The sequence below is a fragment of the Massilia terrae genome (genome assembly GCF_024753145.1).
Lineage (GTDB): Bacteria > Pseudomonadota > Gammaproteobacteria > Burkholderiales > Burkholderiaceae_D > Telluria > Telluria terrae.
Genome location: NZ_JANUGU010000007.1, coordinates 1 through 57,671 on the forward strand (window position 1 = coordinate 1; position 57,671 = coordinate 57,671).

The window sequence follows — 57,671 nt, forward strand, 5'->3', positions numbered from 1 at the left end:
AGCGGGAACCCCATTTTGCACGCAGCACGACGGCTACTGGATCACCCTGAACTCGATCCGCCGATTGCGCGCCCTGCCCTCCGGCGTACGGTTATCGGCCACCGGCCGGTCCGGCCCCTCGCCCGACACCGAGATCAGATCGGCCTGAATCCCGCGCCGAACGACATAGTCCTTGACCGCATCCGCGCGCGCCTGGCTGAGCGACAGGTTGCCCGCGCGGGAGCCCGCGTTGTCCGTATGCCCGATCACCTCGACACGCACGCCCTTGAGCTTCTGCAGCGCCACCGCCATCTGGTCAAGGATCGACCTCCCGGACTCCGTCAACGTCGCCTTGCCCGACTCGAATTCGATGATGCGGTTGGCCAGCGCCGCATCGAGCACGCCCTGCTGCGTCGCCGCTACGCGCAGGCCGTTGTTGACGACGTAGGTCGGGTTCAGGTTGGCCGCGATGTCGCTCGCGATCTGCTGCCGCTGCGCCTCGCTGGCGACTTCGCCGCGCAGGCTGACATTGTTGCCGTCGACCTTGAGCTGGCCGCCGGACACCAGCTTGAGATTGGGCCCGATGAGACGCTGCACGTAATCGCCCCAGTTGGCCGGCGTCGCCACGCTGCCCACCGACAGCTGGTCGACCACCCTCTGCTGCCCATACACCTCGCGCAGCCGGGCCAGCAGGCCGGCTTTGGTGCTTTCGTCCGGCACGGTGCCGGTGACGAGGATCGGCGCGGTCGGGTCGGGTGCAGCGACGGCGGCGCAGGCAAAACCGAGCGCCGCGATGAACAGGAGAGGCTTCACGGTGCGGCTCCGATGAAGGTTTTGAGGAACAGGTCGCGCGCCATGGCAAGCGGGAGCTCCGGCTGGTCAAGATAGCTGGCCAGCGCGCGCACATCCACGTCGAGCCCAAGCTGTTCGTCCACCCAGCTGGTATCGGCGAAACCGACCTGCTGGTCGCGCGCGGCCAGCGGGTCGATGATGGCGCGCAGGGTCTCGGCGGCGGCGCTGCAGAAGCCGATCACCAGCACCGGCTGTCCTTCCTGGCGCGTCAGGAACAGGGCCAGGTCGAATGCCCCTCGCCTCAAAAAAGGTGTCACCAGCTCTAGCCAGAACGCCGCAACCGCGCAACGCCGCGCTGCCGCAGCCGGCAGCGGGAGCACGAGGCTCTTATGGACAGCGGATGGCTTGCTGTGCATGACCGGCTGCAGCAGCAGGCCAAGCGCCAGGATCAGGCGCTCGCTCGGGCAGCCGAGCAGTTCGGAGAGCGCCGCGACGGTGCCGTCGGCGAGGAAGCCGTCAAGCGCTGCGTCGGCCTCGCCGAGCGTGATGCTGGCGTCGGCCAACGATTGCAAGTGCGGCCCGGGATCGCTGGAGCTTACGATGCGCGGCGCCATCGTCTCGAAGTAGGTCCACAACGGCGAAAAGGCGAGCGGGCTGCGCGACACGAACTGCGCCGGGTCCGCGACGTCGAGCGTGCGCATCATGAGGAAGGGGAAGCGCCGGCCGGACTGGTCGTGGCTCGCGACCAAATGACCGGCGACGGCGTGGCGACGCGCCGGCCCGGCAAAGGCAAAGCTGACCGGCGCCATCGCGTCGTAGTCGAGCTTCCAGCGCGGGCTGGACGGCAGGCGGCTCATCACGTGGGCCAGCCATTCGTCGAGCATGGTCATGATCGGCACGTGGTGCGCGACCTTCACGAAGTCGCTGCGCGCGGGGATCTTGCCGAAGTAGCCGATCCGGTCGGTCACGGGGGCGCGCATCAGTTGGCTCCGGCGAGGCTGGCGACGGCGGACGCTTGCGTGGCACGGCCGACGATGGTGTCCGGAAGGCGCAGGCCCTTGAACCCACGGCCCTGTCCATTGCTGTCCCCATTGCCATCGACCGCGGCGCTGCTGGTGATGCGCAGGTCGATCGTGACCGCGACATTGTTGGCGGACCAGCTCAACTCGAACACGCCGCCCGGCTTGTTCTTGCGCGCGGCCGAATCGACCATGCGCTTGAGGCCAAACTCGCCGGGCTGGTTGAACAGTTCAACCGAGCGGCCATCGAAGGTCACTGCGCTGATCTTCGCGCCGGTCACGCCTTGCGGGCCGGGATGAACCATCGTGGTCCACGCCGACGGCGTATTCCGGTAGCGCAGCTGCTGGCCATCGATCTCGATCGTGTATTCCTGCGTGCCCGGCGCCGGCAGCGGCTGCACCTGGAACACCTGTTGCGGCACGCCGCTGGCCTGCGCGACGCCATTCGCCGACAGCGGCGCCACCCAGTTCGGGAAGCCACTGACGATCTGCGGCGACAAGGTCAACCCGAGTTCGGCCCAGGTGCGCGCCTCGATCAAATCGCCGCGCCGCGTGACCAGCGGCCCCATCGAGGTATTGACGAATTTGGCGACGACGCCGTCCGGCCCGAAGAACTGCGCGATCTCGCTGGTCGAGGCTTCCACGTGGGAGGCAGCCGTGAACGGATATTTGTCGGCGAGCGTCTTGCGGAACGGCTCCAGCACCTGTACCTGCCAGGTCTTGTTGATCTCGGCCTCGGATGGCATCACGATCATCGCGAAGGTCTGCATCAGCGGGCGCACCAGCAGCGGGCGCAGCGCCTGCTTCTGGCCGTCGCTCATCCCGGTCAGCATCTGCTCGTCGACGTACTTGAGCGCGTCGGCCAGTTCGGAGCCGCTGCCGTCGAGGGTCTGCTGCATCAGCTGTTTGGCGCCGGGACCGGGATCGCCCTGGTTGCGCAAGGTGTTCAGCCGCGTGCGCAGGCGCGACAGCGCATCGAGATAGCCGGTCATCAGCGACGCGTCCTTTTGCGTGAGGCCGACCAGCCGCGCGACGCCGGAGAATTCGCGCCCGACTGGCCCCATGACAGGCGCGCCTGCGGATGGATGCAGGGGATCGACCGTGGCGGCCAGGGTGCGGGCATCGCTCGGCGCGCGGCGCAGGATCACTTCCTTGAGCCAGGCAAGCAGCCCGCGCTCGGTCTTGCCCGGCTCACGCGTCGCGCCCGGGTTGTCCCATGACGTCTGCTCGTAAATCGTCTTGAGCAGCTTCGCGATCGGCGAGGCCTGCGGATCGCCGAGGCGGTTCATCGCCTGCACCGCCGAGTCGAAGCCGTTCAGGTCCGCGATCGTCACGCCCTGCACGAACTTGCCCCACTCCTTCGCGTACTCGCTCTTGTACATTTCGACCAGCGTCTTCTGGATCTGCTCGGGGCTGCCCTCCAGCGTCAGGTCGTCGTGCGTGGTGGTCCGCAACACCCAGTCGGCAGTCTGCAGGTCCTTGTTGGCGGCATCGCGGATCGCGCCCTGCACGAACTTCTCCCACGCCTCGCGGCTGAACGCGCCGCTAACCGCGTAGCTGCCCGCGACGAGGTTCTGGTCCTGCTCGCCGACGATGCGCGCCACCGTCACGAGCGAGAAGCGGGTCGAGGCGCGCGCCTTGATTTCGGCGTAGACGCGCTCGCGCGCCGGCGTTCCGCGGACCACGTGGCGCAGGTTTTCGCGCGCGCTGTCGAGCAGGGAGAGCTTGGGCTGGATCTGCGGCCAGGCCTGGTCCTGCGCCTGCGCCGCATAAAAGGTCATCAGCCGTTCGGCGCTGCGGATCATCTGGTCATGCGGCATGGCGCCCCGATTGGCTTCGAGCCAGCGGCGCCAGTAGCGCGTCAGCTGGTCGTTCAGGTGGGCCGGTTCGGCATGCGATTTGTCGCTCAACATCAGGTAAGTCTTGAGCGCGTTGTAGGCGTCGGTGACGTTAGTGGGCGAGACGTCCTGGTAGAGCTCACCGGCCCGGGCCGGCGCCTGCGCGGCGGCGCCGTTGGCGTCGAGCTGGGACGCACTGGCGTTGACGTCGGCGAGCATCTGTTCGATCGCGGCGGTCACCGGCTGCACCATCACCTCGCGCATACCGCCGAAGAATTCGTCGCGCAGCTTGCGGTCGATCGCATCGCCCTGGTACAGGCCGAAGGACAGCGCGAGCGGGCGCTCCTTCCGGTATTTTTCAAGCTGCGTGATGCGGTCTTGCAGGACATCGAGCGCTTCCAGCCGCGATTGCAGGTCGATGCGCTTGTCCTGCAGGCGCACGGCCTTGTCGAGGTCCGCCTGGGCGTCCGCGACCAGTTGCGCGTTGCCGAACCAGGACCAGGTCCAGCCGCCCAGCGAACCGCCCAGCAGCAGCGCCGCGCACAGGAACAGCGCGTACTTCAGGCGCGTCGTGGCCGGGCTGGCGTAGCGCTTGACGAGGTCGCGGTCGGCGAAGATCACGCGGCGGAACAGGTCGAGCAGGAAGTAGCCGGACTGCTCTTCGTCTTGCGGTTCGGGATGCGCCTGCGATGCGAGGTCGAGCCCGAAGCGGCCGGCCACCCGTTTCGACGCCAGGTCCTGGACCGCGCCTTCCTGCAGCGCGCTGGTGAAATAGAAGCCGCGGAAGACGGGCTTGAACTGGTAGGTATTCTCCTCGAACAGCGTGGCCAGAAAGGCGCGCAGCGGGCTCTTGATCGATGCGAACTCCACCGGGAAGGTGAACACGCCGGGCCGCATGTGGGCGCTGCGATTGCCGGCCATGGTCGCGACGCTCATCTCCTGCAGGCCCTGGTGCAGCTCATCGAAATGCTGGTCGAAGAAGGCCAGCACATCCTGCGGCGTGCTGCGGCGGTTGTAGCGCAGCGTCGCGCCCCAGATGCGATCGCGCTCGGCGCGCTCGCTGCCGAGGAAGAAGTCGGCGAAGCCGGCGACCAGGTCGGCCTTGGTGAAGACAAGGTACACAGGTGCATACACGCCGAGCCGCTCGGTCAGTTCCTGTACGCGCGTGCGCAGGCTGCGTGCAAGCTCCATCGATGCGAAGGCCGGCCCGGTCGCCAGTTCGGCCACGCTGACCGCGATGATGATGCCGTTGATCGGCGCGCGGCGGCGGTATTTGCGCAGCAGGTCGAGGAAACCGAACCACTCGGTGCGGTCTTCTTCCACCACCGAGTAGCGGCCGGCGGTGTCGAGCAGGATGCCGTCCGTGGTGAAGAACCAGTCGCAGTTGCGGGTGCCGCCGACGCCCTGCACCGCTTTGCTGCCGGGGATGGGAAAGGTGAGGCCGGAGTGGGCAATGGCGCTGCTTTTGCCGGCCGACGGGTTCCCGATGATCATGTACCAGGGCAGCTCGTACAGGGCTGCGGCGCCACGCGTCAGCCCAAGCTTGGAGGTCTTGATGGTGTTGATCGCGTCGACCAGGCCCTTGCGCAGTACCGCCACCTCGCTCTTGCCCGGTCCCGCTTCGCTGGATGCCGGGACCAGGCTGGCGCCCAGGCGCGCGGCAACCCGCTTGCGCCATTGGCGGCGGACGAGCCAGAACACGCCCCAGGCGGCCAGCGCCGCAAGCGCCGCGATCAAGGCCCAGATCAGCGCGATTTCGAAGGTGTCCGCGGTGAGGAACAGGAAGCCGACGAACGCGGCCAAGCCAATCACGACAAGCACGCGGCTGTCTGTCAGGAACTGCCAGAGTCGGGACATAGCGGGAGTGCGTCTGAGGTTGGAGGAAAGGTCTCGCAGGCAATCGTCGCACCAATCCCCTGCACCGAATTTGACTCGTAACAAGCTTTCCGAGGGGATATTCGCTCAGGCGGGTGGGCGGATGACGCCACGCTCGCGCAGCTCGGTGTGGCCGAAATCCATCATCGTCCAGCGCCCGCCCCAGGTCAGGCCGAGCGATTCGGCGAGCTCGCCATAGAGCTGGTAGCCGCGCATGGCCCAGGGGTCTTTTTCCGAGATCACGATTTTGCCGTCGCGCCAGAACGCGCAGTCGGCGGCGAGTCCATATTGATGCCAGCTTTGCCAGGCGCGGGCGTTGGTGACCTGATTGCCGGCGCGCGCGAGCATGTCTTGGCGCGCGGGGCTGCGGTAGCCTTCCAGCAGGGTCATTTCATAGCCATATTTTTCCTTCATGATCTTGAATGCGAGCAGGAGGCGCTGGCTGAATTCGGGCCGCAGCATGCCCCAGTTGCGGCTGGCGTCGGCGAGCATCGGGCGAACCAGCTGCAGTTCCGGCGTGCTGAACGCGAGCGGCGGCAAGGCCACCGGGGGCACCAGGCGTTCACCATTGAGCAAGGCCGTGACCTGGGCGTCGGGCAATGGCTCCACGCCATCGTATGCCGGCAGCATTGTCGGGCTGCGCAGGGCCAGCGCGAGCAAGGACGGGATCGCCACGACGGGGATACCGATCGCAAAGACTACCCAGTGGCGCCGGACCGTCTTGCGCGCCGCCCTGTACGACGCATGCAGGGTGAGCCGCCAGTGCCATGCGGGCGTGAAGGAAAAACGGTCCCAGCCGGCCATGCGGCGGCCGACTCGCTGCCCCATGGAAAACATTCCTTGGCGCACTCCTGCACGCGCGGATGGGAACACGAACAAGCCGATGACGCCGCACACCACACAAAAATAAAGAAGTGCGATAAAGATCAGCATGGCATTCCCTGGATTGTTTCTAATCAGCTAGAAGCAATCATCTTAGGAGTACCACCGTGCGCCCTACAGACGAAAATCAACATTCCACGCGGCCAAACCTGATCTCTTCGCCACGCCGTGGCGGCAACGAGGACAACATCCTCGAAATGCTGGAGCGCGACACCGTGCGAACGCGCGGGATGCAGGCCCAGTCGCGCTTCGGTTGGTACGTGTCCGGCAGCGTGCTTGCCGTGTTCCTGGTCAGCCTGCTAGTGTGGCTGGCGCGGGAAAGCCCCAAGGTGCAGCAGGTGGAGGCGGTGCTGGCTGCCGCCGATACCGATCGTCCGCCTGCGGCCAGCACCGCCGGCGACAGCGGTCTCGCCGACGAAGCGCCGGCCATGTCGCACGCGCCCACTGCGCCGGCTGCGCAAGCCGCGCCGGCATCGCCGGCCGGACCCGACTCAGCCAACTTGGCTACGCTACCCTCGGCCGCTCCCCCTGCACACCGGACCAATGTCGCCACCCAACATGCCGCAATCGTCGACGAGCAGCATCCATCCTCCCGCAAGCAGGATGCTCAACAGCATTTGCCGCCGATCGTGCTGGCGACACCTGGCCTGCTCGGCGCCGTGCCGCCGGCGCAGCCCACCAGCGGCGCCGTCGTGCAGGACGAGACGACCGCCACGCCGCCCAAGCCGGACGCCGCGATCGCGCAAGCCATGCCACTGGACGAGCACAAGCTGCCCGCAACGCCACCGCCGGCGCCGGCGCCGGCGCTAAAGGACGACGCCACATCGCAAGCCCCGGCGGCAAGCGGACAGGCCGCGCCGGATCCCGCTTCCGCCGCACCCAGCGTCAACCAGCAACAGCCGGCCACACAAGCGGGCGCCGACACGCCGCGCAGCCCTGCCTCCGCCAAGGCGCGCAGCGCCGCCAGAACCCGGGCCAGCGCCCGCAACAAGCCACGCAAGCCGGCCCGCAACGCCGGCAAGGCGAAGCGAACCGCCGCGCAGCCGCATGATGCGCAAACGCACGACCGGCAAACCGACAGCGACGTCGCGCTGATTTCCGCCGTGATCCAGCACGCGTCGACCCACCCGGCCTGCGCGGAGGCCGGGTGTGCCGCCAAAGCAACGCCCAAGCAGTAAAGCGCCCGCCCGACCGCGTCCTGCGGTCCGTCCAGACTGAAACTGCTGGGTAAGCCGCGCCCGAAACGCTATACTGTACAAAAGCACAGTGCGGCGTTTCGATAATGATCAAGGTTCTGGAAAACGAGTTTTACTATCTGGACAATTTCCAGCGCGTGCTGGACTGGATAGCGCAGCGCTACGAGGACCTGCTGATCGATGAGGAGCGCGCCTTCATCGCCGCCTTCCCCGCCCTGCCGCGGCCCGCGCGCGCGCTGTTCGTCCGGATGGTGATGCGCAAGGGCGAGCTGTTCCGCGCAAGCAAGCTGAGCTACGCTGAGATCGGCTGCCCGCTCGAAGCGGCGCGCGCGCTGGCGCCGACCGGCTGGGTCGAGCTGGATCCGGTGATGAATATCGACGAGCTGTTCGATCTCGTCGTCAAGCCCGAGATCGCCCTGATCTTCCAGTTAAAGATGCACCAAAATGGTGCAAAGAAGGCCGAGCAGCTGGCATCGCTGCGCCCCGAATTCGACGACAGCCGCCGCTTCTCCAACTGGTACCGCGACTGCCCGGACACCGCGCTGCGCATCCTGGTCAAGCCGCTGTGCGACCGCCTGCGCCTGATCTTCTTCGGCAACCTGCACCAGGACTGGACCGAGTTCGTGCTGTCCGACCTGGGCATCTACCGTTTCGAGCAGGTCGAATTCTCGCGCGCCTCGCGCGGTTTCCGCAGCCGGCGCGACATCGAGCTTTATCTGCAGATCCACGCCTGCAAGGAGCGCTTCGACGGCGGCGAGTCGCCCGACGCCGTGCTGCCCGACCTGCCGCCGCGGGCGCCCGACAACGAATGGCTGGCCAGCCGCCGCGAGAAGCTGCTGTACCAGATCGGCCAGCACTACGAAAAACAAAAAGACTACGCCCGCGCCCACGACGCCTATCGCGACTGCGCCTTCACTGGCGCCCGCGCGCGCGCCATCCGCGTGCTGGAAAAGGCCGCGCGCTACGCCGAGGCACACGCCTTGCTGCTGCAGGCCGAGGCCGCGCCGGAAAGCGACGCCGAACGCCAGCACCTGCTGCGCATCGCCCCGCGCCTTGCGCGCAAGCTCGGCCTGCCGGGATCAAAAGCACGCCGCCCGCAACCGGCCGAGCGCATCGACCTATGCCTGCCCATGCCCGCGGGCGACTGGTGGGTCGAGGGCGTGGTGCGCGACCATCTCGCGCACGATGAAGCGCCCGTTTTCTACGTCGAGAACGCGCTTGCCAACGCCATGTTCGGCCTGTTGTGCTGGCCCGCGATCTTCTGCGCGATCCCCGGCGCCTTCTTCCATCCTTTCCACCGCGCGCCGTCCGACCTGCACAGCCCCGACTTCTACCAGCGCCGCGCGGATCAATTCGATGCCTGCCTCGCGCAGCTGGACGATGGCCGCTACCGCGCCACCATCCTGCGCCACTTCGGCGAGAAGTCCGGCATCCAGTCGCCGTTCCTGCTGTGGGACTACCTCGATCAAGCGCTCCTCGAACTCGCGCTCGACTGCATCCCGGCCGAGCACCTGAAGCGCTGGTGCGAACGCATCCTGCACGATGTGAAGGCCAACCGCAGCGGCTTCCCTGACCTGATCCAGTTCTGGCCCGCCGAACGGCGCTACCGCATGATCGAGGTGAAGGGCCCCGGCGACCGCCTGCAGGACAACCAGCTGCGCTGGATCGATTACTGCGCCACGCACCGGATGCCGGTGGCGGTGTGCTACCTGCAGTGGGAACAATCGGCTTGAGCTACGTCGTCGCAGTGCGCGCGCTGTGCGAGTTCACGGCCAAGCAGGGCGACCTCGACCTGCGCTTCACGCCCTCGCCCACCGCGCAGGAAGGCATCGCCGGACACCAGGTGGTGACTTCAAGGCGCAGCCCCGGATACCAGACCGAGCTTGCACTGTCCGGCGAACACGGGCCGCTGCTGGTGCGCGGCCGCGCCGACGGCTACGACCCGGCGCAGCGGCTGATCGAAGAGATCAAGACCTACCGCGGCCAGTTCGCGCGCATCCCCGACAACCACCGCCACCTGCACTGGGCCCAGCTGCGCGTGTACGGCCACCTGCTGTGCGCGCGGGACGGCCTCGATCAGGTCGACCTGGCGCTGGTCTACTACGAGATCGGCAGCGGCGAAGAGACCGTGCTGCGCGAGACCCGCAGCGCCGCCGAACTGGCCACGCTGTTCGAGGACCTGTGCGGCCGCTTCATCGACTGGGCGCAGCAGGAACTGGCGCACCGCGAGGCGCGCGACGCCGCACTCGCGCAGCTGCGCTTCCCGCACGCGGAGTTCCGCCCCGGCCAGCGCCAACTGGCCGAAGCGGTGTTTCGCGCCAACGCCGGCGCGCGTTGCCTGCTGGCGCAGGCGCCGACCGGCATCGGCAAGACCGTCGGCAGCCTGTTCCCGGTGCTGAAGGCGGCGCCGCAGCAGCGCATCGACAAGGTGCTGTTCCTGGCCGCGAAAACGCCGGGCCGCCAGCTCGGGCTGGATGCGGCGTCCACGCTGGGCCGCGGCACGCCGCTGCGGGTGCTGGAACTGGCCGCGCGCGACAAAGCCTGCGAGCATCCGGACAAAGCCTGCCACGGCGAGTCCTGCCCGCTCGCGCAAGGCTTCTACGACCGGCTCCCGGCAGCACGCCAGGCCGCCCTCGCCCACCCGATGCTGGACCGCGCGGCGCTGCGCGAAGTGGCGCTGGCGCACGATGTCTGCCCCTACTACCTCGGCAGCGAAATGGCGCGCTGGAGCGACGTGATCGTGGGCGACTACAACTACTGGTTCGACACCGGCGCGATGCTGTACGGCCTGGCGCTGGCCAACCAGTGGCGGGTATCGGTGCTGGTCGACGAGGCGCACAATATGGTCAGCCGCGCCCGCGCGATGCACACCTGCGCGCTGGACCGCGGCGCCTTGCGCGCGGCCCGCGCCGCCGCGCCGCCGCTGGCGAAGAAGGCGCTGGGCCGCGTCACGCGCGCCTGGCCGGAAGCCACCCAGCCTTACGAGGTGTTGCCCGCGCTGCCGGACAAGCTGCTCGCCGCGCTGCAAACGGCCACCAGCGCGATCACCGACCTGCTGGCCGAGCAGCCCGCCCCGCCCGATCCGGCACTGCAGCGCTTCTACTTCGACGCGCTGCACTTCACGCGGCTGGCCGAGACCTTCGGCGAACATTCGCTGTGCGACCTCACGCGCGAAGGCAAGGACAGCGCGCTCAGCATCCGCAACGTGGTGCCGGCGCCCTTCCTCAAGAGCCGCTTCGCGCTCGCGCATTCGACCACGCTGTTCTCGGCCACGCTCAGTCCATGGCACTACTACAGCGACGCGCTGGGCCTGCCCGACAGCACCGCGTGGATCGACGTCGACTCGCCCTTCTCCGCCGACCAGTTGGCGGTGCGCGTGGCCGGACACATCTCGACGCGCTACCAGCACCGCAGCGCCTCGCTGGCGCCGATCGCGCAGCTGATGGCGCAGGAATACACACAACGTCCCGGCAACTACCTCGCCTTCTTCAGCAGCTTCGACTACCTTGAGCAAGCCGCCACGCTGTTCGCCGAGCGCCACCCGGACGTCCCGACCTGGCTGCAAAGCCGCCGCATGAACGAGGACGAGCGCGCGGCCTTCCTCGAGCGCTTCACCGAGGACGGCCGCGGCATCGGCTTCGCGGTGCTCGGCGGCGCGTTCGGCGAAGGCATCGACCTGCCCGGCGCGCGCCTGATCGGCGCCTTCATCGCCACGCTCGGCCTGCCGCAGGTGAACCCGGTGAACGAGCAGCTGCGCGAACGGATGCAGGCCACCTTCGGCGCCGGCTACGACTACACCTACCTGTACCCGGGCATCCAGAAAGTGGTGCAGGCTGCGGGCCGCGTGGTGCGCACGCTGGACGACCGCGGCGTGGTGGTGCTGATCGACGACCGCTTCGGCAAGGCCCCCGTGCGCGACCTGCTGCCGCGCTGGTGGAAGATCGAAGCGGCTAGCGGATCAGGTCGCGTACCTTCTGGTAGCCGCTGCGGCTGATCGGGATGCGCACGTCGCCGTCGAGGACCGCGCAGTGGCTGTCCTTGCTGGCCTGCTCGATGCGGCGGATCGCGCCGGCGTTCACGATGTAGGAGCGGTGCACGCGCACGAAGACGGCCGGATCGAGTTGCGCTTCGAGCTCGGACAGCGGCTGGTTCTTCAGGTAGGCCTTGCCTGCCGCGTGGATCTGCACGTAGTCATCCTGCGCCTCGGCGTAATCGATGGTGGCGGCCGGCACCACGTGCACGCGCGCGCCGTCGCGGATCAGCACGCGCTCCAGCGGACCGCCGCGCTGCGCGGCCTCGGACAGCAGTGGCGCGATCCCAGCCGGCTTGCCGGCCAGGCCCCGCGCGTGCGCCAGCGCCTGCGCCAGGCGCTCGCGCGAAAACGGCTTGAGCAGGTAGTCGACCGCATGCACCTCGAAGGCGCGCACCGCGAACTGGTCGTAGGCGGTGACGAACAGGTAGCGGGTTCTGGCGCCGGCGAGTTCGGCGACTTCGAAGCCGTCCAGCTTGGGCATCTGGATATCGAGGAAGACCAGGTCCGGCGCCTGCTCGGTGATCGCCTTCACCGCCTCGAAGCCGTTGGCGCATTCGCCGACGATCTCGATGTCGGGAACATCGTTCAGGTATTCGCGCAGCACGGCGCGCGCCAGGTGTTCATCGTCGACGATCAGGACTCGCATCAGTTCTCCCTGGTTTCAAGGGGCAGCAACAGCTCCACCCGGAACATGCCTTCTTCTTCGCTGGATTGGACGCTGGCTTCGTGCGCATAGGCGTGCAGCAGGCGCTCGCGCACATTGGCCAGGCCATGCCCGCCGCTGGCCCCGGCCGGCTGGTCGTCGCCGCGTTCGTTTTCGACGCGAATGCGCAGCAGCGTACCGGCGCAAGCGGCGGACAGGCGCACGCTGCCGCCCTCGAGCCGGCGCGCCACGCCGTGCTTGATCGCGTTCTCCACCAAGGGCTGCAGGATCAGCGGCGGCAACAGGCAGGCGCGCGCGGCATCTTCGACGTCTTCCTGCCACGCCAAGCGCTCGCCGAAGCGCACCTGCTCGATCGCCAGGTAGTGGCCGATCATCTCCAGCTCGTCGCCCAGCGTGATGCGGCCGCGCGCCTCCAGGCCCAGGGTGCGGCGGAAGAATTCGGCCAGCTGCAAGGTCATCTCGCGCGCGGCGCGCGGATCGATGGTGGTCAGCGCGCTGACCGAATTGAGGCTGTTGAACAGGAAGTGCGGATCGACCTGGGTGCGCAGCAGGCGCAGCTCGGCGTCGCGCGCGGCGACCATGGCCTGCAGCTCGCGCGTTTCGAGGTCGCGCGCGCGGCCGATGGCGAGCACCAGGTAGTTCGCCACCGAGCACATTCCGTACAGGATCAGGCCGAGGCCGAATATGGTGGCGCCCAGCGAACGGTTCCAAACGACGCCGGCGCCGCCCAGCAGCTCATTCCAGCCGCTGGCGGCGGCGGTCCACAAGGCCGACATGCAAAAGGCCGCGAACACGAAGGAGGCGAACAGGCGCCACGCGGCGGTGCGGCCCAGCGGATGCACGCGGCACAGGAAGTAGGAGGAAAAGCCGGCCGCCACGCCATACAACAGCGCGAGCGGCAGCACGAACAGCAGCGCCGCCGCGAGCGGGACGCCGGTCGCGGCGGCGAGCAGCCAGGCCAGCGCCGCGCCGAACATCAGCCAGGCCAGCAGGTACAGCAGGCTGCCCTGGCGCGAGCCGAAGGGGCCGAGCATCAGTTGCGCACTTCGATGCCGCCCATGATGGCGTAGCCGGTCACGATCAGGCGCTTGTTGCCGGCCGGGCGCACGGTCTTCTCTTCGAAGCCGCCCAGAATGGGCGTGCCGTGCATGACCACGGTCCAGTCGGCGGGCACCTTGATCGTGATGCCGCCCATGAAGGCGAAGACGTCGATCACGGCCTCGCCCTCGATCGAGGCGCCGCGCATGTCGAGCGCGGCGCCGCCGAGGATGGCGGTGACGTCGCCGCCACGGAACCTCTGGCTGGTGATGCTGCGCTCGAATCCGCCGAGGATGGCGGTGATGTCGACCACGTCGTCGCTGCCCGCCTGGGCCTTGGCGGCCGCGGCATCGGCCGGATTCCACGCCGCGCCGGCCGGCATCGCGTCCTTGTCGAAGCTGACGCTGTCGCGGCGGCGTCCCCGTTCAAAGGCGCGGAACAGCACCATGCCGCCCACCACGATCAGCACCAGCGGCCAGAAGGTATGCCAGCTGACATAGAAGAAGCCGAGCCGGTTGGCGATCATGACCGCGCCGATAGCGATGAACACGCCGCCCATCAGGTAGTTGGGCGAGCTGGTGTCGAACAGCTTGATCAGGCCGACCACGATGAACACCATGGGCCAGAACGCGATCGCGCGGTGGAAATCGATGATGTCGAGGTTATCGAGCAGGAACAGCACCCCCATCGCGATCACCAGCACGCCGACCACGAGCTGGCTGTGCATGCTGCGGCTTGCGTTACGGTTTCTCATTCTCGCTCTCCCTGTTTTTAAGACGGCGCGCGACGACCGGTTCGAGCACCATGGCCACGCCGCTGATGATGATGAAGACCGGCCAGCTGTTATAGAAGGTCAGGCCGAAGCTGCCATCGAAGACCGCGAACAGCCAGGCGCCGACGCAGGCCGTCCACAGCCCGCTGGTGAAATCGCGCGCGCTGGGGAAGCCGATCATGCGGTTGATGCCGATGACGACCAGCAGCAGCGGCCAATAATGCCACAGCCTTTCGATCTCGAACATGCCGATCTGGTCGAGGAAAAGGCCGACGCCCAGTGCGACCAGCAGCAGCCCCCACACGATCTGCCGGCGCCACCCATAAGTTTGCCTGTTGCGCATTGAAATAACCCCTGTCGTTTGGATACCTGCCCACGATAGCGGGCCGCGAACGGCGGCGAAAGCGGTTTTCGGTGAACGGCGGTTGGCGGGCGGCGAATGGCGAAGGATTCGGCCAATGGCGGATGCGGGAAGGCCCGCCAAGACATCTGGCGGGCCTTCGGCGTCCAGGCTGCGGACGCGTGAAACGCGGATTCAGGCCAGCACGGGGGCGGGCGGCCTGCCGCTGCTACGAACGGTTGGCGGGAAGCTTCAGGTCGGCGGGCGTCAGCATGTCCCATCCGAGCTGGCGGCGGACTTCCTCCAGGCTTGGCGGCGGTTTCTGCTCGCGCGTGCGGCGCTCCAGGTATTCGCGCACCAGGTGCTTGGGTGGATGGGTGGTCGCAGACATAAAACCTCCGCTTCGGTTTGTACACCGGCGCGCGAAGCGCCGACGCACCTTGTTGGTGCCGATCCTCGAGGCGGATCGGCTCGCCTGTTGAGATATTTGGAACGCCCGCCGGTTTCGCAGGCTCCTCACTCACACGGCTTCATCATAGCCAACGAGGGCAAAACATACCGTTAGGTGACGCACAGTGTGCGTGTGCGACAGCGCACGCACTACGTCGCAGAAAAAAAAGGGAAGCCGAAGCTCCCCTTTTTTATCAGTCCCGATGCGATCAGAACTTGTACTTCAGGTTGACGTAGTACTGGCGGCCGATCACATCCAGCTTGGCTTGTTCGTCCTCGCTGTAACGGTAGTAGGCGCGGCGCACATTGGTCAGGTTGGTCGCGCTGAAATTGAGCGACAGGTTGTTGGCGAACGCGTAGGTGGTGTTGAACGCGAGCGTCTTCACCGGTGCGGCCATGGTCGGCGCCGAAGGCATCAGGATGCCCTGGATCGTGGTCATGCCCTGGCTGTTCGCGGTCGGAGACGGTGCGGTGCTGGAGTTGACGTACTCGCTGCGATAGTTCCAGACCAGGCGTGCCGACAGCTTGTCGTTCTCGTAGTAGACGCCGAAGTTGCCAGCGTACTCGGAGGCGCCGACCATCGGGCGGCCGTCATCGACCTTGGTGTGGGCGCGGCTGAAGTTGGTGGTGAAACCGAAGCCGGTGTTCCACAGCGGCTGCTCGTAGGCCAGCTCGATGCCCGCGATATGCGCGCCTTGCTGCGACGAGGTCAGGATCGCGTAGGACTTCGGACCGGTCAGCTGGTCGTCGTACAGGTCGATGCTCGAACCGCCGCTGGTGCCGGTCTTGGCGTAGCCGTCGATCTTCGAGTAGAACACGTTCACGGCAGCCAGCGAACGGGTCGCGAAGAACCAGTTCCAGCCCAGGTCGACGTTCTTCGAGGTCAGCGGCTTCAGGTCCGGGTTCGGGCCCACCACGTGGCAGCCCTGCGCATCGCAAGTCGCGCCGGAGAAGCCGGTGCCGTACATATTGTAGTTCTGGCGGCCGATGGTCTCGCTGGCGCCGAAGCGGATCTGCATGTCCTTCTGCAGCTCGTACTTCAGGTTCAGGCTCGGCAGCCAGTTCTTGAACTTGCGGTCGCTGTGGGTGAAGTAGTAGATCGTGCCGGCCTTCGGATTGAAGGGGACGTTATCGTAGAACGGGGTCAGGTCGCCCGCGTTGGTGATCGCGCCCGGATAGGCCGCGCATGGCACGAAGGGGTCGCCCGGCGCGGTGCGCAGGCACTTGCCGGCCGGGACCGGGGTCGGGATATCGGCCACTTCGCGGGTCTGCACGAAGCGCAGGCCGACGTTGCCGGACCAGCGCTCGCCTTCCAGGTTGGCCATGACGTAGGCCGCTGCCTGCTGCTCGCGCACGTGGATCTCGGAGGCGACGCGGCGCTCGAAATCGGCGGTGGTCGGCTTCACGTTGGCGGCAAAGTAGGACTTCAGTGCGTCCGGGGTGAAGGTGAAGCCGGTGTTGTCCCAGCCTGCCGGGCCGCCCAGGTCCTTGCCGAAGTCGGCCGGCCACGGGATGTAAGCCGACGGCACGCCGCTGTCGATCGCGCTGGTGTGATAGGTCGGCGAACGGCGCGCGCTTTCGCGGCGGTGGTCGGCGAAGCGGACACCGGATTCGATCGAGTCGAGCCAGCCCTTCGACACCTTGTATTCGGCGTCGAGCTGGCCGCTGTTTTCCTTGTCGGTGGTGCGGATGCTCGAAATGGTTCGGCCGATCAGCTTGTTGCCGCTGCCGTCCGCGTTCAGCGTCGGCGTGTTGGGGCCGGTGCCGTAGTACTTGACGTACGGCGCCTCGTCCACGCCGCCCTGGGAGAACGACACGCCGGTGCCGAAGCGGGCGAAGGTCAGGCCCTGGTCGGCATCGGTCTTGCCCACGCCCTTGGTGGTCGAGAGCAGGCCCTTGACGGTCAGGTCCTGGTTGACGCGGTATTTGCCATCCAGGTCGAGGAAGCCGGAGGTGGCGCGCGCGCCCTGGCGGTAGAAGCCTTCCTGGTTGCCGATGTACTGCGGCGGGGTGCCGGCCGGGTACATGATGTCGGCCGACTTGAGCACGCGGATGGTGTCGCCGTACATGGTCGTCTCGTTGACGATCACCGGGTTCTTCAGGGTCGCGAAGACTTGCTGGCCGTTGACGTTGGTGTTGACGTTGGTGCCGCCGGACAGCTCGGCCTTGCCCATCAGCATGCTGTACATCGCGCCCGCGTTCAGGCGGCCGTAGTTATTCGCGTTCATGCCGGAGTAGAAGCCGGTCAGCGTCACGTCCAGGTCGCGGTTGGGCTTGAACTGCAGCGAGACCATGCCGCCCTTGCGGTCGCGCACGCCTTCGACGAATTCGGTACTCATGGTGCCGCGCATGCGCACGCCGTCCAGGTCCTTGGCCGTGTAGCCGCTGCCGGCCAGCGAGGCGTCGGTGATGCCCGGCATGTTCTTCAGGTTGATGACGTCATAGCCACTCGAGAAGCCGTAGGCCAGGCTGGACGAGGTGTCGCGGCGGATGTAGCGCTTCTGGGCGAAGCCCTGGGCGATGACGCCGAAGGTGTTGGCTTCGTTCTTCCAGGTGACGCTCGCTTCCAGGTCCGGCGCCTTCTTGCCCGGCAGGTCGGCGTAGCTGGCGCCGACGTTGATCACGCCGGAGACGCGCTCCTTGGCCGACAGCGGCTTGCGGGTGGTGACGTTGACGGTGCCGGCCATGCCGCCGTCGACGATATTGGCCTGCGAGGTCTTGTAGACGATGGCCTGGTTCAGGACCGAGGACGGCATCAGCGACAGGCTGGTCGAGCGGCTGCTCGAACCCTGGTCGCCGACGTACCAGTCGCCGCCGGAGACGGTGTGGCCGTTGAACAGGATCAGCGACATGTCCGGGTTGGTGCCGCGCATCGAGACTTTTTCGGCCTCGTCGTAGTCGGTGCGGACGGCCAGGCCAGGCAGGCGCTGCAGGGAGTCGGCCAGGTTCTTGTCCGGCATCTTGCCGACGTCTTCGGCGGTGATCACCTCGACGTTGCCGACCGCATTTTTCTTGGTGTCGAGCGACTTGGCCATCGAGGCGCGAATGCCGGTGACCTCGATCGTCTGGACCGGCGCCTCCTGCGTGGTCTGGGCCATCGCCGGCAGTGCAGCCAGACTCAGCAGGGCCATCGATACGGCGGCCGCGAGCGGCGTTCTTCTGAACATGTGGTTTCTCCTGGATATTTTTTAGAGTGGGGCCGGACCGAATACTGGCCGCCGCCGGTATATTGACGAATGTTAACGTTGCTGCATAATTACTTGTGGAGCTGCGGCCATAACCCTCTGGCATGGCGAACATTTGGTTATGGGCAGGTCACAATTTTTCATTTCTTAACAAGTAGCGAGCCCGCTAACGTGGGTATTTTTCCTTGGGAAGTCTTCGATGCGTCTTGCCTGCCTGCTGCTCGCCGCCGCCGCGCTGTCCGGTTGCGCCACCTCCCCCGCCACCTCCCCCGCCGCCGCGCCGGCCACGCCCGCCGGGCCGGCGCCGCTCGCGGCCATCCTCGGCAAGCAGGTCTACCAGATGACGCCGGCCGAGGCCGGGCGCTACATCGCCTGGCAGCAACAGGCCGAGCCGGACCTGCGCCACCGCATCGCGGCGATCGGACGCAAGAACATCGGCCAGCCCTACCGCCTGAACCTGCTGGGCGAGTACCCCTTCGAGGTGCACGACGACTTGCCGATGTTCTCGCTCGACCACAGCGACTGCGTGGTGTTCGCCGAGCACACCTACGCGATGGCGATGTCGGCTTCGTGGGAGGAATTCTTCTGGATGCTGCAGCGGATCCGCTACCGCGACGGCGTGATCGGCGTGCGCACGCGCAACCACTACACCGAGCTGGACTGGAACGTGGCGAACCGCTGGCTCGTCACCGACGTCAGCGACAAGCTGGGCGGCGCCAACACGGCGTTCTACGATCTGCGGGTGGACCGCGCGAACTTCCTCAAGACGCGCCACCACACCGAGGCCGACATCCCGGTCGAGACCAGCCGCCAGTCCTATGTGCCGAAGGAACGCGTGGCCGAGATCGCCAGCCAGCTGCAGGAAGGCGATTTCGTCAACGTGATCTCGACCAGGAACGGCGAATACTGGGCCTCGCACGTGGGCCTGGTGGTGCTGGGGCCGGACGGCGAGCGCCACTTCCTCCATTCGTCCGAGCCGCAGGTGCGCGAGGAGACCTTCGAGTCGTTCATGGCGCGCGCGGCCGAACGCGAGGCGCGCAATGCGCGCGAGGGCAAGAACGGGCAGAAACTGGCCGGCTTCAAGTTCCTGCGCCTGAACGACAATATCGTGGTGCCGCCGATGGCGCCGCAGCCGCGTCCGGCCAGCGGCACCGGGGCCTGATCCTCAGCCTCGCTGTCCCCGCGCCAGCGCCGCACCGGCCAGTTCCGGGCACCAGAGGGCGGCCGCCGTCCGGCACCAGGCGTCACGGTCGGCCAGCCCGTTTTCGGCGCCATTGATGCGCCGCGTGAGCTCGGTCAGGTCGTCCTGGTCCGCGAGCTCGTTGCAGCCCATGTCTTCCCAGACGGCCGCGGCAGCCGGCAGGCACCATGCCGGATCGAGCACGGCGTCCGGATGCGCCACGAAGTCCGGTCCCTTGGCCACGCGCGTGGCCAGCGCCCGGGTGGCGCGCGCATAACTGTCCTTTCCCGTTAATTGCAGCAGGCCGCGGCCGCGGTAGGTGTAGCCGTCGTCCGCCGCCACATTGCCCATCCGCTTGCCATAGACCAGATTGGCCAGCTGGCGCGGGTCGTGCGCATAGGATGCCGGATCCAGTCGCCCCAGCGGCCGGAACCGCAGCGGCCACACCGCCGCCAGGCGGGCAGCGCCGTAGTCGAGATTCTCATATTCCAGCGTCAGCGCCAGCGATTCGTGCAGCACCTGCGCGAAGAACTGGACCACGCGGCGCGGATTGGCGCTGATGCCCCAGCTGTCCAGCACGGCCTGGCCGTGCGCGAATCCGGCCCGGTAACGGGGCTGCATGCGCGGCGCCAGCTGCGCAATCTGCTCGGGACTGACCTGGACCGTCATCGCGCGCTCCTGATGGGATACGCGACCGATCTTAGTCGCGCGCCCGGCGCTCCGGTTTTGCGCAGATCAAATGCATGGTGAATGGGCGATTTGAATCTGCGCACGTTCGCTTTGAATACAGGAAATGAATATGTCGAGGCAATTTCCTAATTCCATTTCTTTAAACTAATGAATGGCCAATTCCGATTTAATTCACTGTTGGCTGTTGAGCGTGGTCAAACTCAGCATTTAATGCCAGGTCAATAATAAACCTACTCGGCAATATGCTTATTCAATCGCCTGTTTTTTCATGGCGATTAAAAATAGGTTTAATTCGAAAGCGTGATTCTCTCTAGAAATCAACGAACTACAAAATCCATCGCGCGCCCCATTCGCAGCGAAAACTCATCGAGCAGCACCCAGGCCATGTCCATGCTAAATCCGAATGTCATCAGTCTATTTTGCAGCCGGATGGTTTCACTGCATCGCACCAGCAAAATCGCGCTGATGGTCGGGATTGATTTATTCGCCCTGCCCTTTTGCTTTCTTATTGCCATGCTGCTGCGCGGCGGCGATTTGAAACTGGCCACCCATTACGGTCCCGCCTCTTATGTATTGGTGGCGGTGGTCACCATCGCGGCCCTGTCCGTTTCCGACCTGTACCGCGCGGTCATCCGTTTCATCGACCAGCGCCTGTTGTCGGTCACCGGGGTGGCGCTGGCCGTGGCCGTGCTGTGCGCCTATGTGGTGCTGTTTGCCATCAACGATGAAATGTTCCCGCGCAGCGCGCTGGCCATTTACTGGTTCATCGTGTTCTCCTACGTCGTCACCTCGCGCATCGGCATGCGCAATTTCCTGCGCAATCACACGGCGCCGCGGCGGCCGGCGTCGGACGCCGTGGCCATCTACGGGGCCGGCGCGGCCGGGGCCCAACTGGCGCAGGCGATGCGCAACAGCGACGAATACCGCCCGGTCTGCTTCTTCGACGACAAGCACGTGCTCAATGACCGCACCATCGCCGGCCTGCGGGTGTTCCATACCGACCGCCTCGTCGAGCTGGTCAGCGCGCACGGCATCCGCACCGTGGTCATCGCCATCTCGCCGGTGTCGCCGGAACGGCTGCGCGACATCATGCAGCGGCTCGGCCAGGCCGGGGTGTCGACCAAAATCCTCAGCCGCCTGGTCGACCTGGCCGACGACAAGGTGCCGGCGCGCGACTCGATCCGTGAACTCAAGTTCGAAGACCTGCTGGGCCGGCCGCCGGTGCCGCCGCGGCTGGACCTGTTCGCACGCTGCGTGCGCGGCAAGCAGGTGCTGGTGACCGGCGCCGGCGGCTCCATCGGCAGCGAACTGTGCCGGCAGATCGCGACCCTGGCGCCGGCCCGGCTGCACCTGCTCGACCACTCGGAATACGCGCTCTACACCATCCGCCAGGAACTCGCGGCCCGCTTTCCCGAACTGGCGACCGAGGCCCACCTCGGTTCGGTCTGCAACGCCGACCTGGCGGCGCGCGTGCTGCGCGAGGGCCAGGTGCAGACCATCTACCACGCGGCCGCCTACAAGCACGTGCCGCTGGTCGAGGCCAATATCGTCGAGGGACTGCGCAACAACGTGGTCGGCGCGCGGGTCATCGCGGAAGCGGCGGCCAGGGAAGGGGTCGACACCTGCGTGCTGATCTCCAGCGACAAGGCGGTGCGCCCGACCAACATCATGGGTGCCAGCAAGCGCATCGCGGAGCTGATCTTCCAGGCTGCCGCCGCCGGCCGCGGCGGCGCCACCACCTTTTGCATGGTCCGCTTCGGCAATGTGCTCGGCTCGTCCGGCTCGGTGATTCCCTTGTTCCAGCGCCAGATCGCGCGCGGCGGCCCGCTTACCATCACCCATCCGGAAGTGTCGCGCTACTTCATGCTCATTCCCGAGGCCGCCCAGCTCGTCATCCAGGCCGGCGCCATGGCCAAGGGCGGCGATGTATTCGTGCTCGACATGGGCGAGCCGGTCAAGATCCTGGACCTCGCGCGCACCATGATCGCCATGTCCGGGATGACCGAAAAAACACCGCACAACCCGGGCGGCGACATCGAGATCAAGTTCGTCGGCCTGTTCCCCGGCGAGAAGCTGCACGAGGAACTGCTGACCGAAGGCGTGGTGTTCCCCAGCGAGCACCCGCGCATCATGCGCATGAAGGAAAGCGCGCTGCGTCCCGGCGTGCTGGAAACCAGCATCACTTGCCTGATGATGGCTTGCGAAACCCACGAGCGCGCCATGATCGAATCGATGGTCAAGGCCATCGTCCACGACTACACCCCGCAGCACCCGACCGCCGCGCCGGCGCCGATGCTGGCGCCCCCCGAGCCCAGCCTCATCAAGAAATTCGTGCCCTTCCGGATCTAGAACCGCCCCCACCACCTGAGGACAACCATGCGCGACGAAAACAAATCGGCCCACCTCGAGCAGCTGACCGCCAGGCTGCGCGACCGCACCGCGATCATCGGCATCATCGGACTGGGCTACGTCGGCCTGCCGCTTACCCTGCGCTATGCGGCGGTCGGTTTCAAGGTGCTGGGGATGGATATCGACGCGTCCAAGGTCGACAAACTCAACGCCGGCGCCAGCTACATCAAGCACATTCCGGATGCGGACATCGCGGCCGCCCGCGCCAAGGGTTTCGAGGCCACCACCGACTTCCGCCGCGCCGGCGAGCCGGACGCCCTGATCATCTGCGTGCCGACGCCGCTGAACCCCTACCGCGAGCCGGACCTGTCCTTCGTGCTCGACACCACCGACGAGCTGCTGCCCTTCATGCGGCCGGGCCAGGTGCTGTCGCTGGAGAGTACCACCTACCCCGGCACCACCGAGGAGGAGCTGCGCCCGCGGCTGGAATCGCGCGGCTTCACCATCGGCCGCGACGTCTTCCTGGTGTTCTCGCCGGAGCGCGAAGACCCGGGCAATCCGCACTTCGAAACGCGCACCATCCCCAAGGTCTGCGGCGGCAGCACCGCGTCCTGCCTGGAGGCCGGCCTGGCACTATACGGCCCGGCGATCGACCGCGTGGTGCCGGTCAGCTCGACCCGCGCGGCCGAGCTCACCAAGCTGCTCGAAAACATCCACCGCGCCGTCAACATCGGCCTGGTCAATGAAATGAAGATCATCGCCGACAAGATGGAGATCGACATCCACGAGGTGATCCGCGCCGCCGCCACCAAGCCCTTCGGCTTCACGCCCTACTACCCCGGCCCCGGACTGGGCGGCCACTGCATCCCGATCGACCCCTTCTACCTGACCTGGAAGGCGCGCCAGTACGGCCTGCATACCCGCTTCATCGAGCTGGCGGGCGAGATCAACAGCGATATGCCGCACTGGGTGGTCGGCAAGGTCGGCGATGCCCTCAACCGCCGCGGCCGCAGCGTGATGGGCAGCCGCGTGCTGGTGCTCGGCATCGCCTACAAGAAGGACGTCGAGGACATGCGCGAATCGCCCTCGGTCGAGCTGATGGAACTGCTGCGCGACAAGGGCGCCCACGTCGACTATTCCGACCCGCACGTGCCCAGCTTCCCGCGCATGCGCGAACACCGCTTCGAGCTGTCCAGCGTGGCGCTGACGCCGCAGGCGATCGCCTCTTATGACGTGGTGCTGCTGGCCACCGCGCACAGCGCCTTCGACTACGAGCTGATCCGCCAGTACGCCCGGCTGATCGTCGACACCCGCGGCGTGTTCCTCGAACGCCTGCCGAACGTCGTCAAGGCCTGAACGGAGCTCCCATGCGCCACTATCCCCCCGCCATCACCGATCGCAAGGTCCGCTTCGCCCTGGTCGGCTGCGGCCGCATCGCCAGGAACCACCTCGGCGCCCTGCGCCAGCACCTCGACCGCGCCGAGCTGGCCGGCGTGTGCGACATCGACCCGCGCGCGCTGGAAGCCGCCGCCGGCGAATCCGGCGCCGAGGCCTACGCCAGCCTCGACCAGATGCTGGCGCGCTGCGACGCCGACGCCTTCGTGATCGCCACGCCGTCCGGCCTGCATCCGGAGCAGGCCATCCAGATCGCGCGCGCCGGCCGCCACGTCATCACCGAAAAGCCGATGGCCACCCGCTGGGAAGACGGCAAGCGCATGGTCGCGGCGGCCGACGCCGCCGGCGTGCGCCTGTTCGTGGTCAAGCAGAACCGCCGCAACGCCACCTTGCAGCTGCTCAAGCGCGCAGTGGAGAAGAAGCGCTTCGGCCGCATCTACATGGTCAACCTCAACGTGTTCTGGACCCGGCCGCCGGAATACTATGCCAGCGCCAGGTGGCGCGGCACCTGGGAATTCGACGGCGGCGCCTTCATGAACCAGGCCAGCCACTATGTCGACCTGCTGGACTGGATCGTCGGCCCAATCGAAAGCCTGCAAGCCTATACCGCGACGCTGGCGCGCGACATCGAGGTCGAGGATACCGGCGTGCTCAGCCTGCGCTGGCGCAATGGCGCGCTCGGCTCGATGAACGTCACCATGCTGACCTACCCGCGCAACCTGGAGGGCTCGATCACCATCCTCGGCGAGCACGGCACCGTGCGCATCGGCGGCGTGGCCGTCAACGAAATCCAGCAATGGGAATTCGCCACGCCCGACCCGGACGACGACGCCGTGCACGCAGCCAGCTACCAGACCACCTCGGTCTACGGCTTCGGCCATCCGCTCTATTACGACAACGTGATCAAGGTGCTGCGCGGCGAAGCGGAGCCGGAAACCGACGGCCGCGAGGGACTCAAATCGCTCGAGGTACTGATCGCCGCCTACCAGTCCGCGCGTGACGGCAAACGGGTCGCGCTGCCGCTGGAGTACTGAAATGGCCGCCGTCATCCATCCTTCCGCCATCGTCGACGACGGCGCGCGGCTGGGCCATGGCACGCACGTCTGGCACTTCGCCCACGTGTGCGCCGGCGCCCGCATCGGCGCCGGGTGTTCGCTCGGGCAGAACGTCTTCGTCGGCAATGAGGTGCTGATCGGCGACCGCGTCAAGATCCAGAACAATGTCTCCGTGTACGACGCCGTCACGCTCGAGGACGAGGTGTTCTGCGGCCCCAGCATGGTGTTCACCAACGTCTACAACCCGCGCGCCGCGGTGGTACGCAAGGACGAATACCGGCGCACCCTGGTCCGGCGCGGCGCCACCATCGGCGCCAACGCCACCATCGTCTGCGGCGTCACCATCGGCGAGCACGCCTTCATTGCCGCCGGCGCGGTCGTCAAGCGTGATGTGCCGGCCCATGCGCTGATGGCCGGCGTGCCGGCGCGCCAGATCGGCTGGATCAGCCGCTTCGGCGAACGCCTGGCCCTGCCGCTGTCCGGCTCCGGCCTGGCCACCTGTCCCCATACCGGCGACAGCTACCTGCTCGAAGGCGGCGCCTGCCTGCTGCTGCCCGCCCTGACCGTCCACCCCTGAGCCCGACACCATGGAATTCATCGACCTCAAAGCGCAGTACCAGGCATCGCGCGAAGCGATCGGCCACCGCATCCAGTCCGTGCTCGACCACGGCCAATACATCATGGGGCCCGAGGTGGCCGAACTGGAGGAGCGCCTGGCCGACTATACCGGCGCGCGCCACTGCATCACGGTCGCCTCCGGCACCGAGGCGCTGCTGATCGCGCTGATGGCGCTCGGCGTCGAACCGGGCGACGAAGTGATCACCACGCCGTTCTCCTTCATCGCCACCGCCGAGGTCATCGTCCTGCTCGGCGCCACCCCGGTGTTCGCCGACATCGACCCGGCGACCTGCAATATCGATGCGGGCCAGATCGAAGCCCTGGTCACGCCGCGCACCCGCGCCATCATGCCGGTGTCGCTGTATGGCCAGCCGGCCGACATGGACGAGATCAACGCCATCGCGGCGCGCCACGGCCTGCCCGTGATCGAGGACGCCGCCCAGAGCTTCGGCGCCAACTACCACGGGCGCAAGAGCTGCAACCTGTCCACCATCGGCTGCACCAGCTTCTTCCCCAGCAAGCCGCTCGGCTGCTATGGCGACGGCGGCGCCCTGTTCACCAGCGACGACGTGCTGGCCCGGGCCGCGCGCGAGATCCGCGTGCACGGCCAGTCGCGCCGCTATGTGCACACCCGCCTTGGCGTGGGCGGCCGCATGGATACCCTCCAATGCGCCATCGTGCTGGCCAAGCTCGAGCGCTTCGAATGGGAGCTGGCACAGCGCCAGCGCGCCGGCGCCGCCTACGATGCCCTGCTGTCGGGCCGGGTGCGGCTGGTCGGGCGCCACCGCGACCGCAGCAGCGCCCTCGCGCAATACACGGTGGTGCTGGACGAGCGCGAACGGGTGCAGGCGACCCTGCATGCGCGCGGCATCCCCACCGCCGTGCACTACCCGGTGCCGATGCACCAGCAGCCGGCCTACGCCCGGCTGGCCGGCGGCCCGCCCTGCCCGGTGGCGGTCGAGATGGCGGCGAAAGTCATGAGCCTGCCGATGGGCCCCTACCTCGACGATGCCGGCGCGCGCCAGGTGGCCGAAGCGCTGCTGGCCGCCGCCGGCGGCTCCTTGCCGGCCGCCGCACAAGCGGCCCCGCTGCCCGGCGCAGCGCTGCCGGCTTCGCCATGAGCGACAGCCGGCCAACCTTCTGGAGACATGTGATCACGGTGCTGGGCGGCACGCTCGGCGCCCAGGCCCTGCCGCTCGCGGTCGCGCCGCTGATCACCCGCCTGTGTACGCCCAGCGAAATGGGCGCATTCAGCCTGTGGCTGGGCGTGGTATCGGTGTCGGCGGTCGCCGCCACGCTGCGCATGGAAACCGCGATGATCCTCGACCACGAGCCGGAACAGCAACGCACCTGCTTCCGGGTCGTGTTCTATACCGCCAGCGTGACGGCGCTGCTGGTCACGTCCGGCGCCATCGCCGCGCGGCTGGCCGGCGTGCACGCGCTGCTTCGGCTGAGCTGGCCCGAACTCTGCACGGTCGGCGTCGGCACCTGGCTCACCGCCGCGATGCAGACCACGCTCGCCTACGCCACCTCGCACGGCGCCTTCGGCAAGGCCGCCCGCGCCAAGATCTGGGGCGCCGCCACCATCGCGCTGGCCCAGCTGGTGCTCCTGTATCTCGGCGCCGGCGGCGCAGGGCTGCTGGCCGGGCAACTGGTCGGCCTGCTGGCCGGACTGCTGTCGGCGCGCCTGCAATTGCAGCCGCCGTCGGCGCCGTTCGGGCTGAAGCCGGATGCGCCGCAGCTTGCCTACCTGCAGCGCCACCAGGCCTTCTGGCGCTTCTCGCTGCCGTCCAACCTGCTCAACGCCCTGGTCAGCCAGCTGCCGCTGTTCCTGATCGGCCTGCGCCACGGCGCGGTCGCGGCCGGCCTGTACGCCCTCACCCAGCGCGTGCTGTACGCGCCGATCGCGCTGCTGGCGGCCTCGGTGCTGGAAGTGTTCAAGCGCCAGTCGGTGCAGGAATTCAACGCCGTCGGCAACTGCACCCATGCCTACCGCTACACCTTCAAGGTGCTGGTCCTGCTCGGGCTGGGCCCGTCGCTGGTGCTGTTCGCCTTTTCGCCCACCCTGTTCGGCTGGATCTTCGGCGACTCCTGGCGCGCCGCCGGCGAACTGGCGCAGATCCTGGCGCCCCTGTACTTCCTCAACTTCATCGCCAGCCCGCTCAGCTATGTGTTCTTCGTGTCGGGCCGCCAGAAGATCGACCTGGTGTGGCAGGTGGCGCTGTTCGCGATGACCCTGTCCACCTTCGGCGCGCCCGGCACCCTGCACCAGAACGTGCTGTGGTACACGATCGGCTACTCGCTGCTCTACCTGGTCTACCTGCACCTGTCCTGGCAATGCTCGCAGAACCGTGTGGTGCCCGCATGAACCCGCTCGCCTCGCGCCGCCGCTTCGAACAAACCGTCCTTGGGGCGGCCTTCTTCCTGCTGTTCCCCGGCTTCTTCTATTACCACACCCTGCTCGGCACCGGCATGATGGGTGCCGTTCTCGGCGGCTACTTCTCGCCGATATCGCTGCTGTTCGTGCTGCCGCTTGCCTTCATCTACCTGCGCCGGATGCGCCGCGATCCGCGCCAGCTGGGCTGGGTCGACCTGATGTTCGCGATGTACCTCGCCTACTTCGGCGCGGTGGTGGTGGTGCACGCGGCCACCGGCGCCAACCTGCTGATCGTCAGCGCTCATCTGCTGGAAATAATGTTCCTTGTGAACATCTATATCCTGTTCCTGTTCATCGACTTTGCCGACCCGGGCTTTCGCTTCCCCGCCCTGCTGGCTCTCGCGGCCATGAGCGCCATCGCCGTCATCTTCTCGGTCGACGGCGTGTTCTACCTCGGCGCGCTCGGCATCGCCAAGGATGGCGACAGCCTTGCCACCTACCAGGGCTTCGCGCGCTCCTACCTGATCACCTTCCTGCCGGTGGTCGCCTACACCCGTTCGCTGCCGCTGCGGCTGGCCCTGTATGTGGCCGGGGCCGTCACCCTGTTCCTGAACACCGCCCGCAGCGAATTCGCCGCGCTGCTGTTCGTGGCCCCCATCATCGAGTTCTACTATTCGCGCCACAAACTGTATTTCATCCTCGCCGTCATCCTTGCCGGCGCGCTGGCCCGTCTCTACTTCGACGCGTTGCTGGCCGCGCTGCCCGACAACCGCATCCTCGAGCTGCTCGACCTGTCCCAATCGACCTCGGCCAACAAACGCCACCACCTCACGCTCAACGCGCTGCAGACCATCCGCGCCCACCCGCTGGCCGGCGACTACGCCAGCTACCCGCCCGGCTATTACTCGCACAACATCCTGTCGGCCTGGGTCGACCTCGGCCTGTTCGGCTTCGTCTGGCTGTGCGCGCTGATGGTGCTGCCCGCGGTGCCGATGTTCATCCGCGAATTCTTCGCCTCGCGCCGCAGCGGCAACTTCATGCTGGGCTTTTCGCTGGCGGCCGTCACCGTGCTGTTGCTGCTGACCTCGCACTACTTCACCGACATGCTGATCGGCGCCACGCTCGGCGCCTACTCGAAGTACCTGTATGAGAGGAAATATGGCAAAGATCGCGCACCTCACCTCGGCCCATCCACGCCACGACACGCGGATCTTCATCAAGCAATGCCGCAGTTTGGCGGAACACGGCCATGAGGTCAGCCTGGTGGTGGCGGACGGCGCCGGCGCCGCCCGCGAACACGGGATCCGCATCGTCGACGTCGGGCGCCTGCCCGGGCGTGTCAAGCGCATGCTGCGCACCACGGCCCAGGTGCTGGCCGCCGCCCGCGCGCTGGAGGCCGACGTCTACCACCTGCACGACCCGGAGCTGATCCCCGCCGGGCTGCGCCTGAAGCGCCTGGGCCGCAACGTGGTGTTCGACGCCCACGAGGACGTCCCGGCCCAGTTGCTCGGCAAGCCCTACCTCGGCGACATGTCTGCCCGCATGCTGTCGCGTTCCTTCGGCGCCTACGAACGCTTCGCCTGCCGCCGCTTCGACGGCATCATCGCGGCCACGCCCTTCATCCGCGACAAATTCCTGCGCATTAACCCGGCCACGGTCGACGTCAACAATTTTCCGCTGCTGCGTGAATTCGACACGCCCGCAAGCTGGCCCGCCAAGCCCGCCGAAGTCTGTTACGTCGGCAACATCTCGGCCATCCGCGGCATTCGCGAACTGGTCCGCGCCTGTGCCCTGCTGCGCTCGCCGGCGCGGCTGGTGCTCGCCGGCGCCTTCTCGGAACCCGCGCTGGAAACTGAAGTGGCGACCTATCCCGGATGGCCCCGGGTCGACGCGCGCGGCCATCTCGACCGCACCGGGGTGCAGCAAGTCATGCAGCGCGCGATGGCCGGACTGGTCACCCTGCACCCGGTCCCCAACTACCTCGATGCGCTGCCGGTCAAGATGTTCGAGTACATGGCGGCCGGCATTCCCGTCATCGCCTCCAGCTTTCCGCTGTGGCGCGAGATCGTCGAAGGCAGCGGTTGCGGGATCTGCGTCGCCCCCGGCGATCCGCTGGCGATTGCCGCCGCGATCGACCATTTCGTCCTGCATCCCGACCTGGCGCGGCGCATGGGCGAAAACGGCCGCCGCGCCGTGGTCGAGAAATACAACTGGCAAGCCGAATCGCGCAAGCTGCTCGACTTTTACGCGCGGCTCAGTGCTGTCGATGCCACAGCCATCCGCAGTCCCGTCAAGGCTTAAGCCAGTTCAAAAGGCAGTCGAACGTGGCGTCGTATTGTTGATGAATTCGATGAGCTAATGCCATGGACAAGATCTTGCAGCAGTACAAGATGTTGATACAGCTGATGCGCTTGCCGGTTGCGCATCTGCAATTCCATGAGCACATCGATCCGGGCCAGATCCGCGCCACTTACCACCACTTCACCCGGCCCCATCCACGCTACAAAATCATCCGCCACAAAACCATCGGCGCGGCACTCATCGACCTGGAATCGCTGTCTTCGCCGCAGCAATATCTCGATCAAATCAAAGGCAAGAACGGTGGCGCCTGGCACGCCAAACGCGCGCGCTCGCGCGGCTACCGCGTCATGGAAATCGACCGCAACCGCTACGTGGACGACATCCACGCCATCAACACCGCGCTCGAACAACGCCAGGGCCGGCCGATGGACCGCGCCTATCGCGACAAGCAAAGCAGCTTCGAAACCCTGGCGCATTTCCGCTATTTCGGCATGTTCAATGCCGATGGCAAGCTGGTCGGCTACGCCAATCTCGGCCGCTTCGGCAATTTCGGTGGCTTCGCGCAACTCATCGGCCTGCGCAATAACGACGGCTTCATGCACCTGCTCGTGGTCGACATCGTCTCCCAGCTCATCGAGCAACGCGAAGTCCGTTACCTCATGTACGACACCTTCTTCGGCGCCCATCCGGGGATGCAGACGTTCAAGAAAATCCTCGGTTTCCGGCCCTATCGCGCGAAATACAGCCTCCAATGAAGATCATTTTCAACCGGCTCTATGCCGACTACCTGATGCCGTCCCGCTTGGGCGAATACGAAGCCATCCTGCGCCAGGCGCGCGACCTCGGCTATGCCCAGCTCGCCGTGCGCGATTTCTATCGTTCGCGCGACAGGTCGCCGCCGGGCCGCGTGCTGGTGCACCGGCACGACATCGACAGCGACCTGCGCACGGCCAGGAAGCTGTTCGCACTGGAGAGCCGGCATGGCGTGCGGGCCACCTATTACTTCCGCCTTTGCACCCTGGACATCGGCTTCATGCGCGAGATCGAGGCAGCCGGCAGTGAAGCGAGCTACCACTACGAAGAAGTCGCCACCTTCGCCAAGCAATGGCGGATCCGCACACCGGACACCCTGCGCGCGCGCTTCCCCGAGATCCGCCAGCAGTTCGCGCGCAATTTCGACAGCATCGCCGAACGCCTCGGCTGTCCATTGGCAACCGTCGCCAGCCACGGCGATTTCGCCAACCGCAAGCTCAATGTGATCAACCACGAGCTGCTGAACGACACCGCCCTGCGTCAACAGTGCGGCATCGAATGCGAAGCCTACGATGACGCGCTGCTGCGCCATATCGATATCTACATCAGCGACCGCAAGCACCCGGTCTACTACCGGCCCGCCTCGCCTTTCGATGCGCTCGGCCGCGACCGCGCGATCCTGTTCCTGACCCACCCGGTGCAGTGGGAAACCAACTGGATCGACAACACGCGCTGCAACGCGCGCCGCATCATCGAGGAGCTGGCATGGCGCACCTCAGCATCCTGCTGATCAACCACTACGCGGGCTCGCTCCGGCACGGCATGGAGTACCGGCCCTACTATCTCGCCCGCGAATGGGTGCGGCAAGGCCACAAGGTCCGCATCGTCGCCGCGAACCGCTCGCATATCCGCGCCACCGCGCCGCAACTTCAGGGTCGCGACCGGCTCGACGAGACCATCGACGGCATCGATTACACCTGGTTCAGCACCCCTCGGTATCGCGGCAACGGCATCGCCCGGGTGCGCAATATGGCCAGTTTCCTCTGGCACCTGCTGCGCGAGCGGCGCCGCCTGGCCGCCGAGGTCAAGCCGGACATCGTCATCGCATCCAGCACCTATCCACTCGACATCTGGCCGGCCTTTCTGATGGCCCGCCTGGCCCGCGCCAGGCTGGTGTTCGAACTGCACGACCTGTGGCCCTTGTCGCCGATCGAACTGGGTGGCTTCTCGCGCTGGCACCCGTTCATGCTGTTGCTGCAAGCGGCCGAGAACTTCGCCTGCCGCCGGGCCAACGCCATCGTCTCGATCCTGCCGAAGGTGCGCGCCCATCTGGAATCGCACGGCATGGCGCCGCACAAGCTCCACATCATTCCGAACGGCGCAGATCCGGCCGAATGGTTTGCTGCCGCGGAACTGCCGTCCGATCTTGCGCACCTCTTCGGGACGCTGCGGGCCCGGAACCGCTTCATCGTCGGCTACGCGGGCACCCACGGTCTCGCCAACGCACTGGGCACGCTGCTGGAAGCGGCGCAACTGCTGCGCGGCCAGCCTGTCGACTTCGTCCTCGCCGGCACCGGCCCGGAGAAACCGGCGCTGCAGCAGCAAGCGGCCCGCCTTGGCCTCGACAACGTCCATTTCCTTGATCCGGTGGACAAGCACCAGGTGCCGGCCCTGCTGGCGCGCTTCGACCTCGCCTACATCGGCTGGCGACACCAGCCCCTGTACCGCTTCGGCATCGCCCCCAACAAGCTGATCGATTACATGATGGCCGCGCGCCCCATCCTGCATGCGGTCGACGCCGGCAACGACCCGGTGGCCGCTGCCGGCTGCGGCCTGACCGTGGCGCCGGAGAATCCGCAAGCGATCGCCGACGGCGTCCTGGCAATGCGCGCACTCGGCCGGGCTCGCCTTGATGAACTCGGCCAGCGCGGCCACGCCTTCGCCCTCGCCAACCACAGCTACCCCGTCCTCGGACAACGATTCTTGACCGCATGCGCAGGAGACCACCATGGCTGACCATACGCCGATCCAAGCTGCTTCGCCCGCCTTCCTGCCGTTTGCGCTGCCCGACATCGGCGAGGAAGAAATAGCCGCCGTGGTCGCCTGCCTGCGTTCCGGCTGGGTCACCACCGGTCCCGCAACCAGACAATTCGAGCAGGAGTTCCGCGCCTACCTCGACGCCGAGGTGGAGACCATTTCCGTCAATTCCGCCACCGCCGGCCTGCACCTCGCGCTGGAATGCCTGCGCGTCGGCCCCGGCGACGAGGTCATCGTGCCCACGATGACTTTTACCGCCACCGCCGAAGTGGTGCGCTATCTCGGCGCCACGCCCGTTTTCGTCGACGTCGACCCGGATACCCTGACCCTGTCGCCACAGGCGGTCGAGGAAGCCATCACGCCGCGCACGCGCGCCATCGTGCCGGTGCATTACGCCGGCATGGCCTGCGACATGGACGCCCTGCTCGAACTGGCGCGCGCGCACCGCCTGCGCGTGGTCGAGGACGCCGCCCACGCCTTCCCTACGCGCTACCGCGGGCAACTGGTCGGCACGCTCGGCAGCGAGGTCACCGTCTTCAGTTTCTACGCCAACAAGACCATGACCACCGGCGAAGGCGGCATGATCGTCACCCGCGATCCGGAACTGGCCCGCCGCATCCGCCTGATGCGGCTGCACGGCATCAGCCAGGATGCGTTCAACCGCTACGTCTCGCGCACGCCGGCCTGGTTCTATGAAGTGGTCGCCGCCGGCTTCAAGTACAACCTGACCGACATCGCGTCGGCCATCGGCATCGAGCAGCTGCGCAAGATCGATCGCTTCCTCGCCCGCCGCGAACAACTGGCACGCCATTACGACGAGGCACTGGCCGGCCTGCCCCTGCAGCTGCCGCCGCGGCCCGGCGCCGGCAGCAGCCACGCCTGGCACCTGTATGTGGTGCGGCTGCAGCCCGGCGCCCCTTTGACGCGCGACGAGCTCATCAACGAACTGGCGCGCCGCGGCATCGGCACCAGCGTCCACTTCATTCCCCTGCACCGGCAACCGTACTGGCGCGACACCTACGCACTCGGCCAGGCCCAATTTCCATCGGCGGAAGCCAGCTACCGCCGCATGCTCACCCTCCCGCTGTACACGCGCATGAGCGACGCCGACCAGCAACGCGTCATCGCGGCCCTGCACGAGTTGCTGCGATGAGCAAGCGCCTGTTCGACCTGGTAGCCGCGGCGCTGGGCCTGATCGTACTGGCGCCCTTGTTCCTGGCGATCGCCGCCTGGGTAAAACTCGACTCGCGCGGCCCCGTGTTCTACCGCCAGCAACGCGTCGGCCGCGGTGGCACGCTGTTCAGCATCGTCAAGTTCCGCACCATGTTCCAGCGCCCGGCTGACGCGCGCGAGCTGACGGTGGGCCGCGACCCGCGCATCACCCGCGCCGGCCACTTCCTGCGCCATTACAAGCTCGACGAACTGCCGCAGTTGCTCAACGTCCTGCACGGGACGATGAGCCTGGTCGGCCCGCGGCCGGAGGTGCCGCGCTACGTGGCTTGCTACCCTCCGGAAGTCCGCGCGCTGGTCCTTTCGGTCGCGCCCGGCATCACGGACTGGGCGTCGATCCTCTACAAGGAAGAAAATTCGATCCTCGGCCGGGCGACCGATCCGGAGCGGGTCTACATCGAGACCATACTCCCGACCAAGCTCGACTACTACGTTCGCTACGTCCGCGAACGCAGCTTGTGGCTCGACTTGCGCATCATCTGGCGCACGCTCGCCGCCCTCGCCCGCGCAGGCTGACCGTGAGCGGGCTGGCGATGCTGCATCTTGGCGATATCACCCTGACGCTGCCGGTCGCGGCTGCCCTGGCGGCGTGGCTGCTGGCATGCCGGGCCTGGCGCGGCGCACTGTGCTGGGGCCTCCTCTACGCGATGGCGATCACCCTGGTGGGCGCAAGCAAGATTGCCTTCCTTGGCTGGGGCACCGGCATCCCGGCGCTCGAATTCAAGGCGATCAGCGGCCACGCGACCGGTGCGACCGCCGTGTTCCCGATTGTGTTCTTCCTGCTAGTACGTGAACACGGCCCGGTGCTGCGCCGCGCCGCCGTGGCCGCGGGCCTCGTGCTGGGAGCACTCGTCGCGATCATGCTCGTGGCCGGCGGCCACCACACGGCATCGGAAGTGGCCGCGGGCTGGGCGACCGGCGCGGCCGTCAGCCTGGCGGCGATCCGCTGCACGGCGGCCTGGCCACCCGGCCAGCCAACGTTCGCCATTTTTTGCGCGGCCTGCGCCTTTGCCGGCGCCACCTTGCTGATCAAATCGGCGCCGCTCGGCTACTGGATGGCACGGGCCGCGCTTGCCTTGTCCGGCAGCGAGCGTCTCCACTCCTGGTACATCCACGGTTGAACCACATAAGGAAAACCACATGAAGCGTCCGACGATCAAATGGCAGGCGCAAAGCCAGCTCAGCGAAGACTCCATCCACTCCTTGCTGATCGCGCTGCTGCGCGGCATGGCGGCACTGCAGGTCGCGGCAGCGCATCTACGCGCCGAAGTGTTCCCGAGCTTGCGTGCGATCGAGCATCCACCTTTGTATTACCAAGGGCTGGCGTTTGCCACCGGATTTGCGCACCAGGCGGTGGTCGTGTTCTTCCTTGTCAGTGGCTGGCTGGTCGGTGGCAGCCTCCTGAACAAGTTGGGAGAGCCGCGCGCCTTCGCGGCTTATGCCATCGACCGGGTGACCCGCTTGTGGACGGTCCTGGTGCCGACCATGCTGATCATGCTTATCGTTGCGTCCACGACCGGCGGCATCGCCCAATCGCAGGCGCATTCCGCCGATCCCTATTCCATGCTGGGTTTCGCCGGCAACCTGTTCGGTCTCCAGACGATCTTCGTCGAAAACTTCGGCGGCAATTATGCGCTGTGGAGCCTCGCGAATGAAACCTGGTATTACGTGGCGTTTCCCTTACTGCTCTTGGGCTTGCCCGGATCCGGAAGGATGAGCCAGGCGGGTGGCGTGATCGGGCTGGTCGTGCTCGCCAGCCTGTTGCCGTGGGCGATTATCCTGTATTTCTCGCTGTGGCTGCTGGGGGCAGCCTTCGCCCGGATCCGCATCGATTGCGGAACGGGCACGCGGCTAGTCCTCGTCTTCCTTTGTGCGGTCCTGTCGGTCTACTACCGCATCTTCGGCAGCAACGACGACCTGCTGCCGGCCTCGTTCATGCAGGACCTGATCTGCAGCTTGCCCTTCCTGCTGCTCCTCTCCTCGCTGCAAATCAAGATAGCGCCGGAGGCGCGGCTCTTGCACAAGCTGGGCCGGGTCGCCAAGTTTTTCTCTGAATTTTCGTTCACGCTGTACGTCTTCCACGTTCCGGTCATCGGCCTGCTGCGCCATGTGGGCCGGACCGCATTCGGCCGCGACCAGCTGGCCCCGGATCGCCCGCTCGATTACCTCGTGTACCTGGCAATGCTCACGATCATCCTCGCCATGGCCTACGCGTCTTACCGCGTGTTCGAGTCGAACACCTATCTGGTACGGGCCAAGCTCAAAGCGCTGCTCCTGCGGGCGCCCGCGCCGTCTTCACAACAAGTGTTGGCGAGACCAGGACTGGGCGACCGCGGGGGACGTTAGCGTTGCAGTGCCCAAGCTGCTTCGCGGATCCAACACGCCCAGGGTGCCGCGCGCAAACGGAGGTGTAAGCTGGGGCCGCACCGCCATCGACGGGTGGCGCGCGGCCCGACCGTGGTTCCATGAAGCACCGCCGGCCTTGCTGAATCCAGCGTTGAGCAGCACGTCATTTCCGCGAAAGCGGGAATCCCATTTCTGCGCGAGACACTACGGTTAGCTCTCGTGGAGCGCGTAGAAAGCATGGTTCCCGCTTTCGCGGGAAGTCGGTTCCGGCAGTGCCGGGCACGACGTTCGCACTTTGAATGATGGCCGCACTTGAAACGACGTGCAGGCTTAAGACGACGTGCGAACTTGGGGCACAAAGCGTCGAATAAATGGCTTGCAGGTTTCCGAGTCGTGAAGTTCCATGCGGCACGCTGCGCAAAGCGGCTGGAAACCGCTCGTCACCATCAGCCAACCGCGTACCCGATCTGGGCCGGCGAACCATATTTGTATTGGCCGCCGTTCGCCCCCAAGCGCAGCGGCATATCGTTGAACAACACGCCCTGCGGCGAAATGCCTGCGTGATTGAGGCGCTTGATCGACTCGTTGATCTGATTCTCCGTTGTGACACCGGAGCGTGCGACGATGAACACGGCCCCGGCATGCGCGCCGATGATCAGCGCATCGGCAACCGCCAGCAAGGGAGGAGGATCGAGCAGGATCAGGTCATAGTGGGGCCGCACCGCCTCCAGCAGGCTGCCAAAATTCAGGTGCAGCAGGAATTCGGCACGGTTCGGCGGCAGTTCGCCGGTCGGGATGAAGTCCAGGTTTTCCAGCACCCCGTGATGGATGATCTCCTCCACCGGCAGCGCGCCGATGATCGAACGCGACAGCCCGCGCTCGCGGCTGACGCCGAAGTAGCGGTGCAAATGCCCGTTGCGCAAGTCGGCATCCACCAGCAGCACGCGCTTGCCGCTGGCGGCCATTACCGCCGCGAAGTTGGCCGACATGAAGGACTTGCCGATCGCGCGCGTCGGCCCGGTCAGCATCACGATGTTGTTCTTAAAGTGCGGCATCGAAAACTGCAGCGCCGCCCGGAAGCTGCGCAAGGCCTCCACTGCCTCGTCCTCCGGCATCAGCTGGGCCAGCAAGGGCAGCAGGCCTCCCTCGCCTCTCGCCTTGCGCAACAGCTTGTCCTGGTTGCTGCTGTGCGGAATGGTGGCGTACACCACGCGCGCGTGCAGCATGCGCTCGATCTTCTGCGGATCGTCGATGCCGCCCTTGATCGCCTTTCGCGTGAACGCCAGCAAGGTACCGAGGAACAAGCCGGTAATGATGGCCAGCGCCACGATCAGCGGCCGGTTCGGTTTGATCGGCTTTTCCGGCGCGATCGGCGCGTCGATCATCCGCACATTGCTCACCCGGCCTACCGAGATCAGCCGCAGCTGCTGCGCCGTGTTCGACAGCGCTGTGTACAGGTCGGTGTTGACCTTGATGTCGCGCGTCAGCCGCGCCTCATCCTGCTCAAGCACTGGCAAGTCCTTGATGCGGGCTGCGATCGCCGAGATCTCGCCATCCACATCCTTGAGCGAGCGGTTCATTGCCACCAGCACCGGGTGGTCCTCCGTAAACCGCGCCAGCAGCTCGGTCTTCTTCTGGATCAGGTCCATCCGCTTGGCACGCGCCGCCGCCGCCTGCTCCAGGCTCATCTTCGCTTCTTCCTGCAAGTCCACGGTGCCGTGCGCGTTGCGGAACTGGTTGTAGCGGTCCTCGGACTGCTCCAACTGGCGCTTAAGGATCGGCAATTGCTGGTTAAGGAAAGCCAGCGACTTCTCCGCCTCCTCCGTCTTGCGCGCCAGGTTCTGGCGCATATACTCGCGGCCCACCTCGGACAGCAGGCTGTGAATGCGCTTGGCATTCTCGCCCTGCAGTTTGACCTCGATGACGCCCGACTGCTTGCCCTGTTCCGTGATCACCAGTGCCAGCTGGATCGCCTGGATGGTGCCGAGCCGCGACATGCGCTTCAGGCGGAATTGCGCGCCCGGCTTCGCGTACATCCGGTCCACCTTGATTTCGAGGACACCGTCCGGCGTCGGCACCCGGTAGCGCTGCCCCACGGATCCCGCGAACACGAGCCGTTGCCCGCCGCCAGAGAAACGGTAGCGTTCATTGGCCTCCGCGGTCAACACGAATTCCCGGTTCAGCCACGCGTCCGGCACGTCGAATACCGACACCTCGGCGCGCTCGCCGCCCCACACATAGCCGCCATAGCCGAACAGCCCCGGCTCGGACAAGGTTCCGCTGTTCTGGTTGGCGAACCAGAAGCCGGCCACCGGGAAGTACTTCGGTTCGGCTTCGATATACAGCTGCAGATTGTCCACCGCGCGCGACACCACCATACGCGAACGCAGCAGCTCCATTTCCGCGATCGCCGCCTTCTTGGTTTCGAACAGCGACGACGCTTCCGACAGAATATTCTTCGAGGCGTTCGGGCTTTCCTCCTCGACGTGGATCATCAGGTTGTCTTCGTAGACCGGCTTGGCCACCAGCGCATACAGCACCGCCACCAAGGTGATCAGCGCGGTGATGCCGCCGATCAGCCAGCGGCTGTCGTAGAAGGTGTTGAAGTAGCCCTTCAGGTCGACCGCGGGCTCGTCCGCGGCCCGCTCGTAGGGATAATGGTTGGCCGGAACCGACAAGATCGGCGGACTGTGGGCGACATGCGTCAGCTGGTGGTGTTCGCCGGGGGTGGTCATGCTCGCCTCCTTCCGTTCAGGGCCGCGTGGTTACGCCGACCGCCGAGGTGAGCGCGCCCGGGAACAGCAGGCTCAGGTTGCGGTTCCAGTTGGCCAGCGGCGAGGCGGCGACGTACACGACGTCTTTTGGCCGCAGCTCGAATTCCTCTGCCATGGCAATCGACCCGGTCTCGCGCGCGTCCAGCTGGAACACCCGCGTTGCGCCCTCGGGCGTCTTGCGCACCACGTAGATCTGGCGCGCATCCCCCGATAAGGGACTGACCCCGCCGCTTTCGCCCAGCGCCTCGTTCAGCGTCAGCCGGCCATCGTGCATGGTCAGCGACTTCGGCGTGATCACCTCGCCCGAGACGAACACCTTGCTCTCGTCGCGCGAATGCACGCGCACCAGGTCGCCCGGCGCAAGCATCACCGTATTCGGATCGATGCCCTTCTGCACCAGCTCGCGCAGGTTGATGTCGTAGTGCTTCTTGTCGCGCTCGATGGCGATGCGGCTCTGGTCCGCTGTCGGCAACAGCCCCCCGGCGCGGTTGAGGGCTTCCGTCAGCGACATGGGAATGTCATTGATGGCCTGCAGCCCCGGCGACTTGACCTCGCCGTCAATGTACACCCGCTTGCTGCGGTAGGACTGCACGCGCAAGGTGACGTTGGGATTGGCGATGTACTTGGCCAGCTTTTGCGAAAGCAGCGCGCGCGCCTGTTCCTCGGTCAGGCCCTGCACCGGCAACAGCCCGGCAAACGGGAACTGGATGCGGCCCATGTGGTCGACGACGAAACCGGGCGGTGTCGCATTGGCGGCGACACTGGCGGCCAGTGTGCCCGCATCCGCCGCGGCGGCCGCCGCCGGCATGCCCGCGCCGGCCAGTTCGGGGTGGTCCCAGACGACGATCGACAGCACGTCGCCCGCGCCGATCGCGTACGGCGCCGGATTTTTCACGATGAGCGAGGAAATGTCCTGGTGCCGCTGCAAGGCGGCCTGCTGCTTCTGCACCTGGATCAACTGCTCGGTGATCATTTCCGTCGGCGGGGCCGGTTCGCCCGCCCCTTGCCTGCTCGCGCTCGACTGGAATGGCAGGCCGGACGCGCACCCTGCCAGCACCACGACAGCCAACGCAGCCGCGCCGCGTACTCGAGAAATTACTGTGGGAAATCTCATGATTTCGCCCCGCGAGGTAAGGCCTGCTTCAGGCAATCATGAGTCAGCGTAAGGCGTCCTTATGGCTGGGCTTTGGCGCACATCAAACGCCGACCTCAGGTCACAAGGGCTTAAACAGTTCGCACGCGAAAGGCGGGCACATCCGTTCTGGGCGGAAATCCGGCTGTGATCAGCGCACTTCCTCGATCAGTTTGAGACCTTCGGCAAAGGTCCAGATGCGCCGGATTTCGATCACATCGAACTGCACTGCGACGTTGGGCGGAAACACGCCGTAACGTTCGTTCAGCCGCACGATCCGCCTTACGGCCGCGTCAATGTCCGCGTGTCCGCTCGATCGCACGATCATCACCGATTCCACGCTGCCGTCGCTGCGGATCGCCACGCTCACGATCGGGTCGATGCGCACACGCTCCGCTGATAGCTGCGCGCCGTTCAGCAAACCGTTGCGCTCGATCTTCTGGCGGAAACTGTCGACGTAGAGCCGCAGCGGTACGTCGCGTTCCACCCCGTTCGACACCCGCCGGCGTGACGGCTCACCGGAGTCCGTTTGGCGCACGGCTGGCGGCGGGGCACCCAACACGTCGAGTCCGCGCAACATCTCCCGCGCGCGTGAGCCAAGATTCACGCCCGACACACTACCGGCCGCCTTCCCTGTGCCACCTGCGCCGCCAATTGCACCTTGCCCGATTCCTGCGGCCGCGCTCCCGTTGACAGTCAACGTTTCCTGACGCCGCGCGTCGGCAGCGGCACGCTCGCGGTCGGCGCGTGCCTGCTCATCTGCCTGCTTTTGTGCTTGCTGTCGCGCCTGTTCCGCTGCCTGCTGCTGCGCCAGGCGCTCCGCCTGCTGTCGCGCCTGTTCAGCCGCCCGCTGCTGCGCCAGGCGCTCCGCTTGCTGGCGTGCCTGTTCCGCCGCCTGCTGCTGCGCCAGGCGCTCCGCTTGCTGGCGTGCCTGTTCCGCCGCCTGCTGCTGCGCCAGGCGCTCCGCTTGCTGCCGCGCCTGTTCCGCCGCCTGCTGCTGCGCCAGGCGCTCCACTTGCTGCCCTGCCTGTTCCGCTGCCCGCTGCTGCGCCAACCGTTCCGCCTGCTGCCGCGCGAATTCCGCTGCCTGCTGTTGCGCCAGCCGTTCCGCTTGCTGCCGTGCCAGTTCCGTCGCCTGCTGCTGCGCCGAGCGCTCCGCCTGCTGCCGCGCCCGTTCCGCCTGCTGCTGTTGCGCCAACCGTTCCGCCTGCTGCCGCGCCTGTTCCGCTGCCTGCTGCCGCGCTAAGCGATCCGCCTGCTCCCGCGCCAATTCCGCCGCCTGTTGTTGCGCCGCCTGATCTGCCTGCTGCTGCCGCGCCTGCACCTCGGCCATGCGCTGCCGCTCCGCCTGTGCCGCGATCTCCGCCTGACGTCGGGAATCTTCCTCGGCACTCCGTTGCAAAACAAACGCACGTTCACGCTGCCGCGCTTCATCCTCCGCACGCTGCGCCGCTTGCTGCCGTGCCAATTCCTCCCCGCGTTTCTGCTCAACCGCCTGCGCAGCCGCCGCTGCCTCGTCGCGCGCCTTCCGCTCCTGCGCCAGTGCAATGGCCGCATCGACCTGCTGCGCCACCACAGTCACCGGCTCAGATGATTGGACTGGCTTGGCCTGCTCATCGTTCCCCATCGCTGAAGCTGCATCGATCTTGCCGGCCGCCATCCCCGTGCCCTTTTCGGTCCCTTCGCGCACCGAAATCGCATCCGCCTTGAGATCATCGAGCACCGCCTGCGGAACCGCGAACTCGCTGTCCTTGTTGATGTCTTGGGTGATGACGCGCTCCTTCAGCGCGAGCTCCGGCCGCTTCGCCGGCTTGGGCGCACGTCTCGTTGCTTTCGCACGAGCCGGCTTCGGCACGGCCGGCGCCGCGACTGGCTGCGGCCGTCGCGGCACAACGGTGAATCCCGATACCGCCGGCGCTGGTGTGGGAACCGGCGGCGGCTCCACGTTCGCGGCCACGACAGTGTCCGGTACCGGCGGCGGCACCGTGGCCACCTCGCTGGGCGCGGGAGCCAGCCGCACCATCAGCCGCGTCACCGCCGCCAAGCCCGCCTCCGGCACGTGGAAACGCAAGGACAGCAACACCGCGTGCGCCAGCAAGGACAGGACGAGTCCAGTAACCAGGCGTCGCGTCGCCTGGTCGTTGGCTGGATCCGGACTGCTCGCAATGGCTGGCATCGGGCTTAGGGAAATATTGTCGAGCTGCCAGCATAACGTTTTCTCGCAGGACACGCGAGGTGCGCACGATACGGAACACGCCACATGGCGATCTGGCAGAATGGGCCCGTCGCGGCACGTCTTCAGGAGGAACCATGGGGCCCGGATTCATCTTTGCGACCGGGATCGAAAACAGCAACCCGACCATTCAAAACGGCAGAGTCCGTGTCGACGAGCTGGAAAAATGCGGCCATTACCGCTACTGGCGCACCGACTTCGACCTGGTCCAGGAACTGGGCCTGAAGACGCTACGCTATGGCCCGCCCATCCACAAGACCTGGCTCGGCCCCAATCGCTACGACTGGGAATTTGCCGACATCACTTTCCAGGACCTGCGCCGACGCAACCTGGCGGTCATTGTTGACCTCTGCCATTTCGGCGTTCCCGACTGGATTGGCAATTTCCAGAATCCAGATTTCCCGGAGCTGTTCGCCGCTTACGCGCGCGCCTTCGCGGAGCGCTTTCCCTGGGTGCAACTGTACACGCCGATTAACGAAATGTTCGTGTGCGCCCTGTTCTCCACGCTCTACGGCTGGTGGAACGAGCAGGATCGCACCGACCGCGCCTTCGTCAACGCGGTCAAGCACATCGTCAAGGCCAACATCCTGGCCATGCAAGTCATTCTCGAAGTGCGCGCGGACGCCCTGTTCATCCAGAGCGAATCGTCGGAGTACTACCACGCGGAAAATCCGCAGGCCATCGGTCCCGCGGAGATCCACAACGCGCGCCGTTTCCTGTCGCTGGACCTGAACTATGGACGCCGCGTCGACTCTGGGATGTATGAGTACATGCTCGACAATGGCATGACCCGGGACGAATATCACTTCTTCTTGAACAATAATCTGAAGCACCACTGCATCATGGGCAACGATTATTACAAGACCAACGAGCACTACGTCTCGGCGGACGGCGCCACACGTTCGGCCGGTGAAATCTTCGGCTATGCCGTGATCACGCACCAGTATTACAACCGCTACCGCCTGCCGGTCATGCATACCGAAACCAATTTGTGCGAAGGCCCGAGCGGCAACGAAGCCGTAGAATGGCTGCACAAGGAATGGGCCAACGTGCTCCGCGTGCGCAACAACGGCGTCCCGCTGGTCGGCTTCACCTGGTACTCGCTGACCGACCAGGTCGACTGGGACACCGCGCTGCGCGAAAACAACGGCACGCCCAACGCGCTCGGCCTGTTCGACCTGAACCGCAGTATCCGCGCCGTCGGCCTCGCCTACCGCGAGCTGGTGCATTCATGGATGCAAGTGCTGCCGACCCAGAGCGTGTGCCTGCAGGTGCCGATCATCATGCCGAAGGAATACGACGAGGGCTGCGACGAACTGGTGGCAAGTAGCCGGCACACGCGCGCCGACGACCAGACCCTCGCGCCCGGCACCACGGAAACAAACGAATAATCGGAGGCAAACATGCGCTTCACCGGACAGTCGGTCATCGTCACCGGGGCCGCCGGCGGCATCGGGCTGGCGACCGCGACCCGCTTCGCGCAGGAAGGCGCGAACCTCGTGCTGGTCGGCCACCACGTCGATACGCTGGCGCGCGCCGAGCAGCATTTGCAGGCGGGCGGCGCGCAAAACGTCTATAGCTGCGTGTGTGATGTCAGCGACGAGGAGCAGGTCAAGAAGAGCGTCGACGCCACGATTGCGCGCTACGGTCGCCTGGACGTGGTGGTCAACAACGCCGGCGTCATGACCTTCAAGCCGCTGCAGGACCAGACCGCCGAGGACTGGACCAGCGTGTTGCACGTGGATTTGCTCGGCGCCTTCTTCTTCACCAAATATGCATTCCGGACCATGACGAACGGCGGTGCCATCGTCAACATCTCCAGCATCCATGCGATCGAGACCGAGCCGATGGCCGCGCCCTACGCCGCAGCCAAGGCAGCACTGCTGTCGCTGACCCGTTCATCGGCACTGGAGGGCCGGCCGAAGAACATCCGCGTCAACGCGGTGTTGCCGGGCGCAATCGATACACCCATGCTCTGGGAAAATCCGAACGTGAAGTCTGGCGAGGAACACATCGACCCGCTGGACGTTGGCAAGCCGGAGGACGTCGCCTCGGCAATCGCCTACCTCGCGTCGGCGGATGCGGCGTTTGTGCAGGGCGCAATGCTGCGGGTGGATGGCGGCCGCCTCGACCGCCTGTAGCCGCTTTAATCAGTTCAGCTGCTTTTCACCGGGTCGCAAGGTCAGGACCCGCACGCCGTTTGCGGTCACGGCGACGGTATGTTCGAACTGCGCCGACAATTTCCCGTCGCAGGTGACGACGGTCCAGCCATCGTCCTCGGTCTCCACCACGTTGCTGCCCTGGTTGATCATCGGCTCGATGGTGAACACCATTCCTTCGCGCAGGATCAGGCCGGTGCGCGGCTTACCCCAGTGCAGGACTTCCGGCGCCTCGTGCATTTCTCGCCCGATGCCGTGGCCACAGTATTCCCTGACAACGGAGTAGCCGTTCTTTCTAGCATGCTGCTCGATGGCGAAACCGACGTCACCCAGCCTGGCACCGGGCCGCACCGCCTTGATGCCTTTCCACAGCGCCTCGTACGTCACTTGCACCAAGCGCTTCGCCTGCGCCGACACTTCGCCCACAAGATAGGTCTTGCTGGAATCAGCGATATAGCCGTTCTTCTCCAGCGTGATATCGAAATTCACGATATCCCCGCTTTCCAGGATGTCCTTGGTCGAAGGAACGCCGTGGCAGACCACGCGGTTGGGAGAGGAGTTGAGCGCGTAGGCGAAGCCGTATTGCCCCTTGCTCGCCGGTCGGGCTTTCAGTTCATTGACGATGAAGCTGTCGACCAGGTCGTTGACCTGCATCGTCGACATGCCGATCAAATCCAGGCGATCCAGATGGGCAAACACTTCTGCGAGCAGCCTGCCCGACTCAGCCATCACTTCGATTTCTTCCGGGCTTTTAATCATACGGCGGCCGCCCTTGGTGGGTGCGCCGTAACGCCAGCCGCGCGGAGTTCACCGGCGACAATCTCATTAAAACTTTGGGTCGGGTTCATTTCGCACAACATGCCGATCTTGATCCAGAACGCCGCTTGCGCGTTGATCGACCTACACGAAACCGCACTCGCCTTCCGAATCTGGTCGTGCAGCTCTTCGTCGATGTTCACAATGCCCATTTCGCCCTCAATATACGATTCATATACGAATTATATATTAGCTCAACCATCGCGCGCAAAGTCGTCCTGCGACCGACAAGCTATACTGCTGCGGCTCGCAACAACAACCCGAGCGTCGTTCCTGCGCAGGCGGGAACCCCGTTTCATTCGCCGGCCAATTCAATTCAAGAGTCACTCTTCATGCAGGACAAATTCCATTCGATAAGCACTCCGCTAACGTCCGAGTTCATCCATGGCGCAGTCGAGATCGAACAAACCCGGGCCGGGCTCCTGCCTCACCGCCTCCCCGCCTGGGCACGCGCCCAATGCCCGGACTGGCAATTGGAAATGGCCGAGTCGCAACCCTCAGGCATCCGCCTGATTTTCCAAACCACGGCCAGCTACGTGTATTTGGTCACGCTGCCAACCAAGCGCGTCTATGCCTACATGTCGCCGCGGCCGGATGGTGTCTATGACCTGCTGGTCGACGGTCAACTGACGCTGCAAGTAAGTGTCTCGGGTGGCAACGTGATGACGATCGACATGGCGGCCGGCACGCAGACCGTCGTCGCCGGCGCACCGCAGATCATCCAGTTCGACAATCTCCCGCCCGGGTCGAAAACAGTCGAGATCTGGTTGCCGTACGATGAGACAACGGAACTGAAGGCGCTGCACTCCGATGCGCCGATCTTCCCGGTTGCGGCCCCTCCAAAGCGCCGCTGGCTCCACCACGGCAGCTCCATCAGTCATGGATCAAATGCCGCGAGTCCAACCGGCATCTGGCCGGTGATCGCCGCTCAGCGCGCCGGCCTTGAGCTCGTGAATCTCGGCTTCGGCGGCAACGCCTTGCTGGATCCGTTTACGGCGCGCACGATGCGCGACCTGCCTGCCGACCTCATCAGCGTCAAACTCGGAATCAACCTCGTCAACAAAGACGTGATGCGCCTGCGCGCCTTTGGCCCGGCGGTGCACGGCTTCCTCGATACGATCCGCGAAGGACACCCGACCACACCGCTGCTCGTCATTTCGCCGATCTATTGCCCCATCCACGAAGACGCGCCCGGTCCGACGATGGTCGACACGGGCCAGCTCCGCAAAGGCAAACTGGTGTTCCGCGCCTCCGGAAACGCGAACGAGGTCGGGCAAGGCAAGCTGACGCTGCGCGTGATCCGCAAGGAGCTCGAAGCAATCGTCCAGCAGCGGTCCGCCAAGGATCCCAACATTCATTACCTGGACGGCACCGCACTCTACGGCCAGGACGATAACGCCAGCCTTCCGCTCCCTGACGAGCTTCACCCCGACGCCGCTGCGCATCAACTCATTGGGGAACGATTTGCCGACCTTGCCTTCGCAGGCAGCTCGTTCGGCAAACAGCGATGATTCTTGAAACCGGCTGGTTTCCAGTGAGCTAGCGCAGCGGCCAAAACCACACCTCGGCCGACGACCAGTAGCAGGTGCTCGCGCATTGCAGGTCGCTCATCGTCGCCGGTTCCACCAGGTCGATATGCCCCTGTGTCGAACCCGGGCCGTAAATACCCATGCATGGAGAATGGATGCCAAGATAGGCAACCAGCAGCGGTGCCGCTGCTGCCCTTGCGCTGCTCGGCCGGCAGGCGCTTGATGTAGTCGGCGGCGCCGTGGCGAGTTCGTCTGTCTTGACCGGCTGCGTAGCGCACCAAGCCTTGCCTGCTACCGCATCCTGCACCCCATCCACATAAGCAAAGGCGCGGTCGCGCTCGCGGTAGCCGAAAGCATCCACGTGCTGGATCAGTTCATTGCGATGCTGGTACGCAGGCGCAGCCAGGGAGAGCGCAGGCAGCGCCGCTCCAATGAAGAGTAAGATGAGTCGCACGGGCATCCTTTCTCGGGAATGCCCATGATGGCGAATCGCCTATTTCGTTCACTGCGTGCGCGCAAGGTTTGGATTACGCCGTCCCCTACGGCGAGTTTCCCTCGCTCGATTGGATTGGCCTGCCCAGTAGGAATCGAACCTACGACCCTCAGCTTAGAAGGCTGATGCTCTATCCAACTGAGCTATGGGCAGATATGAGCGCAAGATGCGCAGATGAAAAAACGGGCCGTCGATCGACAGCCCGCTCTTAAACGGTGGTCGGAGTACAAGGATTCGAACCTTGGACCCCCTGCTCCCAAAGCAGGTGCGCTACCGGGCTGCGCTACACTCCGAGTAATTTCATCATACCGCGCCGGGTATGGCGCGTCAATGTAAGCCCGGTTTCCGTCAGGCAGCGACCTTGTCGGCGATACGCTTGGCCATGCTCTCCGCCAGGCTTGCGCTCTTCGCTTCGACCATGACGCGGATCAAGGGTTCAGTGCCAGACGGCCGGATCAGCACGCGGCCCGCATCGCCCAGCTCGCGCTCGACTGCTTCCTTCTCGGCAACCAGCGCCGGATCGCGGGTCCAGTCGAAGCCAGGGTTCACGCGCTTGTTGATCAGGGTCTGTGGATACAGCTTGAGCTCGTTGCAGCATTCGGCCAGCGACTTGTTGCCGCGCTTCAGGGCCGACAAGACTTGCAGCGCCGAGATGATGCCATCGCCCGTCGTATGCTTGTCGAGCGCCAGCAGATGGCCCGAGCCTTCGCCGCCGAACAGCCAGCCGCGCTCCTTCATCACTTCCAGCACGTAGCGGTCGCCGACCTTGGCGCGCGCGAAGCCAATGCCGAGTTCCTTGAACGCCACTTCCAGCGCCATATTGGTCATCAGCGTGCCGACCGCGCCCTGCACCGGCCCGACGGACTGGCGGTCGCGCACCATCACGTACAGCAGCTCGTCGCCGTTGTACAGGCGGCCGTTGGCGTCGCACATGATCAGGCGGTCGGCGTCGCCGTCCAGCGCAATGCCGAGGTCGGCCTGGTTCGCCACCACCGCTTCCGACATCGCCTTGGGCGCGGTCGCGCCGACGCCGGCGTTGATGTTGAAGCCGTCCGGCTTGGCGCCGATGGCGATCACTTCCGCGCCCAGCTCGTGAAACACGTGCGGCGCGATGTCGTAGGCGGCGCCGTGCGCGCAGTCGACCACGATCTTCAGGCCGCGCAGGTCGAGCTCATTCGGGAAGGTGCTCTTGCAGAACTCGATGTAGCGTCCGCCCGCATCGCGCAGGCGCGTCGCGCGGCCCAGCTTGTCGGACGGCACGCAGCCCATCGGCTGGTCGAGCGCTTCTTCGATCTCCAGCTCCACCGCGTCCGGCAGCTTGGTGCCGTGTTCGGAGAAGAACTTGATGCCATTGTCCTGGAACGGGTTGTGCGAGGCCGAGATCACGACGCCGGCCTGCAGGCGCAGTGCGCGCGTCAGGTAAGCGATCGCCGGGGTCGGCATCGGGCCGGCCAGCATCACGTCCACGCCGGCCGCGGAAAAGCCCGCTTCCAGCGCCGCTTCCAGCATGTAGCCGGAGATGCGCGTGTCCTTGCCGATCAGGACCACCGGACGGCCGCTGCTGGAGGCCGTGCCCTTGGCCAGCACGCGGCCCGCGGCGTAGCCCAGACGCATGACGAAATCTGGCGTGATGGGCGACTCGCCCACCAGGCCGCGGACGCCATCGGTACCGAAATATTTGCGCGCCATTCTGTTCTCTTCTTCTATCAGTTAGTCGGTAGTCGCCGCTTGCCACACCTTGAGCGCGTCAACTGTGTCTTCTACATCATGCACTCTGACAATTCTAGCGCCATGCGCCACCGCAGCCAATGCCGCACTCAAACTTCCTGCGAGACGTTTCTCCACAGTACGTCCGGTGACCGCGCCGATCATCGACTTGCGCGACATCCCGGCCAGCACTGGCAGGCCGACTTCGTCGCGGATCCGGCCCAGCTGGCGCAGCAGCAAATAGTTGTGTTCCAGCGTCTTGCCGAAGCCGAAGCCGGGGTCGACGCAGATGCGCTCGCGCTCGACGCCGCCCGCGACCAGCGCATCCACGCGCTCGCGCAGGAAGGCGGTCACCTCGCCCACCACATCCGCATAGACCGGCTGGTCCTGCATGTGTTGCGGAGTTCCCTGCATGTGCATGACGCACAGCCCACAATCGCTGTTTGCCACCGCCTCGATGGCGCCCGGCGCGCGGAAACCGTTGATGTCATTGATCATGTCCGCGCCCGCGATGATGGCTTCGCGCATCACCTCCGGCTTGCAGGTATCCACCGACAGCGGCTTCTCCATGCCGTGCAGCGCGTACAGGACCGGCATCACGCGCGCCAGTTCGTCGGCCACCGTCACGCTCGGCGAACCCGGCCGGGTCGACTCGCCGCCGATGTCGATCATGTCGACGCCGGCCGCGACCATCAGCTCGGCCCGCTCGACGGCGAATTCGAGCGACTGGAACTGGCCGCCATCGGAAAAGGAATCGGGGGTGACGTTGAGGATGCCCATCACCAGCGGCCGCTTGTCGAGCTTGAAGTCGAAGCGCCCGCACTGCAGGAATTGACGCATAGGAGTGTGTAGACGTTAACGAGCAAAAGGCATCCGCTGGATGCCTTTTGTGGGGTGGATCAGGCGATCACGCCGGGGCGGTCTGGTTCTGGGGCACGCCGCCGCCGCTGTCGCTCGGCGGGTTGCGCTTGGTCAGCACGCCGGCCTTTGGCGGCCGCGGCTCATTGCCGGCCATGATGTCGTTGATCTGGTCGGCGTCGATGGTTTCCCATTCGAGCAGCGCCTTGGTCATCATCTCGACCTTGGCCCGGTTTTCTTCCAGCAGGCGGCGCGCCAGCCCGTATTGCTGGTCGAGGATGGTGCGGATCTCGGCGTCCACCTTCTGCTGGGTTGCCTCGGAGATGGTCTTGGTCGAGCCGCCGAAGAAGCCTTCGTTGGCGTCGTCTTCGTACACCATCACGCCCATGCTCTCGGACATGCCGAAGCGCGTCACCATCGAGCGCGCCAGCTTGGTCGCGCGCGAAAAGTCGTTCGAGGCGCCGGTCGACATCTGGCCGACGAAGATCTCCTCGGCGATGCGGCCGCCGAACAGGATCGAGATTTCCTCGAGCATCTTGTCCTTGTAGCCGGACAGGCTGTCATGTTCCGGCAGCTGCCAGGTCAGGCCGAGCGCGTAGCCGCGCGGCATGATGGTGACCTTGTGCACCGGATCGGCCTTCGGCAGCAACTTGGCGACCACCGCGTGGCCCGACTCGTGGTAGGCCGTGTTGCGGCGCTCTTCCTCGCGCATGACCATCGACTTGCGCTCCGGGCCCATGAAGATCTTGTCCTTGGCGTCCTCGAAATCGCTCATCTCGACCAGGCGCTTGCTGCGGCGCGCCGCGAACAGCGCGGCCTCGTTGACCAGGTTGGCCAGGTCGGCGCCCGAGAAGCCCGGGGTGCCGCGCGCCAGGATGTCGGCCTTGACGTCGGTGGCGATGGGGACCTTGCGCATGTGAACATTCAGGATCTGCTCGCGGCCACGGATGTCCGGCAGGCCCACCATCACCTGGCGGTCGAAACGGCCCGGACGCAGCAGTGCCTTGTCCAGCACGTCGGCGCGGTTGGTGGCGGCGATCACGATCACGCCCGAGGACGCCTCGAAGCCGTCCATTTCCACCAGCAGCTGGTTCAGGGTCTGCTCACGCTCGTCGTTGCCGCCGCCCATGCCGGCGCCGCGATGGCGGCCGACGGCGTCGATCTCGTCGATGAAGATGATGCAGGGCGAATGCTTCTTGGCGTTTTCGAACATGTCGCGCACGCGGGACGCGCCCACGCCGACGAACATCTCGACGAAGTCCGAGCCGGAAATCGAGAAGAACGGCACCTTGGCTTCGCCCGCGATGGCGCGCGCCAGCAGGGTCTTACCGGTACCCGGGGGGCCGACCATCAGCACGCCGCGCGGGATGCGGCCGCCCAGTTTCTGGAACTTGGTCGGGTCTTTCAGGAAGTCGACGATCTCGGTCACTTCTTCTTTCGCTTCGTCGCAGCCGGCGACGTCGGCGAAAGTCACGGTATTGTTGGTTTCATCCATCATGCGCGCCTTGCTCTTGCCGAACGAGAACGCGCCGCCCTTGCCGCCACCCTGCATCTGGCGCATGAAGAACACCCACACGCCGATCAGCAGCAGCATCGGGAACCAGGAGATGAACACTTGCTGGAGGAACGAAGGCTCCTCGGGCGGCTTGATGTCGAAATGGATGTTGTTGTCGCGCAGGTCGCCGACCAGGCCGCGGTCCAGCACGGTGCCGGTCGAACGTACCTTGGTGTCGTCGGTCCGGGTCGCCGTGATGGTGGTCCCTTCGATGACCATGTCCTTGATGCGGTGCGCCTTGACGTCGTCGAGCAGCTCGGAATAAGCAATGGTCTTGCTGCCGCCGGAAGTGCTGTGGTTGTCGAACTGCTTAAACAGCATAAACAACAGCAGCGCGACGACCACCCAGATGGCGGACTTGGAAAACATATTATTCACGAAAACTCCTTCGATGCGGCACGCATCTGACAGATTTAGAATGCCGATGCCGATTTTACCTGCAATAAGCAGGCCGTGCCACGCGTCACTACCGGGGCGTGTCGAAATACCACTTTATTAATATTTCGGTACACTCCAGCAAGCGATGTGGCGCCGCACGACATGCCTCTCGCGAGTGATGTGCGGCTGCAGGCTCAAATATCAAGGGCTGGGCCGTCGTTTTCGCCATCTTTTTGTTGGGCTGGACGCTTGAGCCCGCGCCCCAGCAGGAAAATCTCGGACGATTTGTCGCGGCTGGCCTTGGGTTTGACCTGTTTGACGGTCTTGAATTCGTCGCGGAACTTCTCCAGGATCTGGGTGAAGCCCATATCCTTGAAACACTTCACCAACAATGCCCCCGATGGCTTCAGGTGGAGTTGAGAGAACTCAATCGCCAAATCGATCAGGTGTTCCATGCGCGCGGCGTCGGCCGCGGGGATGCCGGACAGGTTCGGCGCCATGTCCGACAGCACCAGGTCGGCCTTGCGGCCGGACAGCAGCTGGTCCAGCTGGCCCAGGATTTCCTCCTCGCGGAAATCGCCCTGGATGAAATGCATATCGGCGATCGGCTCCATCGGCAGGATGTCCAGGCCGATCATGGTGCCGTGGATGCCGCCGCCCTCCTTGCCGGCCAGCTTGCGCCGGGTGTACTGGCCCCAGCTGCCGGGGGTGCAGCCGAGGTCGACGATCACCTGGCCCGGCTTGATCAGCTTCTCGGCCTCGTCGATTTCCTTGAGCTTGTAGGCGGCGCGCGCGCGGTAACCTTCCTTCTGGGCCAACTTCACATACGGGTCGTTGATGTGGTCGTGCAACCAGTTTTTATTTAATTTGTTCTTGGCCATTCGCGTAGAATACTGCTTTTAAAGGATCATCAAAATACATAATATGCTTACACTCACTCCCGCCGAACGCAGCGCCCTGCGCGCCGAAGCCCACGGGCTCAATCCTGTAGTCATGATCGGCGAAGCCGGCCTGACCCCGGCGGTCATGAAAGAAATCTCGTCCAGCCTGGACGCGCACGGCCTGATCAAGGTGCGCGTGTTCGGCGACGACCGCGAGGCGCGCATCGCCATCTACGAACAGATCTGCGAAGAACTGGACGCCTCGCCCGTGCAGCACATCGGCAAGCTGCTGGTGCTGTACCGCCCGAAGAAAGAGGCGGACAAGGAACGCGCCGGCAAGACCGGCAAGGGCATGCGCATGGTCACCATCGTCAAGCCGAGCCCGAGCGGCCGGACCAAGCCGACCGTGAAGAAGGTCCTGCTCAAGGGGAACGAACGGGTGACCGCCGGCGGCAACGTCAAACGCGCCAAGCCGCGCCAGGCCAGCACCAAGAAAAGCGCGCTGAACAAGTGATTGAAAAGACCGGGACCAGTTCCCGGTTTTTTTATGCATTAACCGCTACTCACAACTCGTCGTCCCCGCGAAGGCCGGGCCCCATCCTGAGCCCACAGCACTGCGGCTCATGCTTTCCCCACCCAATCCAATCCCTCGTCCCGGCGCAGGCCGGGACCCATGCTGAGTGAGCGGATACGCTGCGCTCGGAAGCATTGCCTCCGCTCGCATATTCCATGGGTCCCCGCCTGCGCGGGGACGACGGTTTTGGAAGCAGGGGCAAGCGACAAGCTAGCGGCTTTTCAGCACCAGCACCACACCCAGCGCGCTCTCGACCAAGTGCAGCAGCTGCGACACCCCATGCATCACCGCGAACTGAGTCCAATACGGCGACGCCCTCACCCCGGCCGGCCCGGCCAGCTCACGCAGATGCGCCATCGCCGGCTGCAGCCCGAGATAGACCGCCAGTGCACACGCCAGCATCGCCGCGATGACGATCACCAGCGAACGCCGCCGCTTCGCATCCAGGTCCGGCGCGAATCGCGCCAGGCCAAGCAGCAGGACCGCGCAAACGATCGCGATCCACGCCTGCCGCGCCAGCAGCGCGCCGACGACATCGCCCGCCTGCCCCGTGCCCAGCATGCCGAACACGGTCGGCGCCGCGACGTAGCCGAGCGCCCACAGGCTGCCGGCCCACAGGACCGCCAGCAGCAGGCGCACGGCAGGCAGCACCGCGGCGCGCCCGGCCATCAGATGTAGCGGACTTCCAGGATTTCGTACTCGCGCGGGCCGGACGGCGCCTGCACCTCGACCACGTCGCCGGCGTACTTGCCGATCAGGGCGCGCGCGATCGGCGAGGTCACCGAGATCTTGGCCACCTTCAGGTCAGCCTCGTCGATGCCGACGATCTGGTAGGTGACCTTCTGGCCATTTTCCAGGTCCTCGAGGGCGACGGTCGACGCGAACACCACGCGGCCTTCCGCGTCCAGCGTCGACGGGTCGATGATCTGCGCACTGCCCAATTTGGCTTCCAGTTCGGCGATGCGGCCCTCGATGAAAGCCTGGCGCTCCTTGGCCGCGTCGTACTCGGCGTTCTCGGACAGGTCGCCGTGCGAGCGCGCCTCGGCGATCGCCTCGATCACCTTCTTGCGTTCCTGCGTTTTGAGCTGATGCAGTTCTTCCTTCAGGAGCTGGGCGCCGAATTTGGTAAGTGGAACTGTTGTGTTCATAGTTTTCTGCTTCTAGCGATTGTTCGTGACCGTACCAAGCGAAAACCACAGAGGCGCACGGCTTGGGCCGCACGAGCTCTGTGGTTTTACGGGTACTGCTTGACGCTTAGTTTAAGGCCTTATGGAGACCTTGTAAATCGTAGACACGCAACTGGTCCAGGCTGCGCATGCCCTGGATCGCCGCTTCCGCGCCGGCGATCGTGGTGTAGGTCACCGCGCGCGCCATCAGGGCCGAGGTACGGATCGTACGCGAGTCGGCGATCGCGCTGCGCTTTTCCTCGACCGTGTTCACCACCATCGCGATCTCGTGGTTCTTGATCATGTCGACGATGTGCGGACGGCCTTCGATCACTTTGTTGACCGCGGTGACCGGGATGCCGGCCGCCTCGATCACGGCCGCGGTGCCCTTGGTCGCCACCAGCGTGAAGCCCAGCTGCGCCAGGTCGCGCGCCACCTGCACGGTGCGCGGCTTGTCCGACGCCTTCACCGACAGGAACACCTTGCCCGACTCCGGCATCTGGATGCCGGCCGCCAGCTGCGACTTGATGAAGGCCTCGCCGAAGGTCGTGCCCACCCCCATCACCTCGCCGGTCGACTTCATCTCCGGCCCGAGGATGGTGTCCACGCCCGGGAATTTCACGAACGGGAACACGGCTTCCTTCACGCTGAAGAACGGCGGCACGACTTCCTTGGTGATGCCCTGCTGCTCCAGCGTCTGGCCGACCATGCAGCGCGCCGCGATCTTCGCCAGCTGCAGACCGGTCGCCTTCGACACGAACGGCACCGTGCGCGATGCGCGCGGGTTCACTTCCAGCACGTACACGGTGTCCTGCAGCTTGCCGTCCACTTCCTGCTGCTGGATCGCGAACTGCACGTTCATCAGGCCGACCACGTTAAGGGCCTTGGCCATCAGCGAGGTCTGGCGCTTCAGTTCATCGATCGTGGCCTGGGCCAGCGAGTACGGCGGCAGCGAGCAGGCCGAGTCGCCCGAGTGCACGCCAGCCTGCTCGATGTGCTCCATCACGCCGCCGATGAAGGTGGTCTCGCCGTCCGAGATGCAGTCGACGTCGCACTCGATCGCGTCGTTCAGGAAGCGGTCCAGCAGCACCGGCGAATCGTTCGACACCTTGACCGCTTCGCGCATGTAGCGCTCCAGGTCGCGCTGCTCGTGCACGATCTCCATCGCGCGGCCGCCCAGCACGTACGAGGGGCGCACCACCAGCGGGTAACCGATCTCGGATGCCAGCGCCAGCGCCTCGGCTTCGGTGCGCGCGGTGCGGTTCGGCGGCTGGCGCAGGCCCAGGTCCTGCAGCAGCTTCTGGAAGCGCTCGCGGTCTTCGGCCGCGTCGATCATGTCCGGCGAGGTGCCGATGATCGGCACGCCGTTCGCCTCGAGGTCGAGCGCCAGCTTCAGCGGGGTCTGGCCGCCGTACTGCACGATCACGCCGACCGGCTTTTCCAGCTCGACGATTTCGAGCACGTCTTCCAGCGTCAGCGACTCGAAGTACAGGCGGTCCGAGGTATCGTAGTCGGTCGACACGGTCTCCGGATTGCAGTTGACCATGATGGTCTCGTAGCCGTCGTCGCGCATCGCCAGCGCCGCGTGCACGCAGCAGTAGTCGAACTCGATGCCCTGGCCGATCCGGTTCGGGCCACCGCCCAGCACCATGATCTTCTTCTTGTCGGTCGGGTTGGACTCGCACTCCTCGTCGTAGGTCGAGTACATGTACGCGGTGTTGGTCGCGAATTCGGCCGCGCAGGTGTCGACCCGCTTGTACACCGGGCGGATGCCGAACTCGTGGCGGCGCGCGCGGATCTCGGCCGGCGTCACGTGCAGCAGGAAGCCCAGGCGGCGATCCGAGAAGCCTTTCTGCTTCAGCTTGTACAGGGTCGGCTTGTCGATGTTCTCAAGCTTCTGGTGGTCCAGCCACAGCTCGATGTCCACGATCTCCTTGATCTGGATGAGGAACCACGGGTCGATCTTGGTCAGCGCGTGCACTTCTTCCAGCGTGAAGCCCTGGGCAAAAGCGTCACCCACGTACCAGATGCGCTCCGGACCCGGCTCGCCCAGTTCTTCCTCGATGGTCTCGCGGTCGCGCGTCTTCTCGTTCAGGCCATCCACGCCGACCTCGAGGCCACGCAGCGCCTTCTGGAACGATTCCTGGAAGGTGCGGCCGATCGCCATCACCTCGCCCACCGATTTCATCTGGGTGGTCAGGTGCTTGTCGGCGGCCGGGAATTTTTCGAAGGTGAAGCGCGGGACCTTGGTCACCACGTAGTCGATCGAGGGCTCGAACGAAGCCGGGGTCGCGCCGCCGGTGATCTCGTTGCGCAACTCGTCCAGCGTGAAGCCGACCGCCAGCTTGGCGGCCACCTTTGCGATCGGGAAGCCGGTCGCTTTGGAAGCCAGCGCCGACGAACGCGACACGCGCGGGTTCATCTCGATGACGATCATGCGGCCGTCGGCCGGGTTGATCGAGAACTGCACGTTGGAGCCGCCGGTGTCCACGCCGATCTCGCGCAGCACGTCCAGCGACGCGTTACGCATGATCTGGTATTCCTTGTCGGTCAGGGTCTGCGCCGGCGCCACGGTGATCGAGTCGCCGGTGTGCACGCCCATCGGGTCCAGGTTCTCGATCGAGCACACGATGATGCAGTTGTCCTTTTTGTCGCGGACCACTTCCATCTCGTATTCCTTCCAGCCGATCAGCGATTCCTCGATCAGCAGTTCGGAGGTCGGCGAGGCTTCCAGGCCGCGCTTGCAGATGGTCTCGAACTCTTCTTCGTTGTAGGCGATGCCGCCGCCGGTGCCGCCCATCGTGAACGAAGGACGGATGATGACCGGGAAGCCCAGCTCGCGCTGCACCGCCCACGACTCATCCATCGAATGCGCGACGCCCGAACGTGCCGAACCGAGGCCGATCTTGGTCATCGCGGCCTTGAACTTGGCGCGGTCCTCGGCCTTGTCGATCGCTTCCGGCGTGGCGCCGATCAGCTCGACCTTGTACTTCGACAGCACGCCGTTGCGGTGCAGGTCGAG

48 protein-coding genes and 2 tRNA genes (1 of these 50 running past the window's edge) are annotated in these 57,671 nt (G+C 65.6%); 23 read left to right on the plus strand and 27 right to left on the minus strand.

All coding sequences use genetic code 11. The features are described 5' to 3' along the window. Positions 1-33: 33 nt before the first annotated feature. From NX778_RS18160 to NX778_RS18175, 4 genes are all read right to left on the minus strand, one after another. Entirely contained in the window at positions 34-792 is a 759-nt protein-coding gene (locus tag NX778_RS18160; protein WP_370661347.1) for an OmpA family protein, read from the minus strand. Further along, on the minus strand, positions 789-1,751 hold the full coding sequence (gene tagF / locus NX778_RS18165) for a type VI secretion system-associated protein TagF (RefSeq protein ID WP_258813195.1): 963 nt from the start codon (positions 1,749-1,751) through the stop codon (positions 789-791). The genes NX778_RS18160 and tagF overlap by 4 nt, the downstream gene beginning before the upstream one ends. Continuing rightward, positions 1,751-5,485, minus strand: a complete 3,735-nt coding sequence (tssM, locus tag NX778_RS18170; protein ID WP_258813196.1) for a type VI secretion system membrane subunit TssM — start codon at positions 5,483-5,485, stop codon at positions 1,751-1,753. The genes tagF and tssM overlap by 1 nt, the downstream gene beginning before the upstream one ends. 105 nt (positions 5,486-5,590) lie before the next feature. Continuing rightward, positions 5,591-6,436, minus strand: coding sequence for a M15 family metallopeptidase (locus NX778_RS18175; protein ID WP_258813197.1), 846 nt, complete (start codon positions 6,434-6,436; stop codon positions 5,591-5,593). A 56-nt stretch (positions 6,437-6,492) separates the two neighbouring features. On the opposite strand from NX778_RS18175, the gene NX778_RS18180 reads away from it, so the two are divergent. The 3 genes from NX778_RS18180 to NX778_RS18190 all read left to right on the plus strand — a co-directional run bounded on the left by NX778_RS18180 (position 6,493) and on the right by NX778_RS18190 (position 11,575). After that, positions 6,493-7,563: a hypothetical protein gene (locus tag NX778_RS18180; RefSeq protein ID WP_258813198.1), complete on the plus strand. Its 1,071-nt coding sequence runs from the start codon at positions 6,493-6,495 to the stop codon at positions 7,561-7,563. Positions 7,564-7,667: 104 nt separating this feature from the next. Next, positions 7,668-9,314: a VRR-NUC domain-containing protein gene (locus NX778_RS18185; RefSeq protein ID WP_258813199.1), complete on the plus strand. Its 1,647-nt coding sequence runs from the start codon at positions 7,668-7,670 to the stop codon at positions 9,312-9,314. After that, complete coding sequence (locus NX778_RS18190; protein ID WP_258813200.1) at positions 9,311-11,575, plus strand: ATP-dependent DNA helicase; 2,265 nt, start codon at positions 9,311-9,313, stop codon at positions 11,573-11,575. The genes NX778_RS18185 and NX778_RS18190 overlap by 4 nt, the downstream gene beginning before the upstream one ends. Here the strand turns inward: NX778_RS18190 and NX778_RS18195 are convergent. The 6 genes from NX778_RS18195 to NX778_RS18220 all read right to left on the minus strand — a co-directional run bounded on the left by NX778_RS18195 (position 11,532) and on the right by NX778_RS18220 (position 18,045). Then, positions 11,532-12,260: a LytR/AlgR family response regulator transcription factor gene (locus tag NX778_RS18195; protein WP_258813201.1), complete on the minus strand. Its 729-nt coding sequence runs from the start codon at positions 12,258-12,260 to the stop codon at positions 11,532-11,534. The genes NX778_RS18190 and NX778_RS18195 overlap by 44 nt on opposite strands. Next, a complete protein-coding gene (locus NX778_RS18200; RefSeq protein WP_258813202.1) occupies positions 12,260-13,312 on the minus strand; it encodes a sensor histidine kinase in 1,053 nt (350 codons plus the stop codon). The genes NX778_RS18195 and NX778_RS18200 overlap by 1 nt, the downstream gene beginning before the upstream one ends. After that, entirely contained in the window at positions 13,312-14,070 is a 759-nt protein-coding gene (locus NX778_RS18205) for a LiaI-LiaF-like domain-containing protein (RefSeq protein WP_258813203.1), read from the minus strand. Before NX778_RS18205 ends, NX778_RS18200 begins: the two co-directional genes overlap by 1 nt. Continuing rightward, on the minus strand, positions 14,057-14,431 hold the full coding sequence (locus NX778_RS18210; RefSeq protein ID WP_258813204.1) for a LiaF transmembrane domain-containing protein: 375 nt from the start codon (positions 14,429-14,431) through the stop codon (positions 14,057-14,059). Before NX778_RS18210 ends, NX778_RS18205 begins: the two co-directional genes overlap by 14 nt. Before the next feature lie 226 nt (positions 14,432-14,657). Beyond that, positions 14,658-14,819, minus strand: a complete 162-nt coding sequence (locus NX778_RS18215) for a hypothetical protein (RefSeq protein WP_258813205.1) — start codon at positions 14,817-14,819, stop codon at positions 14,658-14,660. A 268-nt stretch (positions 14,820-15,087) separates the two neighbouring features. Continuing rightward, positions 15,088-18,045 (minus strand): TonB-dependent receptor, encoded by a 2,958-nt coding sequence (locus tag NX778_RS18220; protein ID WP_258813206.1) that lies wholly within the window; start codon positions 18,043-18,045, stop codon positions 15,088-15,090. A gap of 217 nt (positions 18,046-18,262) precedes the next feature. Here NX778_RS18220 and NX778_RS18225 point away from each other — a divergent pair, with 217 nt between their 5' ends. Then, positions 18,263-19,225, plus strand: a complete 963-nt coding sequence (locus NX778_RS18225) for an N-acetylmuramoyl-L-alanine amidase-like domain-containing protein (protein ID WP_258813207.1) — start codon at positions 18,263-18,265, stop codon at positions 19,223-19,225. A 3-nt stretch (positions 19,226-19,228) separates the two neighbouring features. Here the strand turns inward: NX778_RS18225 and NX778_RS18230 are convergent, their stop codons facing one another. Together NX778_RS18230 and NX778_RS18235 are read right to left on the minus strand one after the other, a co-directional pair. Continuing rightward, complete coding sequence (locus tag NX778_RS18230; protein WP_258813208.1) at positions 19,229-19,912, minus strand: glycoside hydrolase family 19 protein; 684 nt, start codon at positions 19,910-19,912, stop codon at positions 19,229-19,231. Between the two features lie 338 nt (positions 19,913-20,250). Continuing rightward, positions 20,251-20,481, minus strand: coding sequence for a hypothetical protein (locus NX778_RS18235; protein ID WP_258813209.1), 231 nt, complete (start codon positions 20,479-20,481; stop codon positions 20,251-20,253). Between NX778_RS18235 and NX778_RS18240 the strand changes: the two genes are divergently transcribed. The 15 genes from NX778_RS18240 to NX778_RS18310 all read left to right on the plus strand — a co-directional run bounded on the left by NX778_RS18240 (position 20,468) and on the right by NX778_RS18310 (position 36,394). Further along, positions 20,468-22,282, plus strand: a complete 1,815-nt coding sequence (locus tag NX778_RS18240; protein WP_258813210.1) for a nucleoside-diphosphate sugar epimerase/dehydratase — start codon at positions 20,468-20,470, stop codon at positions 22,280-22,282. The two genes, NX778_RS18235 and NX778_RS18240, sit on opposite strands and share 14 nt — an antisense overlap. A 27-nt stretch (positions 22,283-22,309) precedes the next feature. Continuing rightward, a complete protein-coding gene (locus tag NX778_RS18245) occupies positions 22,310-23,638 on the plus strand; it encodes a nucleotide sugar dehydrogenase (protein WP_258813211.1) in 1,329 nt (442 codons plus the stop codon). Between the two features lie 11 nt (positions 23,639-23,649). Continuing rightward, the gene (locus NX778_RS18250) at positions 23,650-24,711 is read left to right on the plus strand and encodes a Gfo/Idh/MocA family protein (protein WP_258813212.1); all 1,062 of its coding nucleotides are present in this window, start codon (positions 23,650-23,652) and stop codon (positions 24,709-24,711) included. Position 24,712: 1 nt separating this feature from the next. Continuing rightward, positions 24,713-25,309: an acyltransferase gene (locus tag NX778_RS18255; RefSeq protein WP_258813213.1), complete on the plus strand. Its 597-nt coding sequence runs from the start codon at positions 24,713-24,715 to the stop codon at positions 25,307-25,309. A gap of 10 nt (positions 25,310-25,319) precedes the next feature. After that, the gene (locus tag NX778_RS18260) at positions 25,320-26,471 is read left to right on the plus strand and encodes a DegT/DnrJ/EryC1/StrS family aminotransferase (protein ID WP_258813214.1); all 1,152 of its coding nucleotides are present in this window, start codon (positions 25,320-25,322) and stop codon (positions 26,469-26,471) included. Then, positions 26,468-27,718 carry a lipopolysaccharide biosynthesis protein gene (locus tag NX778_RS18265; RefSeq protein ID WP_258813215.1) on the plus strand — a complete coding sequence of 417 codons (1,251 nt, stop codon included), beginning with the start codon at positions 26,468-26,470 and terminating at the stop codon, positions 27,716-27,718. The genes NX778_RS18260 and NX778_RS18265 overlap by 4 nt, the downstream gene beginning before the upstream one ends. Then, positions 27,715-28,980, plus strand: a complete 1,266-nt coding sequence (locus NX778_RS18270) for a hypothetical protein (RefSeq protein ID WP_258813216.1) — start codon at positions 27,715-27,717, stop codon at positions 28,978-28,980. Before NX778_RS18265 ends, NX778_RS18270 begins: the two co-directional genes overlap by 4 nt. Continuing rightward, entirely contained in the window at positions 28,886-30,028 is a 1,143-nt protein-coding gene (locus NX778_RS18275) for a glycosyltransferase family 4 protein (RefSeq protein ID WP_258813217.1), read from the plus strand. Before NX778_RS18270 ends, NX778_RS18275 begins: the two co-directional genes overlap by 95 nt. A gap of 62 nt (positions 30,029-30,090) precedes the next feature. Then, the gene (locus NX778_RS18280; protein WP_258813218.1) at positions 30,091-30,783 is read left to right on the plus strand and encodes a hypothetical protein; all 693 of its coding nucleotides are present in this window, start codon (positions 30,091-30,093) and stop codon (positions 30,781-30,783) included. Further along, entirely contained in the window at positions 30,780-31,571 is a 792-nt protein-coding gene (locus tag NX778_RS18285) for a polysaccharide deacetylase family protein (protein ID WP_258813219.1), read from the plus strand. Before NX778_RS18280 ends, NX778_RS18285 begins: the two co-directional genes overlap by 4 nt. After that, positions 31,547-32,797: a glycosyltransferase family 4 protein gene (locus NX778_RS18290; RefSeq protein ID WP_258813220.1), complete on the plus strand. Its 1,251-nt coding sequence runs from the start codon at positions 31,547-31,549 to the stop codon at positions 32,795-32,797. Before NX778_RS18285 ends, NX778_RS18290 begins: the two co-directional genes overlap by 25 nt. Beyond that, positions 32,790-33,971, plus strand: coding sequence for a DegT/DnrJ/EryC1/StrS family aminotransferase (locus NX778_RS18295; RefSeq protein ID WP_258813221.1), 1,182 nt, complete (start codon positions 32,790-32,792; stop codon positions 33,969-33,971). Before NX778_RS18290 ends, NX778_RS18295 begins: the two co-directional genes overlap by 8 nt. Continuing rightward, positions 33,968-34,564, plus strand: coding sequence for a sugar transferase (locus NX778_RS18300; RefSeq protein ID WP_258813222.1), 597 nt, complete (start codon positions 33,968-33,970; stop codon positions 34,562-34,564). Before NX778_RS18295 ends, NX778_RS18300 begins: the two co-directional genes overlap by 4 nt. 17 nt (positions 34,565-34,581) lie before the next feature. Continuing rightward, positions 34,582-35,169, plus strand: a complete 588-nt coding sequence (locus tag NX778_RS18305) for a phosphatase PAP2 family protein (RefSeq protein WP_258813223.1) — start codon at positions 34,582-34,584, stop codon at positions 35,167-35,169. A 19-nt stretch (positions 35,170-35,188) separates the two neighbouring features. Next, on the plus strand, positions 35,189-36,394 hold the full coding sequence (locus NX778_RS18310; protein WP_258813224.1) for an acyltransferase family protein: 1,206 nt from the start codon (positions 35,189-35,191) through the stop codon (positions 36,392-36,394). A gap of 446 nt (positions 36,395-36,840) precedes the next feature. Here the strand turns inward: NX778_RS18310 and NX778_RS18315 are convergent, their stop codons facing one another. From NX778_RS18315 to tolA, 3 genes are all read right to left on the minus strand, one after another. Then, the gene (locus tag NX778_RS18315; protein WP_258813225.1) at positions 36,841-39,129 is read right to left on the minus strand and encodes a polysaccharide biosynthesis tyrosine autokinase; all 2,289 of its coding nucleotides are present in this window, start codon (positions 39,127-39,129) and stop codon (positions 36,841-36,843) included. Between the two features lie 16 nt (positions 39,130-39,145). Beyond that, positions 39,146-40,282 carry a polysaccharide biosynthesis/export family protein gene (locus NX778_RS18320; RefSeq protein ID WP_258813226.1) on the minus strand — a complete coding sequence of 379 codons (1,137 nt, stop codon included), beginning with the start codon at positions 40,280-40,282 and terminating at the stop codon, positions 39,146-39,148. Positions 40,283-40,451: 169 nt separating this feature from the next. Further along, entirely contained in the window at positions 40,452-42,530 is a 2,079-nt protein-coding gene (gene tolA, locus NX778_RS18325; protein WP_258813227.1) for a cell envelope integrity protein TolA, read from the minus strand. Positions 42,531-42,610: 80 nt separating this feature from the next. Between tolA and NX778_RS18330 the strand changes: the two genes are divergently transcribed. Next, positions 42,611-43,924 carry a family 1 glycosylhydrolase gene (locus NX778_RS18330; RefSeq protein WP_258813228.1) on the plus strand — a complete coding sequence of 438 codons (1,314 nt, stop codon included), beginning with the start codon at positions 42,611-42,613 and terminating at the stop codon, positions 43,922-43,924. A 12-nt stretch (positions 43,925-43,936) separates the two neighbouring features. Continuing rightward, complete coding sequence (locus NX778_RS18335; RefSeq protein WP_258813229.1) at positions 43,937-44,674, plus strand: SDR family NAD(P)-dependent oxidoreductase; 738 nt, start codon at positions 43,937-43,939, stop codon at positions 44,672-44,674. A gap of 9 nt (positions 44,675-44,683) precedes the next feature. Here the strand turns inward: NX778_RS18335 and map are convergent, their stop codons facing one another. Both map and NX778_RS18345 read right to left on the minus strand, forming a co-directional pair. Continuing rightward, positions 44,684-45,451, minus strand: coding sequence for a type I methionyl aminopeptidase (gene map, locus NX778_RS18340; protein ID WP_258813230.1), 768 nt, complete (start codon positions 45,449-45,451; stop codon positions 44,684-44,686). Continuing rightward, entirely contained in the window at positions 45,448-45,660 is a 213-nt protein-coding gene (locus tag NX778_RS18345) for a ParD-like family protein (protein WP_258813231.1), read from the minus strand. The genes map and NX778_RS18345 overlap by 4 nt, the downstream gene beginning before the upstream one ends. Positions 45,661-45,840: 180 nt before the next feature. On the opposite strand from NX778_RS18345, the gene NX778_RS18350 reads away from it, so the two are divergent. Beyond that, the gene (locus NX778_RS18350) at positions 45,841-47,019 is read left to right on the plus strand and encodes a GDSL-type esterase/lipase family protein (RefSeq protein WP_258813232.1); all 1,179 of its coding nucleotides are present in this window, start codon (positions 45,841-45,843) and stop codon (positions 47,017-47,019) included. A gap of 28 nt (positions 47,020-47,047) precedes the next feature. Here the strand turns inward: NX778_RS18350 and NX778_RS18355 are convergent, their stop codons facing one another. From NX778_RS18355 to NX778_RS18385, 7 genes are all read right to left on the minus strand, one after another. Continuing rightward, the gene (locus NX778_RS18355) at positions 47,048-47,497 is read right to left on the minus strand and encodes a hypothetical protein (RefSeq protein ID WP_258813233.1); all 450 of its coding nucleotides are present in this window, start codon (positions 47,495-47,497) and stop codon (positions 47,048-47,050) included. 109 nt (positions 47,498-47,606) lie between these two features. Next, a tRNA-Arg gene (locus NX778_RS18360) sits at positions 47,607-47,683 on the minus strand. Positions 47,684-47,746: 63 nt separating this feature from the next. Continuing rightward, positions 47,747-47,823, minus strand: a tRNA-Pro gene (locus NX778_RS18365). Between the two features lie 55 nt (positions 47,824-47,878). Further along, the gene (gene glmM / locus NX778_RS18370; RefSeq protein ID WP_258813234.1) at positions 47,879-49,219 is read right to left on the minus strand and encodes a phosphoglucosamine mutase; all 1,341 of its coding nucleotides are present in this window, start codon (positions 49,217-49,219) and stop codon (positions 47,879-47,881) included. Between the two features lie 21 nt (positions 49,220-49,240). Beyond that, positions 49,241-50,077 carry a dihydropteroate synthase gene (gene folP / locus NX778_RS18375; protein ID WP_258813235.1) on the minus strand — a complete coding sequence of 279 codons (837 nt, stop codon included), beginning with the start codon at positions 50,075-50,077 and terminating at the stop codon, positions 49,241-49,243. A gap of 67 nt (positions 50,078-50,144) precedes the next feature. Continuing rightward, entirely contained in the window at positions 50,145-52,028 is a 1,884-nt protein-coding gene (gene ftsH / locus NX778_RS18380; protein WP_258813236.1) for an ATP-dependent zinc metalloprotease FtsH, read from the minus strand. Positions 52,029-52,222: 194 nt separating this feature from the next. Continuing rightward, entirely contained in the window at positions 52,223-52,909 is a 687-nt protein-coding gene (locus tag NX778_RS18385) for an RlmE family RNA methyltransferase (RefSeq protein ID WP_258813237.1), read from the minus strand. A gap of 43 nt (positions 52,910-52,952) precedes the next feature. On the opposite strand from NX778_RS18385, the gene yhbY reads away from it, so the two are divergent. Then, the gene (yhbY, locus tag NX778_RS18390) at positions 52,953-53,423 is read left to right on the plus strand and encodes a ribosome assembly RNA-binding protein YhbY (RefSeq protein WP_258813238.1); all 471 of its coding nucleotides are present in this window, start codon (positions 52,953-52,955) and stop codon (positions 53,421-53,423) included. Between the two features lie 270 nt (positions 53,424-53,693). Here the strand turns inward: yhbY and NX778_RS18395 are convergent, their stop codons facing one another. The 3 genes from NX778_RS18395 to carB form a co-directional block, all read right to left on the minus strand. Beyond that, positions 53,694-54,152, minus strand: coding sequence for a DUF4149 domain-containing protein (locus NX778_RS18395; RefSeq protein ID WP_258813239.1), 459 nt, complete (start codon positions 54,150-54,152; stop codon positions 53,694-53,696). After that, positions 54,152-54,631 carry a transcription elongation factor GreA gene (gene greA / locus NX778_RS18400; RefSeq protein ID WP_258813240.1) on the minus strand — a complete coding sequence of 160 codons (480 nt, stop codon included), beginning with the start codon at positions 54,629-54,631 and terminating at the stop codon, positions 54,152-54,154. Before greA ends, NX778_RS18395 begins: the two co-directional genes overlap by 1 nt. Before the next feature lie 106 nt (positions 54,632-54,737). Next, positions 54,738-57,671 carry the 3' portion of a carbamoyl-phosphate synthase large subunit gene (carB, locus tag NX778_RS18405; protein WP_258813241.1) on the minus strand. 297 nt of this gene lie beyond the right edge of the window, so only the last 2,934 of its 3,231 coding nucleotides appear in the window; its start codon lies beyond the right edge, outside the window; it ends in the stop codon at positions 54,738-54,740.

Bases quoted from the DNA above. Each gene is read 5' to 3' on its own strand.
- NX778_RS18200 (WP_258813202.1), bottom strand. From the start codon at position 13,312: ATGCTCGGCCCCTTCGGCTCGCGCCAGGGCAGCCTGCTGTACCTGCTG.
- folP (WP_258813235.1), bottom strand. From the start codon at position 50,077: ATGCGTCAATTCCTGCAGTGCGGGCGCTTCGACTTCAAGCTCGACAAG.
- NX778_RS18395 (WP_258813239.1), bottom strand. From the start codon at position 54,152: ATGGCCGGGCGCGCCGCGGTGCTGCCTGCCGTGCGCCTGCTGCTGGCG.
- map (WP_258813230.1), bottom strand. From the start codon at position 45,451: ATGATTAAAAGCCCGGAAGAAATCGAAGTGATGGCTGAGTCGGGCAGG.
- NX778_RS18260 (WP_258813214.1), top strand. From the start codon at position 25,320: ATGGAATTCATCGACCTCAAAGCGCAGTACCAGGCATCGCGCGAAGCG.
- NX778_RS18280 (WP_258813218.1), top strand. From the start codon at position 30,091: ATGGACAAGATCTTGCAGCAGTACAAGATGTTGATACAGCTGATGCGC.
- NX778_RS18315 (WP_258813225.1), bottom strand. From the start codon at position 39,129: ATGACCACCCCCGGCGAACACCACCAGCTGACGCATGTCGCCCACAGT.
- tagF (WP_258813195.1), bottom strand. From the start codon at position 1,751: ATGCGCGCCCCCGTGACCGACCGGATCGGCTACTTCGGCAAGATCCCC.
- NX778_RS18345 (WP_258813231.1), bottom strand. From the start codon at position 45,660: ATGGGCATTGTGAACATCGACGAAGAGCTGCACGACCAGATTCGGAAG.
- NX778_RS18305 (WP_258813223.1), top strand. From the start codon at position 34,582: ATGCTGCATCTTGGCGATATCACCCTGACGCTGCCGGTCGCGGCTGCC.
- NX778_RS18215 (WP_258813205.1), bottom strand. From the start codon at position 14,819: ATGTCTGCGACCACCCATCCACCCAAGCACCTGGTGCGCGAATACCTG.
- NX778_RS18195 (WP_258813201.1), bottom strand. From the start codon at position 12,260: ATGCGAGTCCTGATCGTCGACGATGAACACCTGGCGCGCGCCGTGCTG.
- NX778_RS18270 (WP_258813216.1), top strand. From the start codon at position 27,715: ATGAACCCGCTCGCCTCGCGCCGCCGCTTCGAACAAACCGTCCTTGGG.
- NX778_RS18205 (WP_258813203.1), bottom strand. From the start codon at position 14,070: ATGAGAAACCGTAACGCAAGCCGCAGCATGCACAGCCAGCTCGTGGTC.
- NX778_RS18330 (WP_258813228.1), top strand. From the start codon at position 42,611: ATGGGGCCCGGATTCATCTTTGCGACCGGGATCGAAAACAGCAACCCG.
- NX778_RS18185 (WP_258813199.1), top strand. From the start codon at position 7,668: ATGATCAAGGTTCTGGAAAACGAGTTTTACTATCTGGACAATTTCCAG.
- NX778_RS18255 (WP_258813213.1), top strand. From the start codon at position 24,713: ATGGCCGCCGTCATCCATCCTTCCGCCATCGTCGACGACGGCGCGCGG.
- NX778_RS18225 (WP_258813207.1), top strand. From the start codon at position 18,263: ATGCGTCTTGCCTGCCTGCTGCTCGCCGCCGCCGCGCTGTCCGGTTGC.
- yhbY (WP_258813238.1), top strand. From the start codon at position 52,953: ATGCTTACACTCACTCCCGCCGAACGCAGCGCCCTGCGCGCCGAAGCC.
- NX778_RS18245 (WP_258813211.1), top strand. From the start codon at position 22,310: ATGCGCGACGAAAACAAATCGGCCCACCTCGAGCAGCTGACCGCCAGG.
- NX778_RS18265 (WP_258813215.1), top strand. From the start codon at position 26,468: ATGAGCGACAGCCGGCCAACCTTCTGGAGACATGTGATCACGGTGCTG.
- glmM (WP_258813234.1), bottom strand. From the start codon at position 49,219: ATGGCGCGCAAATATTTCGGTACCGATGGCGTCCGCGGCCTGGTGGGC.
- NX778_RS18320 (WP_258813226.1), bottom strand. From the start codon at position 40,282: ATGAGATTTCCCACAGTAATTTCTCGAGTACGCGGCGCGGCTGCGTTG.
- NX778_RS18210 (WP_258813204.1), bottom strand. From the start codon at position 14,431: ATGCGCAACAGGCAAACTTATGGGTGGCGCCGGCAGATCGTGTGGGGG.
- greA (WP_258813240.1), bottom strand. From the start codon at position 54,631: ATGAACACAACAGTTCCACTTACCAAATTCGGCGCCCAGCTCCTGAAG.
- NX778_RS18230 (WP_258813208.1), bottom strand. From the start codon at position 19,912: ATGACGGTCCAGGTCAGTCCCGAGCAGATTGCGCAGCTGGCGCCGCGC.
- NX778_RS18295 (WP_258813221.1), top strand. From the start codon at position 32,790: ATGGCTGACCATACGCCGATCCAAGCTGCTTCGCCCGCCTTCCTGCCG.
- tssM (WP_258813196.1), bottom strand. From the start codon at position 5,485: ATGTCCCGACTCTGGCAGTTCCTGACAGACAGCCGCGTGCTTGTCGTG.
- NX778_RS18385 (WP_258813237.1), bottom strand. From the start codon at position 52,909: ATGGCCAAGAACAAATTAAATAAAAACTGGTTGCACGACCACATCAAC.
- NX778_RS18285 (WP_258813219.1), top strand. From the start codon at position 30,780: ATGAAGATCATTTTCAACCGGCTCTATGCCGACTACCTGATGCCGTCC.
- NX778_RS18220 (WP_258813206.1), bottom strand. From the start codon at position 18,045: ATGTTCAGAAGAACGCCGCTCGCGGCCGCCGTATCGATGGCCCTGCTG.
- NX778_RS18175 (WP_258813197.1), bottom strand. From the start codon at position 6,436: ATGCTGATCTTTATCGCACTTCTTTATTTTTGTGTGGTGTGCGGCGTC.
- NX778_RS18250 (WP_258813212.1), top strand. From the start codon at position 23,650: ATGCGCCACTATCCCCCCGCCATCACCGATCGCAAGGTCCGCTTCGCC.
- NX778_RS18290 (WP_258813220.1), top strand. From the start codon at position 31,547: ATGGCGCACCTCAGCATCCTGCTGATCAACCACTACGCGGGCTCGCTC.
- NX778_RS18335 (WP_258813229.1), top strand. From the start codon at position 43,937: ATGCGCTTCACCGGACAGTCGGTCATCGTCACCGGGGCCGCCGGCGGC.
- NX778_RS18300 (WP_258813222.1), top strand. From the start codon at position 33,968: ATGAGCAAGCGCCTGTTCGACCTGGTAGCCGCGGCGCTGGGCCTGATC.
- NX778_RS18355 (WP_258813233.1), bottom strand. From the start codon at position 47,497: ATGCCCGTGCGACTCATCTTACTCTTCATTGGAGCGGCGCTGCCTGCG.
- NX778_RS18310 (WP_258813224.1), top strand. From the start codon at position 35,189: ATGAAGCGTCCGACGATCAAATGGCAGGCGCAAAGCCAGCTCAGCGAA.
- NX778_RS18275 (WP_258813217.1), top strand. From the start codon at position 28,886: ATGGCAAAGATCGCGCACCTCACCTCGGCCCATCCACGCCACGACACG.
- NX778_RS18350 (WP_258813232.1), top strand. From the start codon at position 45,841: ATGCAGGACAAATTCCATTCGATAAGCACTCCGCTAACGTCCGAGTTC.